General features: G+C 70.6%; 51 protein-coding genes, 1 pseudogene and 1 riboswitch (2 of these 53 only partly in view). Of the genes and pseudogenes, 14 read left to right on the top strand and 38 right to left on the bottom strand.

Translation table 11 applies throughout. The annotated features are described in order from the left end of the window. The 4 genes in view from gatB to gatC are tightly spaced (at most 16 nt apart) and all read right to left on the bottom strand, a layout consistent with a single transcriptional unit that may run on beyond the window. On the bottom strand, positions 1-550 hold the 5' end (the start) of the coding sequence (gatB, locus tag ACSHXC_RS11780) for an Asp-tRNA(Asn)/Glu-tRNA(Gln) amidotransferase subunit GatB (RefSeq protein WP_438291532.1). It extends 956 nt beyond the left edge of the window; only the first 550 of its 1,506 coding nucleotides appear in the window; the start codon lies at positions 548-550; its stop codon lies beyond the left edge, outside the window. 16 nt (positions 551-566) lie between these two features. Continuing rightward, entirely contained in the window at positions 567-806 is a 240-nt protein-coding gene (locus ACSHXC_RS11785; RefSeq protein WP_189963931.1) for a hypothetical protein, read from the bottom strand. Next, positions 803-2,296 (bottom strand): Asp-tRNA(Asn)/Glu-tRNA(Gln) amidotransferase subunit GatA, encoded by a 1,494-nt coding sequence (gene gatA, locus ACSHXC_RS11790; RefSeq protein WP_438291534.1) that lies wholly within the window; start codon positions 2,294-2,296, stop codon positions 803-805. The genes ACSHXC_RS11785 and gatA overlap by 4 nt, the downstream gene beginning before the upstream one ends. 4 nt (positions 2,297-2,300) lie before the next feature. Continuing rightward, positions 2,301-2,597 (bottom strand): Asp-tRNA(Asn)/Glu-tRNA(Gln) amidotransferase subunit GatC, encoded by a 297-nt coding sequence (gene gatC / locus ACSHXC_RS11795; RefSeq protein ID WP_003966094.1) that lies wholly within the window; start codon positions 2,595-2,597, stop codon positions 2,301-2,303. A gap of 260 nt (positions 2,598-2,857) precedes the next feature. Between gatC and ACSHXC_RS11800 the strand changes: the two genes are divergently transcribed. Both ACSHXC_RS11800 and ACSHXC_RS11805 read left to right on the top strand, forming a co-directional pair. After that, positions 2,858-4,249, top strand: coding sequence for an endonuclease/exonuclease/phosphatase family protein (locus ACSHXC_RS11800; protein ID WP_438291535.1), 1,392 nt, complete (start codon positions 2,858-2,860; stop codon positions 4,247-4,249). A 223-nt stretch (positions 4,250-4,472) separates the two neighbouring features. Continuing rightward, entirely contained in the window at positions 4,473-6,413 is a 1,941-nt protein-coding gene (locus ACSHXC_RS11805; protein ID WP_438291536.1) for a phosphocholine-specific phospholipase C, read from the top strand. 302 nt (positions 6,414-6,715) lie between these two features. On the opposite strand, the gene ACSHXC_RS11810 is transcribed toward ACSHXC_RS11805, so the two are convergent. The 5 genes from ACSHXC_RS11810 to ACSHXC_RS11830 form a co-directional block, all read right to left on the bottom strand. Continuing rightward, the gene (locus ACSHXC_RS11810; RefSeq protein ID WP_438291537.1) at positions 6,716-8,839 is read right to left on the bottom strand and encodes a putative bifunctional diguanylate cyclase/phosphodiesterase; all 2,124 of its coding nucleotides are present in this window, start codon (positions 8,837-8,839) and stop codon (positions 6,716-6,718) included. Positions 8,840-9,114: 275 nt separating this feature from the next. After that, positions 9,115-11,316 (bottom strand): NAD-dependent DNA ligase LigA, encoded by a 2,202-nt coding sequence (gene ligA, locus ACSHXC_RS11815; protein ID WP_438291538.1) that lies wholly within the window; start codon positions 11,314-11,316, stop codon positions 9,115-9,117. 25 nt (positions 11,317-11,341) lie between these two features. After that, positions 11,342-12,367: a methionine synthase gene (locus tag ACSHXC_RS11820; protein ID WP_438291539.1), complete on the bottom strand. Its 1,026-nt coding sequence runs from the start codon at positions 12,365-12,367 to the stop codon at positions 11,342-11,344. A gap of 40 nt (positions 12,368-12,407) precedes the next feature. Continuing rightward, entirely contained in the window at positions 12,408-13,097 is a 690-nt protein-coding gene (locus ACSHXC_RS11825) for an SDR family oxidoreductase (RefSeq protein WP_189963919.1), read from the bottom strand. Between the two features lie 28 nt (positions 13,098-13,125). Further along, positions 13,126-13,689, bottom strand: coding sequence for a TIGR00730 family Rossman fold protein (locus tag ACSHXC_RS11830; RefSeq protein WP_438291540.1), 564 nt, complete (start codon positions 13,687-13,689; stop codon positions 13,126-13,128). A gap of 61 nt (positions 13,690-13,750) precedes the next feature. Between ACSHXC_RS11830 and ACSHXC_RS11835 the strand changes: the two genes are divergently transcribed. Next, complete coding sequence (locus tag ACSHXC_RS11835; RefSeq protein WP_386105918.1) at positions 13,751-14,080, top strand: DUF427 domain-containing protein; 330 nt, start codon at positions 13,751-13,753, stop codon at positions 14,078-14,080. Positions 14,081-14,093: 13 nt separating this feature from the next. On the opposite strand, the gene ACSHXC_RS11840 is transcribed toward ACSHXC_RS11835, so the two are convergent. Further along, the gene (locus ACSHXC_RS11840; RefSeq protein ID WP_438291541.1) at positions 14,094-15,080 is read right to left on the bottom strand and encodes a GlxA family transcriptional regulator; all 987 of its coding nucleotides are present in this window, start codon (positions 15,078-15,080) and stop codon (positions 14,094-14,096) included. A 104-nt stretch (positions 15,081-15,184) separates the two neighbouring features. Here ACSHXC_RS11840 and ACSHXC_RS11845 point away from each other — a divergent pair, with 104 nt between their 5' ends. Then, positions 15,185-16,132 (top strand): NADP-dependent oxidoreductase, encoded by a 948-nt coding sequence (locus ACSHXC_RS11845; RefSeq protein WP_438291542.1) that lies wholly within the window; start codon positions 15,185-15,187, stop codon positions 16,130-16,132. Positions 16,133-16,214: 82 nt separating this feature from the next. Here ACSHXC_RS11845 and mnmA read toward each other — a convergent pair whose 3' ends face one another. Continuing rightward, positions 16,215-17,360, bottom strand: coding sequence for a tRNA 2-thiouridine(34) synthase MnmA (gene mnmA, locus ACSHXC_RS11850; RefSeq protein WP_438291544.1), 1,146 nt, complete (start codon positions 17,358-17,360; stop codon positions 16,215-16,217). A 159-nt stretch (positions 17,361-17,519) separates the two neighbouring features. Between mnmA and ACSHXC_RS11855 the strand changes: the two genes are divergently transcribed. After that, positions 17,520-18,125: an N-acetylmuramoyl-L-alanine amidase gene (locus tag ACSHXC_RS11855; protein WP_438291545.1), complete on the top strand. Its 606-nt coding sequence runs from the start codon at positions 17,520-17,522 to the stop codon at positions 18,123-18,125. A gap of 34 nt (positions 18,126-18,159) precedes the next feature. On the opposite strand, the gene ACSHXC_RS11860 is transcribed toward ACSHXC_RS11855, so the two are convergent. The 3 genes from ACSHXC_RS11860 to ACSHXC_RS11870 all read right to left on the bottom strand — a co-directional run bounded on the left by ACSHXC_RS11860 (position 18,160) and on the right by ACSHXC_RS11870 (position 19,859). Continuing rightward, positions 18,160-19,329 (bottom strand): cysteine desulfurase family protein, encoded by a 1,170-nt coding sequence (locus tag ACSHXC_RS11860; protein WP_438291546.1) that lies wholly within the window; start codon positions 19,327-19,329, stop codon positions 18,160-18,162. A 69-nt stretch (positions 19,330-19,398) separates the two neighbouring features. Then, on the bottom strand, positions 19,399-19,701 hold the full coding sequence (locus ACSHXC_RS11865) for a DUF4190 domain-containing protein (protein WP_438291547.1): 303 nt from the start codon (positions 19,699-19,701) through the stop codon (positions 19,399-19,401). Positions 19,702-19,703: 2 nt separating this feature from the next. After that, complete coding sequence (locus tag ACSHXC_RS11870) at positions 19,704-19,859, bottom strand: hypothetical protein (protein ID WP_189963903.1); 156 nt, start codon at positions 19,857-19,859, stop codon at positions 19,704-19,706. A 154-nt stretch (positions 19,860-20,013) separates the two neighbouring features. On the opposite strand from ACSHXC_RS11870, the gene ACSHXC_RS11875 reads away from it, so the two are divergent. Then, on the top strand, positions 20,014-20,631 hold the full coding sequence (locus tag ACSHXC_RS11875) for a TetR family transcriptional regulator (RefSeq protein WP_438291548.1): 618 nt from the start codon (positions 20,014-20,016) through the stop codon (positions 20,629-20,631). Between the two features lie 430 nt (positions 20,632-21,061). Here the strand turns inward: ACSHXC_RS11875 and ACSHXC_RS11880 are convergent, their stop codons facing one another. The 11 genes from ACSHXC_RS11880 to ACSHXC_RS11930 all read right to left on the bottom strand — a co-directional run bounded on the left by ACSHXC_RS11880 (position 21,062) and on the right by ACSHXC_RS11930 (position 33,565). Beyond that, positions 21,062-21,931, bottom strand: coding sequence for a thioesterase family protein (locus ACSHXC_RS11880; protein WP_438291549.1), 870 nt, complete (start codon positions 21,929-21,931; stop codon positions 21,062-21,064). 109 nt (positions 21,932-22,040) lie between these two features. Then, on the bottom strand, positions 22,041-22,700 hold the full coding sequence (locus ACSHXC_RS11885; protein ID WP_438291550.1) for a trimeric intracellular cation channel family protein: 660 nt from the start codon (positions 22,698-22,700) through the stop codon (positions 22,041-22,043). Between the two features lie 46 nt (positions 22,701-22,746). Next, positions 22,747-24,153, bottom strand: a complete 1,407-nt coding sequence (locus ACSHXC_RS11890) for a M1 family metallopeptidase (protein ID WP_438291551.1) — start codon at positions 24,151-24,153, stop codon at positions 22,747-22,749. A 95-nt stretch (positions 24,154-24,248) separates the two neighbouring features. Then, positions 24,249-25,583 carry an ABC transporter ATP-binding protein gene (locus tag ACSHXC_RS11895; RefSeq protein WP_438296539.1) on the bottom strand — a complete coding sequence of 445 codons (1,335 nt, stop codon included), beginning with the start codon at positions 25,581-25,583 and terminating at the stop codon, positions 24,249-24,251. A 29-nt stretch (positions 25,584-25,612) separates the two neighbouring features. Further along, positions 25,613-26,710, bottom strand: a complete 1,098-nt coding sequence (locus tag ACSHXC_RS11900; RefSeq protein ID WP_438291552.1) for an ABC transporter ATP-binding protein — start codon at positions 26,708-26,710, stop codon at positions 25,613-25,615. Further along, entirely contained in the window at positions 26,707-27,705 is a 999-nt protein-coding gene (locus ACSHXC_RS11905) for an ABC transporter permease (protein ID WP_438291553.1), read from the bottom strand. Before ACSHXC_RS11905 ends, ACSHXC_RS11900 begins: the two co-directional genes overlap by 4 nt. 123 nt (positions 27,706-27,828) lie before the next feature. Continuing rightward, positions 27,829-29,601 carry an ABC transporter substrate-binding protein gene (locus ACSHXC_RS11910; RefSeq protein WP_438296541.1) on the bottom strand — a complete coding sequence of 591 codons (1,773 nt, stop codon included), beginning with the start codon at positions 29,599-29,601 and terminating at the stop codon, positions 27,829-27,831. An 80-nt stretch (positions 29,602-29,681) separates the two neighbouring features. Beyond that, positions 29,682-30,686 (bottom strand): ABC transporter permease, encoded by a 1,005-nt coding sequence (locus ACSHXC_RS11915; RefSeq protein WP_438291554.1) that lies wholly within the window; start codon positions 30,684-30,686, stop codon positions 29,682-29,684. A 400-nt stretch (positions 30,687-31,086) separates the two neighbouring features. After that, complete coding sequence (locus tag ACSHXC_RS11920) at positions 31,087-31,884, bottom strand: enhanced serine sensitivity protein SseB C-terminal domain-containing protein (RefSeq protein WP_438291555.1); 798 nt, start codon at positions 31,882-31,884, stop codon at positions 31,087-31,089. 143 nt (positions 31,885-32,027) lie between these two features. After that, entirely contained in the window at positions 32,028-32,801 is a 774-nt protein-coding gene (locus ACSHXC_RS11925; RefSeq protein WP_438291556.1) for an enhanced serine sensitivity protein SseB, read from the bottom strand. A gap of 119 nt (positions 32,802-32,920) precedes the next feature. Then, positions 32,921-33,565 carry an AAA family ATPase gene (locus ACSHXC_RS11930; protein ID WP_438291557.1) on the bottom strand — a complete coding sequence of 215 codons (645 nt, stop codon included), beginning with the start codon at positions 33,563-33,565 and terminating at the stop codon, positions 32,921-32,923. A gap of 129 nt (positions 33,566-33,694) precedes the next feature. Next, a riboswitch (glycine riboswitch) is annotated at positions 33,695-33,792 on the top strand. A gap of 153 nt (positions 33,793-33,945) precedes the next feature. On the opposite strand from ACSHXC_RS11930, the gene gcvT reads away from it, so the two are divergent. The 4 genes from gcvT (at position 33,946) to ACSHXC_RS11950 (ending at position 38,369) form a co-directional block, all read left to right on the top strand. Next, on the top strand, positions 33,946-35,070 hold the full coding sequence (gene gcvT / locus ACSHXC_RS11935; RefSeq protein WP_438291558.1) for a glycine cleavage system aminomethyltransferase GcvT: 1,125 nt from the start codon (positions 33,946-33,948) through the stop codon (positions 35,068-35,070). A 100-nt stretch (positions 35,071-35,170) separates the two neighbouring features. After that, on the top strand, positions 35,171-35,545 hold the full coding sequence (gene gcvH, locus ACSHXC_RS11940; protein ID WP_438291559.1) for a glycine cleavage system protein GcvH: 375 nt from the start codon (positions 35,171-35,173) through the stop codon (positions 35,543-35,545). Between the two features lie 39 nt (positions 35,546-35,584). Continuing rightward, entirely contained in the window at positions 35,585-36,844 is a 1,260-nt protein-coding gene (glyA, locus tag ACSHXC_RS11945) for a serine hydroxymethyltransferase (protein ID WP_189963874.1), read from the top strand. 154 nt (positions 36,845-36,998) lie between these two features. Further along, positions 36,999-38,369: an L-serine ammonia-lyase gene (locus ACSHXC_RS11950; RefSeq protein ID WP_386006986.1), complete on the top strand. Its 1,371-nt coding sequence runs from the start codon at positions 36,999-37,001 to the stop codon at positions 38,367-38,369. Between the two features lie 4 nt (positions 38,370-38,373). Here ACSHXC_RS11950 and ACSHXC_RS11955 read toward each other — a convergent pair. The 3 genes and pseudogenes from ACSHXC_RS11955 to ACSHXC_RS11965 all read right to left on the bottom strand — a co-directional run. Continuing rightward, positions 38,374-39,039: pseudogene (locus ACSHXC_RS11955) on the bottom strand (NADPH-dependent F420 reductase); the annotation flags it as partial. Between the two features lie 122 nt (positions 39,040-39,161). Further along, on the bottom strand, positions 39,162-39,374 hold the full coding sequence (locus tag ACSHXC_RS11960) for an EF-hand domain-containing protein (RefSeq protein WP_053726211.1): 213 nt from the start codon (positions 39,372-39,374) through the stop codon (positions 39,162-39,164). Positions 39,375-39,430: 56 nt separating this feature from the next. Beyond that, positions 39,431-40,351: a MerR family transcriptional regulator gene (locus ACSHXC_RS11965; RefSeq protein WP_438291560.1), complete on the bottom strand. Its 921-nt coding sequence runs from the start codon at positions 40,349-40,351 to the stop codon at positions 39,431-39,433. Between the two features lie 69 nt (positions 40,352-40,420). On the opposite strand from ACSHXC_RS11965, the gene ACSHXC_RS11970 reads away from it, so the two are divergent. Next, positions 40,421-41,059, top strand: coding sequence for a GNAT family N-acetyltransferase (locus tag ACSHXC_RS11970; protein WP_438291562.1), 639 nt, complete (start codon positions 40,421-40,423; stop codon positions 41,057-41,059). Between the two features lie 326 nt (positions 41,060-41,385). Beyond that, positions 41,386-42,576: a cytochrome P450 gene (locus ACSHXC_RS11975; RefSeq protein WP_438291563.1), complete on the top strand. Its 1,191-nt coding sequence runs from the start codon at positions 41,386-41,388 to the stop codon at positions 42,574-42,576. Positions 42,577-42,635: 59 nt separating this feature from the next. On the opposite strand, the gene ACSHXC_RS11980 is transcribed toward ACSHXC_RS11975, so the two are convergent. The 6 genes from ACSHXC_RS11980 to ACSHXC_RS12005 form a co-directional block, all read right to left on the bottom strand. Next, positions 42,636-43,829 (bottom strand): YncE family protein, encoded by a 1,194-nt coding sequence (locus ACSHXC_RS11980; RefSeq protein ID WP_438291564.1) that lies wholly within the window; start codon positions 43,827-43,829, stop codon positions 42,636-42,638. Beyond that, entirely contained in the window at positions 43,829-44,650 is an 822-nt protein-coding gene (locus ACSHXC_RS11985; RefSeq protein ID WP_438291565.1) for a polysaccharide deacetylase family protein, read from the bottom strand. Before ACSHXC_RS11985 ends, ACSHXC_RS11980 begins: the two co-directional genes overlap by 1 nt. A 399-nt stretch (positions 44,651-45,049) precedes the next feature. Next, the gene (locus ACSHXC_RS11990) at positions 45,050-45,553 is read right to left on the bottom strand and encodes an ATP-binding protein (RefSeq protein ID WP_189963864.1); all 504 of its coding nucleotides are present in this window, start codon (positions 45,551-45,553) and stop codon (positions 45,050-45,052) included. Between the two features lie 287 nt (positions 45,554-45,840). After that, the gene (locus ACSHXC_RS11995; protein WP_053726203.1) at positions 45,841-46,608 is read right to left on the bottom strand and encodes an enoyl-CoA hydratase/isomerase family protein; all 768 of its coding nucleotides are present in this window, start codon (positions 46,606-46,608) and stop codon (positions 45,841-45,843) included. Between the two features lie 85 nt (positions 46,609-46,693). Continuing rightward, entirely contained in the window at positions 46,694-47,935 is a 1,242-nt protein-coding gene (locus ACSHXC_RS12000; protein WP_438291566.1) for a L,D-transpeptidase, read from the bottom strand. A 246-nt stretch (positions 47,936-48,181) separates the two neighbouring features. Continuing rightward, positions 48,182-49,411 carry a L,D-transpeptidase gene (locus ACSHXC_RS12005; RefSeq protein ID WP_438291567.1) on the bottom strand — a complete coding sequence of 410 codons (1,230 nt, stop codon included), beginning with the start codon at positions 49,409-49,411 and terminating at the stop codon, positions 48,182-48,184. 142 nt (positions 49,412-49,553) lie between these two features. Here ACSHXC_RS12005 and glgX point away from each other — a divergent pair, with 142 nt between their 5' ends. Both glgX and ACSHXC_RS12015 read left to right on the top strand, forming a co-directional pair. After that, the gene (gene glgX / locus ACSHXC_RS12010; protein WP_438291568.1) at positions 49,554-51,809 is read left to right on the top strand and encodes a glycogen debranching protein GlgX; all 2,256 of its coding nucleotides are present in this window, start codon (positions 49,554-49,556) and stop codon (positions 51,807-51,809) included. Between the two features lie 176 nt (positions 51,810-51,985). Continuing rightward, entirely contained in the window at positions 51,986-52,564 is a 579-nt protein-coding gene (locus ACSHXC_RS12015; protein WP_438291569.1) for a methyltransferase family protein, read from the top strand. A 21-nt stretch (positions 52,565-52,585) separates the two neighbouring features. Here ACSHXC_RS12015 and ACSHXC_RS12020 read toward each other — a convergent pair whose 3' ends face one another. The 4 genes in view from ACSHXC_RS12020 to ACSHXC_RS12035 are tightly spaced (at most 59 nt apart) and all read right to left on the bottom strand, a layout consistent with a single transcriptional unit that may run on beyond the window. Beyond that, positions 52,586-53,230 (bottom strand): response regulator, encoded by a 645-nt coding sequence (locus ACSHXC_RS12020; protein ID WP_438291570.1) that lies wholly within the window; start codon positions 53,228-53,230, stop codon positions 52,586-52,588. Beyond that, positions 53,220-54,488: a sensor histidine kinase gene (locus tag ACSHXC_RS12025; RefSeq protein WP_438296542.1), complete on the bottom strand. Its 1,269-nt coding sequence runs from the start codon at positions 54,486-54,488 to the stop codon at positions 53,220-53,222. Before ACSHXC_RS12025 ends, ACSHXC_RS12020 begins: the two co-directional genes overlap by 11 nt. 59 nt (positions 54,489-54,547) lie before the next feature. Continuing rightward, positions 54,548-55,339, bottom strand: coding sequence for an ABC transporter permease (locus ACSHXC_RS12030; RefSeq protein ID WP_438291571.1), 792 nt, complete (start codon positions 55,337-55,339; stop codon positions 54,548-54,550). After that, a protein-coding gene (locus ACSHXC_RS12035; protein WP_438291572.1) for an ABC transporter ATP-binding protein crosses the window boundary here: on the bottom strand, positions 55,336-55,797 show its 3' portion. 441 nt of this gene lie beyond the right edge of the window; 462 of the gene's 903 nt are visible here — the last part of the coding sequence; its start codon lies beyond the right edge, outside the window — the gene reads right to left on this strand; the stop codon is at positions 55,336-55,338. Before ACSHXC_RS12035 ends, ACSHXC_RS12030 begins: the two co-directional genes overlap by 4 nt.

A 55,797-nucleotide genomic window follows, 5' to 3' on the forward strand; every position in this document is an offset into this window, starting at 1 on the left:
GCTCGCCCGCGCCCTCGATCGGCTTGGTGACGATCTCGATGAGCGGGATGCCGGCCCGGTTGTAGTCCAGGAGCGAGTGCGAGGCGCCGTGGATGCGGCCCGTCGCGCCACCGACGTGCGTGGACTTGCCGGTGTCCTCCTCCATGTGGGCGCGCTCGATCTCCACGCGGAAGATCTCGCCGTCCTCCAGCTGGACGTCCAGGTAGCCGTTGAAGGCGATCGGCTCGTCGTACTGCGAGGTCTGGAAGTTCTTCGGCATGTCCGGATAGAAGTAGTTCTTCCGGGCGAAACGGCACCACTCGGCGATCTCGCAGTTCAGCGCGAGACCGATCTTGACGGCCGACTCGACGCCGATCGCGTTGACGACCGGGAGCGAGCCGGGCAGGCCGAGGCAGGTGGGGCAGGTCTGCGAGTTGGGCTCGGCGCCCAGCTCGGTGGAACAGCCGCAGAACATCTTGGTCCTGGTGCCGAGTTCGACATGGACCTCAAGGCCCATGACGGGGTCGTACGACGCCAACGCGTCCTCGTACGACAGGAGTTCGCTAGTCACGGTGAAACTTTCCCTCTCAGCCCAGCAGGACGTCGTCGTCGCCGAGGCGCTTCAGCTCGCGGTACAGCAGGGCGATGCCGGTGGCGATGGCGGCGGCGGAGACGATCGCGTCGACGAGCTTCAGCGTGTCGTGCTCCAGGCGGGCCTTCTTGACCTGCTTCGCCACGCTGATCGCGCCGAAGGCGGTGGTGCCCATGGACAGGTACGTACCGGCCTTGGACTTCTTGAAACCCTTGGCCTTGGTCAGTGCACTCACAGCGACGGAGCCTCCTCAAGCAGCGGGTGACCCCACTTTTCCACGAAGGCGGCCTCGACAGCGGCGCCCACCTTGTACAGGCGGTCGTCCTTCATGGCGGGGGCGATGATCTGCAGCCCGACCGGCAGCCCGTCCTCCGGCGCGAGGCCGCAGGGCAGCGACATGGCGGCGTTGCCCGCCATGTTGGTCGGGATGGTGCACAGGTCGGCGAGGTACATCGCCATCGGGTCGTCGGCGCGCTCGCCGATCGGGAAGGCGGTGGTGGGCGTGGTCGGCGAGACGATCACGTCGACCTGCTCGAAGGCCTTCTCGAAGTCGCGGGTGATGAGGGTGCGGACCTTCTGGGCCGAGCCGTAGTACGCGTCGTAGTAGCCGGAGCTCAGCGCGTACGTGCCGAGGATGACGCGGCGCTTGACCTCGTCGCCGAAGCCGGCCTCACGGGTGAGCGCGGTGACGTCCTCGGCGGACTTCGTGCCGTCGTCGCCGACCCGCAGGCCGTAGCGCATGGCGTCGAAGCGGGCCAGGTTCGAGGAGCACTCGGACGGCGCGATCAGGTAGTACGCGGAGAGCGCCAGGTCGAAGGACGGGCAGTCCAGCTCGACGATCTCGGCGCCGAGCGACCCCAGCAGCTCGACCGACTCGTTGAAGCGCTGGACGACACCTGCCTGGTAGCCCTCGCCCGCGAACTGCTTGACGACGCCGACGCGCATCCCGGCGACGGAACCGTTCTTCGCGGCCTCGACGACCGGCGGGACCGGCGCGTCGATGGACGTCGAGTCGAGCGGGTCGTGCCCGGCGATGACCTCGTGCAGCAGCGCCGCGTCCAGGACCGTACGGGCGCAGGGCCCGCCCTGGTCGAGGGAGGACGAGAAGGCGACCATGCCGTAGCGGGAGACCGCGCCGTAGGTCGGCTTGACGCCGACGGTGCCGGTGACGGCGGCGGGCTGGCGGATGGAGCCGCCGGTGTCCGTGCCGATGGCGAGCGGGGCCTCGTAGGAGGCGAGCGCGGCCGAGGAGCCACCGCCCGATCCACCCGGGATGCGCGTCAGGTCCCACGGGTTGCCGGTGGGCCCGTACGCGCTGTTCTCCGTCGACGACCCCATGGCGAACTCGTCCATGTTGGTCTTGCCGAGGATGACGACGTCGGCGTCCTTGAGGCGCTTGGTGAGCGTCGCGTCGTACGGCGGGATCCAGCCTTCGAGGATCTTCGAGCCGACGGTGGTCGGGATGCCCTCGGTGGTGAAGATGTCCTTCAGCGCGAGGGGCACACCGGCCAGCGGGCCGAGCTTCTCGCCGGCCGCGCGCTTGGCGTCGACGGCGCGGGCCTGCGCGAGCGCGCCCTCGCGGTCGACGTGCAGGAAGGCGTGGACCTTCTCGTCCACGGCCTCGATGCGGGCCAGGTGGGCCTCGGTGACCTCGACTGCGGTGAGCTCGCCGGACGCGATCTTCGAGGCGATCTCGGCGGCGGTGAGCTTGATGATGTCCGTCATGTGATTAGTCCTCCCCCAGGATCTGCGGCACCTTGAAACGCTGCTGCTCCTGGGCCGGGGCGCCGGAGAGCGCCTGCGCGGGGGTGAGCGACGGACGGACCTCGTCCGCGCGCATGACGTTGGTCAGCGGCAGCGGGTGGGAGGTCGGGGGTACGTCTTGGTCGGCGACCTCGGAGACGCGGGCGACCGCGCCGATGATGTCGTCGAGCTGTCCGGCGAAGTGGTCGAGCTCTTCGCCCTTCAGCTCCAGACGCGCCAGCCGGGCGAGGTGGGCGACCTCCTCGCGCGTAATGCCAGGCATGCAGCGATCCTCAGGGGTGAGTGATTGTGGTTTGGGCCCAATCCTATGGGGCGCGGCACCCTCACCACGAAACGGATTACCCGCTCACCCTCGGTCACCGCCTCCGGCCCCCGCCGCCGGGCTCTTCCCGGCCCGTCCGGGGATCTCCCACATCTGGTCATGCTCCGTTCACATCGCGTGTGCGGACGACTGGCTGACTTGGCGAAGTTGTCCAGCCAACTCGCCTCACCACGTCGTCCACAGAGAGGACCAGACCCGCCGTGTCCCCCCTCAGTACGGTCCGGCTCGTCGCGCCGGCAAGCCCCCGCGAGGGCGACAAGCTCGCCTTCCACTGGACCACGGACGCCCCCGATCCCAAGAACTGGATCGGCGTCTACGACGGCGACCGCAAGCCCGGCACCGGCTCCTCTCTGGTCTGGTCGTACGTCGCGGCCGCCTCCGGAGACCTCACGCTCGACACCTCGGGCCTCGGCGAAGGCGTGTACACCGCCTACCTCCTGGCCAAGGACGGCTACGGGATCCTCGCGCAGACCCCGCCGATCACGATCACCGCGAAGCCGCCGGTGGTGCCGCCGCACGCCGTCGTCGACTCCTTCACGACCGGGGAGTACGCGGCCGGGTCACCCGTGTCGATTCCGCTCGGCCCGCTGTGGGTGCGCCCCGCGGGCAACCCCTCCGGGACCCCGTCCTTCCGGCGGCTGTCCGGCGACTCCTGGCTGGGCGTCGGCGCCGACGGCACCGTGACCGGGACGGCGCCCGAGCGGCCGGGCGCGCACCCGGGCCGGATCACGGTCGCGGTCAAGGACAGTGCGGGCGCGAGCGACGTCGTCACCGTCCAGGTGCCGGTGCGCGCCGCCGGGGCGCGGCCGCGTCCGACGATCGCCTCGCTGAACCTCTGGGACGCGGGCACGCACGTCGACGGCGCACCGGAGAAGCTGCTGCGGCTCGTCCTCGGTCAGGGCCTGGACGTGCTCGCCCTCCAGGAGACGGGCGGCACCTCGGCCGAGCCTCTGGCCGACGCGCTGGGGTGGCATGCCTATGACACTCCGGCCGGGGTCGGCATCGTCAGCCGCTTCCCGCTCACGGAGACGGCCTCGCCGCTGGCCGGCACGGCGGCCGCGACCCTCCAACTCCCGGGCGGGCGGCGGCTGCGGCTGTGGACGGCCCAGCTGGACGAGGCCGCGTACGGACCCTATGCGGTACGGGACGGGCACACCCCCGCCGAGGTCGAGGCGGCCGAGCTCGCGAGCGTCCGGTACCGGCAGGCGACCGCGCTGCTCGCCGCGATGAAGGGCGACCTGGCCGCGCGCAACACCCCGGTCGTCCTTGCGGCCGGGCTCGCCTCGCCCTCGCACCTTGACCGGGCCACCAAGGTGCGCTGGCCGGTGACGGTGGCGCTCGGCGCGTCCGGCCTGCACGACGCCTTCCGCGAGGCGCACCCGAACCCGTCCCGTGAGCCCGGCACGACGTGGTCGCCGGTGCGGCCCGGGGAGCCGCAGGACCGCATCGACCAGATCCAGTACGCCGGGCCGCTCCACGTGGAGGCCGCGTACGCGCTGGTCACGGGCTGGCCGAAGCCGGTGCCGGACACCGCGGGGAACGGCTGGCCGTCGGACCACGCGGCGCCCGCCGTCACGTTCACCGTCCGCTGAGCGGCGTTCCTCCGAGCCGCCCTTCCTCCGAGTGCCCGGCACGTGCCGTTCACCGTCCGCCGAGCCACCTCCTGCCGAGACCTTCCGCTGAGCCGCGGCCCGTGCCGTTCCACCGTGCGCCGGCCGCCTCCCGCCGGGCCCACGCCACGGCACCCTTCGCCTCCCGCCGGGCCCTCGCCCCGTCCCGCAGCCGATCGATCCTGACCCGAAGGATTCCTCCGTCATGACTCCGCTCAGCCGTCGCGCCTTCGTGGGCGCCTCCGCCGCGACCGCCGCCGCTGCCGCCGTCGGCCTGCCCGAACCCGCCACCGCGGCCCCGCGCCCGAAGGGCAGCATCGAGGACGTCAGGCACGTCGTCGTCCTGATGCAGGAGAACCGCAGCTTCGACCACTACTTCGGCGCCCTCAGCGGCGTCCGGGGCTTCGACGACCGCCAGGCCCTGACGTTCCCGAACGGCGACTCCGTCTTCCGCCAGCCCGACGCGGGCCGCTCGGACGGCTTCATGCTGCCGTTCCGGATGGACACGACGAAGTACAACGCCCAGAACGCGGGCGGCCTCCCGCACGACTGGGGCACCGGCCACACCGCGATCAACGGCGGCGCGATGAACAAGTGGGTGGCCGCCAAGGGCGAGCGCACCATGGGCTACTTCACCCGCGAGGACATCCCCTACCAGTACGCCCTCGCCGACGCGTTCACGCTCTGCGACGGCTACTTCTGCTCGCAGGCGGGCCCCACCGACCCCAACCGCCTCTACCTGTGGACGGGCACCTGCGGCCCCGGCAAGGACGGCACGACCGGGCCCTGGACGGACAACACCCCGGTCACCGACAACCCGGTCGCGGACTGGACGACGTACGCCGAGCGCCTGGAGGCGGCCAAGGTCAGCTGGCGCGTCTACCACAACCCGTCGAAGGACGACCGGTACGGCGACTACGACGACAACGCTCTGTCGTACTTCAAACAGTTCCACAACTTCCCCACCAGCGACCCGCGTTACATCAACGCGATGACCAAGTTCGACCCGGCCGCCTTCGACAAGGACTGCAAGGACGGCACGCTGCCGACGGTGTCCTGGCTGGTGGCGCCGTATCTGTTCAGCGAGCACCCCTCGGCGGGGCCCGACTACGGCGCGCACTGGGTCGACCAGGCGCTCCAGTCGCTGTTCTCGAACCCCGAGGTGTGGAAGCACACCGTCTTCCTGGTCATGTACGACGAGAACGACGGCTACTTCGACCACGTACTGCCGCCGTCGCCCGAGCCGGGCACCCCGGACGAGTTCGCGGCGGGCCGCCCGATAGGCCTCGGCAACCGGGTCCCCCTGTGGGCGATCTCGCCCTGGTCACGCGGCGGATACGTCAACTCCCAGGTCTTCGACCACACTTCGGTACTCCGCTTCCTGGAGCTGGTGACCGGGGTGCGCGAGCCGAACATCTCGGACTGGCGCCGGGCGGTGTGCGGCGACCTGACGACCTGCTTCGACTTCACGAAGCCGGACTATTCGATCCCGAAGCTCCCCGACACGGTGGCCCTGATGGCGAAGGCGGACGCGGGCAACGCCCTGCCCGCCGTCAAACTGCCCCCGAACGGGGCCCAGTCGATGCCGACCCAGGAGCCGGGTACCCGCCCTCACCGCCCCCTGCCGTACCGCCCCTGGGCGGACGTCACGGTGAACCGCGCGACGGGCCGGGTCACCTGCACCCTGGCCAACCACGGGAAGGCCGCCTTCCACTTCACGGTGCTGCCGAACGCGGTGAAGCCCTTCACGGGGACGCCGTTCACGGTCGCCCCGGGCGCGTCGAAGACATACATCTGGGAGACCTCGGAGACCGACGGGCGCTACGACTTCACGGTCCACGGCGCCGACGGCTTCGTCCGCCGCTTCTCGGGCACGCTCACCCACCACGACGCCCCGGCCCCGCTCCCCTCGGCGACCGCGACCCTGCGCGGCCGGACCCTGGACCTCCACCTCCGCAACGAGGGCGCGGGCGAGGTGTCGTTCACCGTGTCCGACGACCGCACCAGCCGTACGGTGTGGGTCCCCGCGAGGGGCAGCTCATCGGTCAACTGGCCGTTGCAGGACGGAAGTTACGACGTCACGGTGACGGCGGCGAGCGGGACGCGGTTCGCGCAACGGTACGCGGGAACGGTTCACGGGGCGTAGGCGCGGCCCTGGGGGCGCGGGGCGGCAACCGATTGCGCAGTTCCCCGCGCCCCTAGCAGGATCGAGCCTGGCCAGCACCGGCATCTTCAGCCCGTCATGGGGGTCCCCCCTGGCCCTTAAGGCCTTGGCGGAGATTGAGGACGAGCGCCCTTAAGGCGCGAACGGGGGTCCGGGGGCGGAGCCCCCAGGGTCCTTTCACCCCCGGCGGCCACGCGGCGGAGCCGCAGAGTGTTACAGCGGGAAGGGGTGGGGCGGGGGCACAACCGGGGTCTGGGACGGAGCCCCAGGACTGGGGCTCCGGGTCACTGGACGGGCTGCCCAGAACCCTGTGTCTCCGCCTCAGCCCGCGCAGCAGCCGCAGCCGCCGCGATCTCCGCAGGCCGATGCCACCCGGAGTCCCCCCGCGCAAGCAACCAGGCCGTAGCCTCCGCAGGCGGCATCGCGGCAGCCACCAGCCACCCCTGCACCGCATCGCACCCCAGATCCCGCAACCGCTCCCACGTCTCGTCGTCCTCGACACCCTCCGCGACCACCAACAGCCCCAGCGAGTGCGCGAGATCGACGGTGCAGCGCACAATCTCCGCGTCCTCGTTGTCGATGGCGAGCCGAGCCACGAACGACCGGTCGATCTTCAACTCGCTGACCGGCAGCCGCCGCAGATGCACCAGCGAGGAGTACCCCGTACCGAAGTCGTCGAGGGACATCTTCACGCCATGGCCGGTCAGCCCGGCCATGGTGTCGGCGGCCCGCTGCGGGTCCTCCAGGAGCACGTGTTCCGTTATTTCCAGCTGGAGCGCGCCGGCCGGGACGCCGTGCCGGGCGAGGCGGGCGGCGACGGCCCCCGCGAAGCCGGGCGTGTGGACGTCGCGCGGGGACACATTGACGGCGACCGGGACCTTCAGCCCCTGGGCCCGCCACCGCGCCACCTGGGCGAGCGCGGTCTCCAGGACGTACTCGGTGAGGTGCGGCATCAGCCCGCTGGACTCGGCGATCGCGATGAACTCGTCCGGAGGGACCCGCCCGCGCTCGGGGTGCACCCAGCGCACCAGTGCCTCGAGTCCCGCCACCTGGCCGTCGAACTGGACCTTCGGCTGGTAGTGCAGCTCCACGTCCCCGGCATCCAGCGCGCGCCGCAGATCGCCCAACAGGCCGAGCCGGTCAGGGGTGTTGGAGTCCCGCTTGGACTCGTAGACCTCGACGCCCGTACGGTCCCGCTTGGCCTGGTACATCGCGACGTCGGCCCGGCGGAGCAGCCCCTCGGCGTCCAGCGCGTGGTCGGGGAAGAGCGCGACGCCCGCGCTGGCCTCCAGGACGAGGGTCAGCCCGTCCAGGTCGAGCGGCGAGGACAGCTCGGCGACCAGGCCTCGGGCTATCCGCATGGCGCTGGTCGCGGAGTCGCAGACGGGCAGTAGCACGGCGAACTCGTCGCCGCCCAGTCTGGCCGCCTCGGCGCCGCGCGGCAGAGCGGTCCTGAGCCGTTCGGCTATCTGGAGGAGGAGGCGGTCTCCGGCGAGGTGCCCGAGGGTGTCGTTCACCGACCGGAAACGGTCGAGGTCGATCAGTACGAGCGCGGAGCGGGTGCCGCTGTTCTCCGCCTCCTCCAGGGCCGACCAGGTGCGCTCCAGGAGCCACTGGCGGTTGGGGAGGCCGGTGAGCGGGTCGCGCAGCTGCTCCTCTGCGCGGGCCCGGGCGATCCAGAGCGTCGAGTCGAGGGCGACGAGCGGCACCGCGAACAGCGGGAGCAGCACGGGCACCGACATGGCGACGACGCAGATCAGCGGGGCGATCCCGAGCAGCGCGACGGCCACCAGACCCTGCCTGAGCAGGGCCGTGCGGGCGACGGTGGGCAGCCCGCCGCCGCGGGGCGCGAGCGCGTACCAGAGCAGCATCCTGGTGAGCAGCAGATACGTCCCGGCCGCGAGCACGATCTCGGGGGCGGTGGCGATGCTCCACTGGGTGGGCCACCACGGGTGGGCCACGCCCGGGGCCACGTCGAACGCGGCCAGGACCAGGCCCGCGGCTCCTACGCCGAGGATGTCCACGGCGCCGTGCAGCACGCCCTGGCGCCAGCGGTTGCGTCGCGCGGCGCCGACCAGGACCACCACGGCCAGGCTGACCAGGGCGGCCGGCAGCCAGCCGTACAGGAGCAGCACGGCGATGGTGAGGGCGGCTCCCGAACCGGTGCCGCCCCACCAGCGCTCACGGCCGAGCGCGACGAGATGGCCGACGATGATGCCGGTGAGGACGGCGAGCGACCAGCCCGTCGTCCCGCCCGGGAACAGGGCGTCGCCGTGCTGGACGGCCCGGTAGAGGCCGGTGGCGAGGACCACGCCCGCGAGGCCTGTGACGACGGCCGTCAGTCTGGACGAAAATCCCGTGAACCCGCGCAGCCTCACGGCCGGGGCGGTGCTCTCGGTCGGTTTCATTCCCGTCCCTCTCACAGCCGGCAGTGCCCGTGCACGCGATGGCCCCGATGTCATGCCACCACGACTGGTGCTGAACCCCAACCGCTCCACGAGCAGGGGCCATCAGCCGTGCACGACAGGCGCACATCTCAACAGTAGGCCGCAGAAGGCTCTGTCGGGCAGCGGTCTACAGCTCTTGCCCGAATGCCACCCAGCCACCCGCATCGGTCTGCTATGCGCCGAACGGGTGACTCCGCGCAGCCTCCAGGCCCCCTGTTACTACCCTCCTTTGTGTCTCATTCCCCCTCTGGGGCGTTGGGCATCGCGGCTTCTCTTGCCGCGTCGGGCCCTTGTTCCAGCAGAACGGCGAAGCCGTCCTCGTCCAGAACCGGAACCTTCAGCTGCATCGCCTTGTCGTATTTGGAACCCGGGCTGTCGCCGACGACGACGAACGAGGTCTTCTTGGAAACGGAACCGGTGACCTTGGCTCCGCGGCTCTGCAGCGCCTCTTTCGCGCCATCTCTGGTGTGCCGCTCAAGAGTTCCGGTCACGACGACGGTGAGGCCCTCCAGCGGGCGCGGCCCCTCGTCCTCGCCGGTGCTCTCGTCCTCCATGCGGACGCCGGCGGCCTTCCACTTGCGCAGGATTTCCTGGTGCCATTCCTCGGCGAACCACTGCTTGAGGGAGGCCGCGATGATGCCGCCGACGCCCTCGACCGCGGCGAGTTCCTCCTCGGTGGCCTGCTCGATGCGGTCGATGGAGCGGAATGCGCGGGCCAGCGCCTCGGCGGCGACCGGGCCGACGTGGCGGATGGAGAGCCCGGTGAGGATGCGGGCGAGCGGGCGCTCCTTGGCGGCCGCGATGTTCTCCAGCATCGAGACGGCGTTCTTGCGCGGCTCGCCGTTCATGTTGGCGAAGACGAGCGCGATCTTCTCCTCGCCGGTCTTGGGGTCGCGCTTGGGCAGTCCGCTGTCCTGATCGAGGACGTACGCCTTGATGGGCAGGAGCTGATCCATCGTGAGGTCGAAGAGATCGCCCTCGTCCAGGAGTGGCGGTGCGGCGGGCTCCAGGGGCTTGGTGAGGGCGGCTGCCGCGACGTACCCGAAGTTCTCGATGTCGAGGCTCTTGCGTCCGCCCAGGTAGAACAGCCGCTCCCTCAATTGGGCGGGACAGGACTGGGCGTTGGGGCAGCGAAGGTCGATGTCGCCCTCCTTCATCGGACGCAGCGGAGTCCCGCATTCCGGGCACTCGGCGGGCATCTCGAAGGGGTACTCGCTGCCGTCCCTCAGGTCGGCGACGGGGCCGAGGATCTCCGGGATGACGTCCCCGGCCTTGCGCAGCACCACGGTGTCGCCGATGAGGACGCCCTTGGCCTTGACGACGTCCTGGTTGTGGAGGGTGGCGAACTCGACTTCGGAGCCGGCCACGGTGACCGGCTCGACCTGGGCGTAGGGAGTGACGCGGCCGGTGCGGCCCACGCCCACGCGGATGTTGACGAGCTTGGTGTTGACCTCTTCGGGCGCGTACTTCCAGGCGATGGCCCAGCGCGGGGCGCGCGCGGTGGAGCCGAGGCGGCCCTGGAGGGGGATCTCGTCGAGCTTGACGACGACGCCGTCGATCTCGTGCTCCACCACCGAGTGCCGGTTCTCGCCCATGTAGGCGATGAACTGCCGCACTTCTTCGAGGGACTTGACGACCTTGTTGCGCTGGGCGGTCGGCAGACCCCATTCGCGCAGCAGGTCGTACGCCTGCGAGAGGCGGTCGATGTCGAAGCCCGCGCGGGCGCCGATGCCGTGCACCACCATGTGCAGGGGTCTGGTGGCGGTGACCTTGGGGTCCTTCTGGCGCAGCGAGCCGGCGGCCGCGTTGCGCGGGTTGGCGAACGGCTTGTCGCCCGCCTCGACCAGGCGCGCGTTGAGGCCCTCGAATGCCTCCATCGGGAAGTAGACCTCGCCCCGGATCTCGACGAGCTCCGGGATGCGGTCGCCCTTGAGGCGGTCCGGGATGTCGGCGATGGTGCGCACGTTGGGCGTGATGTCCTCGCCGGTGCGGCCGTCGCCGCGGGTGGCGGCGCGGGTCAGCCGGCCGTGCTCGTACGTCAGGTTCACGGCGAGGCCGTCGACCTTCAGCTCGCACAGGTAGTGGTAGTCGGCGGTGCCCACGTCCTTGGCGATGCGCTCCGCCCAGGCCGCCAGCTCCTCGTCGTCGAAGGCGTTGTCCAGGGACAGCATCCGCTCGCGGTGCTCGACCGAGGCGAAGTCCGTCTCGTAGGCGCCCGCCACCTTCTGGGTCGGCGAGTCGGGTGTGCGCAGCTCGGGGTGCTCGTCCTCCAGGGCTTCGAGCGAGCGGAGCAGCTTGTCGAAGTCCCCGTCGCTGATGACCGGTTGGTCCTTCACGTAGTACCGGAAGCGGTGCTCCTCGATCTGCTCGGCGAGGAGCGCGTGCTTCTCCCGTGCCTCCGCGGGCACCGCTGCGTTCTGTTCGCCAGCCACCGTCATGTCCTCCCGTTTCCCGTCTTCCCCGTCACTCAGGGTTGTCCGCGAGCGATCTCGCCGCCCGGACGCAGTGGGCGAGCGCGGCCCGGGCATAGGCCGGGGACGCACCCGCCATACCGCACGCCGGGGTGATCACAACGGACTCGCTCAGAGTCCCCGGATTCAGCCCCAGCCTGCGCCACAGCGTCCTGACACCCATGACGCTACCGGCAGGGTCTGACAATGGGCCGTCGGTGCCCGGCACCACTCCGGCGAAGAGCTTGATGCCACTCTCGGCGGCCTCGCCGATCTGTTTGTCATCACGCTCGGTGAGCAGCGAGAAATCGAACGACACCCCGGCGGCGCCGGCCCGCCGCAGCAGGGCGAACGGGACGTCGGGGGCGCAGGAGTGGACGACGACGGGGCCGTCGTGCACGGCGACGACGTCCCTCAGCGCGGCCTCCACGACCTGCCGGTCGACGGCCCGGTGGGTGCGGTATCCGCTGGCGGTACGGATCTGCCCGCGCAGCACGGAGGTGAGGGAGGGCTCGTCCAGTTGGAGCACGAGCTGGGCGCCGGGGACGCGACGGCGTACGTCGGCGAGGTGGTCGCGCAGGCCTTCGGCGAGCGATCCGGCGAGGTCGCGGCAGGCGCCGGGGTCGCCGAGGGAGAGCTCGCCGTTGCGCAGCTCCAGGGCTGCGGCCAGCGTCCACGGCCCGACGGCCTGCACCTTCAGCGGCCCGGTGTACTCCTGGGTGAACTCCTCCAGGGCGTCGAGGTCCTCGCCGAGCCAGGACCTGGCCCGCCGGGTGTCCCGGCCGGGCCGGTCGCTGACGCGCCAGCCGCTGGGCTCCACATGTCCGTACATCTCGACGAGGAGCCCGATGGTCCGCCCGATCATGTCGGCGCCGGGACCCCGCGCGGGCAGCTCCGCGAGGTGGGGGAAGTCGCCGCTCGCCCCGTCGGCCCCGATCAGCGATCCGGTGACGGTCTTGGCGGTCTCCCGCGCGTCGCCACCCGGCATCGAACCGACGCCGGTGGCGGGCCCCCAGGGGAAATTGCTCTGTTCGCTCACCCCGGAAGCGTACGCAACCGGGCGCCGCGCCCGGTCCCGGCTACTTGCCGGGGCGCACGGTGAGGTCGTTGACCTCGGCGTCGGCCGGCAGGTCGATGGCCATCACGATGGTGGTGGCGACCGACTCGGGGTCGATGAAGCGCGACGGGTCGTACTCCTTGCCCTCCTGCGAGTGCACCTTGGCCTGCATGGGGCTCGCGGTGCGGCCCGGGTAGACCGAGGTCACACGGACGCCGTTGGCGTGCTCCTCGTGGCGCAGGGAGTCGGCGAGCGCCTTGAGGCCGTGCTTGGAGGCGGCGTACGCGCCCCACTCGGCATGCGCGTTGAGGCCGGCGCCGGAGTTCACGAACACCACGTGGCCGCGCGAGGCGCGGAGTTGGGGCAGCAGGTGGCGGGTGATCTCGGCGGGCGCGATCAGGTTGACGTTGAGCTGCTGGTGCCAGGTCTTGGGGCGCAGCTCGCCGACCGGGCCGAGGTCGACGATGCCCGCGATGTGCAGCAGCGAGTCGAGCTGCTCGGGCATCGGCTGCTTGTCGAAGGCCCAGGAGAGGCGGTCGGGGTCGGCGAGGTCGCCGACGAGGGTGCGGGCGCCCGGGTGGCGGGCGGCGAGCTCCTTGGCGCGTCCGGCGTCGCGCGCGAGCAGGATGAGCTCGTCGCCGCGCTCGTGCAGCCGACGCGCGACGGCCGCGCCGATGCCGGAACCGGCTCCGGTGATCAGATGAGTAGCCATACCCGACATGCTCGCACTAGGTGTCGTCCTACTGGATGCCGAGGCCCGCCGCGGGAGCGGCTGATGTCACAGCTTCCAGGTAGGCGAGCGCGGCGACCCCGTCCTCGGCGAAGAAGACCAGCTCCGTGAGGGGTACGGGCAGGAAGCCCTCGTTCTCCATGCGGCGGAACTGCTCCTTGAGGCCGTCGTAGAAGCCCGCGGTGTTCAGCAGGACGACCGGCTTGGTGGTCCTGCCGTGCTTCTTCAGCTCCAGGATCTCGGTGGCCTCGTCCAGGGTGCCGGTGCCGCCCACCATGATCACGACAGCGTCCGACTTGGCGAGCAGCAGGGCCTTGCGCTCGGCGAGGTCCTTGGCGACGACCATCTCGTCGGCGTTCTTACGGGCCTTTTCCGCGAGGAAGTCGACCGAGACGCCGACGAGTTTCCCGCCCGCCTGCTGCACCCCGTCGGCGACGACCTTCATGAGCCCGCTCTCGGAGCCGCCCCATACCAGCGTGTGCCCGCCTTTGCCTAGGAGCTCGGCGAACTCTTTCGCGGGACGGGTGTAGCGCTCGTCGAGATCGGCCGCGGAGAGGAAGACGCAAATGTTCATACGGCAACGATACGAAAGAGCGTCGGGGAAGAAGAGCCGCCCGGCGAACGCTGCACTTCTCATGACGACTGGACATCGCATCACCATCGAGCGGGGCACCGAGCACGTACGGGTCGTTCGCGACGGGCAGGTGCTCGCCGAGAGCAGCCGTCCGCTGCTGCTGCGCGAGACCGGCCTCCCCGTCCGCTACTACCTCCCGCCCGAGGACGTCCGCACCGACCTGCTGACGCCGTCGGACACCCACACGTACTGCCCGTTCAAGGGCACGGCCTCCTATTGGTCGCTGCCCGGGGCGGCCGACCTCGTCTGGTACTACCCCGACCCGAAGCCGGACGTCGCCGAGATCAAGGACCACCTCTGCTTCTACGAAGTGGAAACGGTCACCGAGTAGCTCGCGGCGCGGCTCAGCTCCGTGCGCCGACCTGGAAGGTGCGCCGGTAGGCGACCGGCGAGACGCCCAGGACGGAACGCATGTGCTGGCGCAGCGAGTTGGCCGTGCCGAAGCCGGCCCGGTGGGCGACCAGGTCCACCGGGAGGTCACTGGACTCCAGGAGCTGGCGGGCCAGTTCGAGGCGCTGGGCGGTGAGCCAGTTGCCCGGCGTCATGCCGGCCTCCTCACGGAAGCGGCGCGTGAACGTGCGCAGGCTCATCCGCGCGTGGGCGGCCATCTCGCCCAGCGAGAGCGGTTCCTGGAGCCGTCCGAGGGCCCACGCGCGGGTGGCCGCGGTGCTGGCGAGCGTCGGCTCCGGGACCGGGCGCTCGATGTACTGGGCCTGGCCGCCGTCGCGATACGGCGGGACGACGCAGTGCCGGGCGGCCCGGTTGGCGACCGCGCTGCCGTGGTCGCGGCGTACGAGGTGCAGGCACAGGTCGATACCGGCGGCGGCGCCCGCCGAGGTCAGCACGTCGCCGTCGTCGACGAACAGGACGCCCGGGTCCACCTCGATTCGCGGGAAGGTGCGCGCGAAGGCGGTGGCGTCGCACCAGTGCGTGGTGGCGGGCCGCCCGTCGAGCAGCCCGGCGGCGGCCAGGACGTAGGACGCCGTGCAGATGGACACCATGCGGGTGCCGGGCCGGATCCGCTCGAAGGCGCGGGCCAGCGGCTCGGGCAGCGGGCCGCCCTCGGCCATCGCGCCGAGGTCGTGGGTGGGCGGGATCACCACGGTGTCGGCCGTGGCGAGCGCCTCGGGGCCGTGGTCGACCGCGACCGAGAACCCGGCCTCGGTGCGCACCGGCCGCCCGTCGGCGGTGCAGACGGTCACCTCGTACAGCCGCTCGCCGTCCGGCCCCTGGGCGCTGTCGAAGATCCGGGACGGGATGCCCAGCTCGAAGGAGACCACTCCGTCGAGGGCGAGCACCGCCACCCGGTGAACTTTCCGTCGTGCAGCCATGGCCAGATTCTGTCACATCATGGCCAAACGGCCAGCACCACGATGCCCGCCCCAGGTGCAGGCTGGTGCTTCCACCAGCGGAAACACCCTGAAAAGGATCAGACATGTCCCAGACGATGCGCGCCATCAGCCCCCTTCGATGGGGCGGCCCCGAAGTGCTCGCCGAGATCGAGACCGAGCAGCCCGAACCGGGTCCCGCCGAGATCCTGGTGCGGGTGCACGCGGCAGGCGTCAACCCCGCCGACTGGAAGGTCCGCGCGAGCGGCGGTCTTGCGGTGATGGGCACGCCGCCGATCCTCGGCTGGGACGTCTCCGGCACGGTCGAGGCGGTGGGCTTCGGCGTCACCCTGTACCGGCCCGGCGACGAGGTGTTCGGCATGCCGCGCTTCCCTCACCAGGCGGGCGCGTACGCGGAGTACGTCACCGCCCCGGCCCGGCACTTCGTGCGCAAGCCCGCCGGGATCGACCACATCCAGGCCGCGGCGCTACCGCTGGCCTCCCTCACCGCGTACCAGTCGCTCATCGAGACGGCTCGACTGGCCGCCGGACAGCGGGTGTTGATCCACGCCGCGGCCGGCGGCGTCGGCCACCTCGCGGTGCAGATCGCCAAGGCGCACGGCGCGTACGTCATCGGCACGGCGAGCGCCGCCAAGCACGAATTCGTCCGCGGTCTCGGCGCGGACGAAGTGATCGACTACACCGCGGCCGACTTCACCGAGGCGGTGCGGGACGTGGACGTCGTCCTCGACCCCATCGGCGGCGAGTACGGCAACCGCTCCCTGAAGGTGCTGCGCCGTGGCGGCGTCCTGGTCTCGATCGCGTCCGCGGACGAGGACGGGCTGCTCACGGAGGCGGCCGGCCTGGGCGTCCGGGCGGGCTTCACCCTGGTGGAGGCGGACTACGCGGGGATGCGGGCGATCGCGGCGCTGGTCGAGGAGGGCCGGCTGCGGGCCGAGATCGACACGGTGTTTGACCTCGCGGACGCGGCCAAGGCGCACGAATACGGCGAGCGCGGCCGCACCCGGGGCAAGCTCGTGCTGCGGGTCGTCTAGGGGTGGCCCTCTTTCAAGGCGGGCGCCCCCTATGTGCGCCCGCCTTGAAGCAGGCGCTTCCAGACGCTCCGAAGCGAGCGTTTCAGACGCGCGCCCCAGCCCGCTCGGTCGTCGCGATCGTCGCCGACCCCACCACGCGCGTGCCGTCGTACAGGACGATCGCCTGGCCGGGGGCGACGCCGCGGACCGGCTCGGCGAACGTCACGTTCAGGACGCCGTCGACGAGCTCGGCGGTCACCTCGGTCTCGCCGCCGTGGGCGCGCAGCTGCGCGGTGTACGTGCCGGGGCCCACGGGGGCGGTGCCGCACCAGCGGGGCTTGATCGCGCCGAGGGCGGTGACGTCGAGGGCCTCGACGGGGCCGACGGTGACCGTGTTGTTCACCGGGGAGATGTCGAGGACGTAGCGGGGCTTGCCGTCGGCGGCCGGGTGGCCGATGCGCAGGCCCTTGCGCTGGCCGATGGTGAAGCCGAAGGCGCCCTCGTGGCTGCCGATCTTGGCGCCGGACTCGTCGACGATGTCGCCCTCGGCCTTGCCGAGGCGGTTCGCGAGGAAGCCCTGGGTGTCGCCGTCGGCGATGAAGCAGATGTCGTGGCTGTCCGGCTTCTTGGCGACCGCCAGGCCCCGGCGCTCGGCCTCGGCGCGGATCTCGTCCTTGGTGGTGAGGGTGTCGCCGAGCGGGAACATCGCGTGGGCGAGCTGGCGCTCGTCGAGCACGCCGAGGACGTACGACTGGTCCTTGGCCATGTCGGAGGCGCGGTGCAGCTCGCGGGTGCCGTCCTCGTTGAGGACGACGGTCGCGTAGTGGCCGGTGCACACGGCGTCGAATCCGAGCGCGAGCGCCTTGTCGAGCAGCGCCGCGAACTTGATCTTCTCGTTGCAGCGCAGGCACGGGTTGGGGGTGCGGCCGGCCTCGTACTCGGCGATGAAGTCCTCGACGACGTCCTCGCGGAAGCGTTCCGCCAGGTCCCAGACGTAGAACGGGATGCCGATGACGTCCGCGGCGCGGCGGGCGTCCCGGGAGTCCTCGATGGTGCAGCAGCCGCGGGCCCCGGTGCGGAAGGACTGCGGGTTCGCGGAGAGCGCCAGGTGCACACCGGTGACGTCGTGGCCGGCTTCGGCGGCCCGGGCGGCCGCGACGGCGGAGTCCACGCCGCCGGACATGGCGGCGAGTACGCGCAGGGGGCGCGGGGAGGTCATCGGCGAGGGCTGCGTCGAAGTCTGAGTCATAGCACTCGTAAGGGTACGTGGGATCGGGAACCCGGGGCGCGGGAGTATCCGTTGTGGATCTCAGAGGGGACGGATCCGGGATTCCTCGGGGGCCCGAGGGGTGCGGTGGGACCTCGCGGGGAGCGGCGGGCAGTACGGGAGGGACGGGGGCGGGGGCTTATGGCGACCAGCCGCAGGGGGCTGCTGATCGGGGGCGCGGTGGTGGCGCTCGGGACGATCGGATATCTGAACGCGCCGCAGGCGCGGCCGCACAAGCCGCGCAGGGCCGGGGCGGTCGACTACGCGGGCGCCCAGTGGGTGGCGGCGGCGCCGGCGAACTGGCGGATGGCCGACCGGCCGGACGACTACGAGGTGGACCGGGTGGTGATCCATGTCGTGCAGGGCAGTTTCGACAGCGCCCTGAAGACCTTCGAGGACCCGGAGAACAAGGCAGCCGCCCATTACGTGGTGCGCAAGGACGGGCACATCGCGCAGACCGTGCGGGAGATGGACGTGGCCTTCCACTCGGGCAACCGGAAGTACAACGAGCGCAGTGTCGGCATAGAGCACGAGGGCTTCGTCGAGGAGGCGTCGTCCTTCACGGACGCCATGTACGCGTCGTCGGCACGCCTTACGGCCGCGATCTGCGCCCGCTATCGCATAGCCGTCGACCGGACGCACATCATCGGGCACGTGGAGGTGCCGGGCACCGATCACACCGACCCCGGTCCGCACTGGGACTGGCCGCGCTACATGTCGCTGGTCGGGGCGGCCGGCCGGGCCTGAGCAGCGGGGGCGGCCGCGTTCCGGGGGCGGTGGCTCAGACGAGCCCTGCCGTGCGTGCCCGTTCGACCGCAGGGCCGATCGCGCCGGCGACCGCTTCGACGTCGGCCTCGGTGGAGGTGTGGCCCAGCGAGAAGCGCAGGGTGCCGCGGGCCAGGTCGGGGTCGGTGCCGGTGGCGAGCAGCACATGGCTGGGCTGGGCGACGCCGGCGGTGCAGGCGGAGCCGGTGGAGCATTCGATGCCCTGCGCGTCAAGCAGCAGGAGGAGGGAGTCGCCTTCGCAGCCGGGGAAGGTGAAGTGGGCGTTGGCGGGCAGGCGCCCCGCCGGGTTCGGGTCGCCGCCGAGGATCGCGTCGGGCACGGCCTTGCGGACGGCCTCCACGAGCCGGTCGCGCAGTCCGCCGATGTCCCGGGCGAACGCGCCGCGCCGTTCGGCGGCGAGCCGCCCGGCGACCGCGAAGGAGGCGATGGCGGGGACGTCGAGGGTGCCGGAGCGCACATGCCGCTCCTGGCCGCCCCCGTGCAGCACGGGGACGGGGGTGTACTCGCGGCCGAGCAGCAGGGCGCCGATGCCGTACGGGCCGCCGATCTTGTGTCCGGAGACGGTCATGGCGGCGAGTCCGGACGCGGCGAAGTCCACGTCGAGCTGGCCGAAGGCCTGGACGGCGTCCGCATGCATCGGGATGCCGAACTCCCGCGCCACCGCGGCCAGTTCACCGACCGGCAGGACGGTGCCGATCTCGTTGTTGGCCCACATGACAGTCACCAGAGCGACGTCGTCCGGATTGCGCTCGATGGCCTCGCGCAGTGCGTCGGGGTGCACCCGGCCGTACGGGTCGACGGGCAGGTACTCGACGGTGGCGCCCTCGTGCTCGGCGAGCCAGTGCACCGCGTCGAGCACGGCGTGGTGCTCGACGGGGCTGGCGAGCACGCGCACGCGGCGCGGGTCGGCGTCCCGGCGGGCCCAGTACAGGCCCTTGACGGCGAGGTTGTCCGCCTCGGTGCCGCCGGCCGTGAAGACGACCTCGCTGGGACGGGCGCCGAGCGATTCGGCGAGTTCCTCGCGAGCCTCCTCGGCGGTGCGGCGGGCTCGCCGTCCGGCGGCGTGCAGCGAGGACGCGTTGCCGGTGACGGTCAGCTGGGCGGTCATCGCCTGGACCGCCTCCGGGAGCATCGGAGTGGTCGCGGCGTGGTCGAGGTAAGCCATGGTGGGCCCGATTCTACGAGCCGCGCCCGGCGGGCCGTGCCGCAGTTCCGGCCAGGGCCGGGGCGGGGTTCAGCCGCCGAGGCCCCAGGAGACGGTGTGGTCGGCGAGGACCAGGCCGAGCAGGACCGCGAGGTCGGCCACGCCCAGGGCGAGCCCGAGCAGGGCCCGGCCGCGGCGCTCGGTCCCGTACAGGAGGGAGAGCGAGGCCAGGACGATGGCGATGGGGCCGAGGACGAGGTTCATGACGAGCAGGCCGAGCAGGCCGAGGACGAAGGCCGCGATGGCCATCCCGTCGGCGTCACGGGATGGGGATCCCCCCTGCTCCTTGAGAGCTTGGGGGCGGGTGCGGCGTCGGATCGCTGCGAGTTCCATGGTCAGCCCTTCCGGTGCGAGAGGCGTTCGCGGGCGGCGAAGACGATGAGCCAGACGCCGATGACGCCTGCGACGGCGAGGGTGACCGGGAGCGGGAGGTGCGCCGCTGAGCCCAGCACGACCCCCAGCAGGAGGAGGGCTGCGACGAGGAAAAGCATGAGATCCCTTTCTGTGTATGACTTCCGTGTACGACTTCTGCGTACGGCGGGGCGCCTGGACCGGACGGGCCCAACCACCCTTGAGAGTACGACTGTTCACTGACTGGCGAGTCTAGTCTTCCCAAGTTCAGCAAACAGCTGTTTACTGAGTGGTATGAGCCACACTCTCGGAATCCGGCAGGCCCAGAAGCAGAAGACCCGGCAGGCCCTCATGGACTCGGCGCTCCAGCTCCTGGAGCACCAGAGCCTGAGCAGCCTCGGGCTCCGCGAGGTCACCCGGGCCGTGGGCGTCGCGCCGGCCGCGTTCTACCGGCACTTCACGGACACGGCCGACCTCGGGGTGGCCCTGGTCGAGCAGGCGCTGGGCAGCCTCCACGACACGATCCGGGCGGCGATCGTCACGACCGGGGCGAGCGAGGAACGCATCCACCGGGCGGTGGCTCTGATCGCCGCGCAGGTACGCACGCACCCGGCGCACGTCCGCTTCATCGCCCGGGAACGGCACGGCGGGGTGGCCCCGGTCCGCGAGGCCATCGGCGTACAGCTGCGCCGTTTCGCCGACGAGGTGTCCGAGGCGCTCGGCGCGGATCCGCAGTCGGCGGGCTGGACTTCGGCGGATCTGCGCATGCTGGCGGGGGTGTACGTCGACCACATGGTGATGACGGCGTCGGCCCTGCTCGAGGGCGACGAGTCCGACGAGGAGTCGATCCTCACGACCGCCCGCGCGCAGCTCCGCCTGGTGACACTGGGACGCCGGCACTGGCTGGACTAGGGGGTTCCGCCGCAGCCTCCCTGGATCCCCCACCCCACCCCTTCCCGAAACCCTCCGGGGGTTGATGACGGCCTCGGCCACGCCTGGATGGACACCACTGGGGGCGCCGCCCCCAGACCCCCGCTCCTCAAACGCCGGAGGGGCTGAAATTGACGCCGAGCAGGGCGAGGCCCGTCGGGAAGCCTGGACCAGCCCCTGAGCCCAAGCCATCCACGCGGGACGCGGGGGAGCTAGGGAGCGGGGAGCCTCCGAGAGGGTGCAGAGGGCGGAGCCCGCGGAGGGGGGCAGAGGGCGGAGCCCCAGGGGCCGGGGCAGTCAACCCCGCGTCACTGGCGGGCGGGTGGGAAACCCCCGGGGCCTGGGGCGCAGCCCCAGGTGGGCCGGGGCAGTCAACTCCGCGTCACGGGTGGGTGGGTGGGAAACGCCCCCCTCAATCCCGCGGCGCCCGCGCCAGTTGGCGGGACTGGGCGACCAGGCGGTCCGCCGAGTCCCAGACCTCCGCGTCCTCCTCCAGGAATCCCCCCGCCAGGTTGCGGGTGGTGATGGACACCCGCAACGGCCCCGGCGCGGGACGGCAGCGGATGTGCGTGGTGAGCTCGACCGTCGGGGTCCAGCCCTTCAGGCCCAGCTCGAAGGAGGTCGGCGGGAGCGCGTCGACGGTGAGCAGCAGCGAGACGGGGTCGGCGTCGCGCCCGTCGGCGAGCCCGAACCACGCCCGCATCTCGCCCTTGCCGGAGGGCGCACCCACCGCCCAGCCGAGCGTGGTCGGGTCGAGCTTGAGCATCAGCCGGTCGGTGATCGCGGAGCTGCCGGGGATGGGCGGCCGGCTGCCGTCGGGGGCGTCCGTCGCGCCGATGCAGTGCGAGAGCGGCGGAATCGCGGGCGGCTTGGCCGTGGTGCGTACGTCGTCGCTCAGCGCGGAGAGGTCCCCGTACGAGGCGAGGACCCGGATGCGCTCGACCTCCGCGCCGCTCTCTTCGTACTGGAAGAGCGAGGCCTGGCCGGTGGAGAGGGTGCGGCCGGTGCGCACCACCTGGGTGCGGATGACCGCGGGCCCGGGCACGGACGGCGTGAGGTAGTGCGCGGAGACCGTGAACGGATCCGGGTGCGGCAGCGCGTCACCGAGCGCACGGCCGAGCAGGGCGAGCAGATAGCCGCCGTTGACGGCGTGGATGATGGTCCAGCCCGCCGAGAGCTCCGCGTCATAGACCCCCGCTTCGCGCAGGGTGACGGCCGTGTCGCGGTCGAACTCGCTGTCCCCGATCGCGGCGGGGAGTACCTGTGACGATGCCTGTGCCATGCGCAGCACCGTACACCGATACATTACTGAGCGGTAGCTTTTCGCGTTCCCCCGATCCCGGCCCCGACTCTGCCCCCGGCCCCGGCCCCGACCCCGGCCCTCGGGACACTCACGCCTCCTCCAGCGCGGAACTCCGCCGGTTCCAAGCCCGCGGCGCCCGCCAGTGGTACTTGAGCGCCGCGATGCGGAGCAGGAACGCCGTGACCACCGCCAGGCCGCTCGTCGTCGCGTTCAGGAGGCCGAAGCGGATGAAGAGCACGATCATCGTGGAGCCGACGATCGCGGGGACCGCGTACAGGTCGCGGTCCCAGCGGAGCAGCGAGGGGACCTCGTTGGCCAGGACGTCGCGCAGGACGCCGCCGCCCACCGCCGTCGCGAGGCCCAGGGCCGCCGAGGAGGTGAGGCCGAGCCCGTAGTCGTACGCCTTGGTCGTGCCCGTGACGCAGAACAGGCCGAGGCCCGCCGCGTCGAAGACGTTGACCGCGGTCTGGGTTCGCTCCACCTCGGGGTGGAGGAAGAAGACAAGGACCGCGGCCAGCAACGGGGTCACGAAGTACCCGAGGTCCGAGAAGGCGGCCGGCGGGACCGCTCCGATGATGAGGTCGCGGAACAGCCCTCCGCCCAGTGCGGTGACCTCGGCGAGCACCGCGATGCCGAACACGTCGAAGTTCTTGCGCACGGCGAGCAGGGCGCCGGAAATCGCGAAGACGAAGATTCCGACGAGGTCCAGCGCATGCTGGACGGAGGGGCTGAACAGTTCATGAAGCACCCCGCATTTTTACGCATCCCAGGGTGCTCCCAGGCACACGCCGGGCCTAGAGCGCGGGCTTGCCCGTGTCGTAGATCCACTTCTGGAACAGGCCGTCGAGCGACTTGCCCGAGATGTGCTCGGCCAGGTCGATGAAGTCCTCGGTGTCGGCGTTCTGGTAGCGATGCAGCTTCGTCCAGGCCGGGAGGAGCTTGAAGAAGGCCTGGTCACCGATGTGTTCGCGGAGTTCCTGAAGCATCATCGCGCCGCGCCGGTAGACCGCGGAGGCGAACATCGTGTCGCGCTGCGGGTCGGCCACCTCGATCTTCCAGAAGTCGGCGGACGCCGGGACCGAGTTGTAGGCGTTGAGGAAGGACTGGTGGGCCGTCGCCGTCCCGCGGTGTTCGGCCCACAGCCACTGCGCGTACGTCGCGAAGCCCTCGTTGAGCCAGATGTCGTCCCAGTGCGCGACCGACACCGAGTCGCCGAACCACTGGTGGGCGAGCTCGTGGACGATGGTCGACTCGGAACGTACCGCCGAATAGCTCGGCTTGGACTGGGTCTCCAGGGAGAACCCGGCCTCAGGCATGTCGTCGACGACCGCGCCCGTCTCCTCGAACGGGTACGGGCCGAACAGCTTGGACCAGTAGTCGGTGGCCTCGGCGGTCACCCCGTACACGTCGACCGTGTTCTGGTTGGCCAGGGCCGGGTCGATGGCCACGTAAATGGGCGTGCCCGCAGGCGTCTTGCCCGTCTTCACGTCGAACTTGCCTATGGACGCGGTCGCGAGATACGTCGCCATCGGCTTGGTCTCGCGCCAGTGGAAGTACGAACGGCCGCCCTTGTCATAGGAGTCCACCAGGCGCCCGTTGGACACGCCCGTCAGGCCCTTGGGCGCGTCGATGCGGATGTCGTACGTCGCCTTGTCGGAGGGGTGGTCGCTGGACGGGAACCAGGTGGAGGCGGCGTTCGGCTCGCACGCCACGAACACGCCGTCCTTGGTCTTCATCCACCCGTAGTCGGAGCCGAAGACGATGGGCCCGTTCAGCGCCTGCGGCACCCCGCCGTAGGCGACGGTGACCTCGAACTCCTCGCCCTTGCGCAGCCGGTGGCGCGGCGTGATGACGATCTCGTCGCCGGTTCTGCTGAAGTCGGCGGGCTTGCCGTTCACCTGGATCGAGTCGACGGTGAGCTTCTGGAGGTCGAGGTCGAAGCTGGAGAGGTTCTGGGTGGCCCGGGCGGTCAGGGTGGTGCGCCCGTCCAGGCGCCCGGAATCAGGGTTGTAGCTCACCCCGAGGTCGTAATGGAGGGCGTCGAAGCCGCCGTTGCCCATATTGGGGAAGTACGGATCCCCGATGCTCGGGGCGCCCGGTGAGGCGGCGGGCGCGGCGGCGATGGTCAGCCCGGCGGCCACCGCGGTGGCGAGGGCCAGCAGCCGGGAGGAGGTACGACGTGCCGAACGGGAGAGTGCCATGAGTCTGCCCTTCGTACGCATGCCGTTGGTACGGACACGCAGACTCTGCACTCTCCCGCTTCGGCATGGACATGACTTTGCCGAACTGTCATGCCCTACTTGTCGGTTGACTCCTGAACGGTGTCGTCCGGTCCGGATTCACCCTCGGCACCCGTCGCCCCGGAGGACGCATCGGAGGCCTCGGGCGCCTCTGCCTCGGCAGACCCCTCGGCCGCGGCAGACTCCTCGGCCGCCTCGGAGGCAGCAGGCACCTCGGCCACAGAGGCCGCCTCGTCGGCCTCCGCCGCCTCAGGCGCCTCCGCCGTCACTGCCTCGCCGATCGTCACGACCTCGATCGACTCCCTGGCCTCCGGAAGCACCGCCTCGCCCGGCGCCTGGTCCGGCGCGTTCTCCGGGTGGTGGCAGGCCACCTGCTGGCCGGGCTTGAGCTCCACGAGTACCGGCTCCTGCGTCTTGCAGACCTCCGTCGCCTTCCAGCACCGGGTGTGGAACCGGCAGCCGCTCGGCGGCGAGATCGGCGAGGGGACGTCGCCCTTCAGCAGGATCCGCTCGCTCTTCATGCCGCGCCGCCTGGGGTCCGGCACCGGCACCGCGGACATCAGCGCCTTGGTGTACGGGTGCATCGGCGCCGCGTACAGCGACTTGCGGTCGGCCAACTCCACGATCTTGCCGAGGTACATGACCGCGATCCGGTCCGACACGTGCCGGATGACCGACAGATCGTGCGCGATGATCACGTACGTGAGGCCGAGCTCCTGCTGGAGGTCGTCGAGGAGGTTGACCACCTGCGCCTGGATGGACACGTCGAGCGCCGAGACCGGCTCGTCCGCGACGACCAGCTTCGGGTTGAGCGCGAGCGCACGGGCGATGCCGATGCGCTGGCGCTGACCCCCGGAGAACTCGTGCGGATAGCGGTTGTAGTGCTCGGGGTTGAGGCCCACGACCGAGAGCAGCCGCTGGACCTCCTTCTTGATCCCGCCCTCCGGGGTGACCCCCTGCAGCTTGAACGGGGCGGAGATGATGCCGCCGACCGTGTGCCGCGGGTTCAGCGAGGAGTACGGGTCCTGGAAGATCATCTGGACGTCGCGGCGCATCGGCCGCATGCCGCGCACCCCGAGATGGGTGATGTCCCGGCCCTCGAACTCGACCGTGCCGCCGGTCGGTTCGAGCAGCCTGGTGATGAGGCGGCCCATCGTCGACTTGCCGCAGCCGGACTCGCCGACCACGCCCAGCGTCTCGCCCGAGCGCACGTCGAAGTCGATGCCGTCGACGGCCTTGACCGAGCCGGTCTGCCGCTTCAGCACACCGCTGCGGATCGGGAAGTGCTTCTGCAGGCCGCTGACCTTGAGCAGGACCTCGCCGGGGGCGACATCCTTATTGAGCGCAGTCTTCGTCAGGACCGTACCGTCGCTCTGCGCGGGAATCGTCACGTCGTTGTCCGTCACGCCTTTGTCCTCGCTCACAGCTTGGGCGCAATCTCTTCGGTCCAGATGCGCTCCCGCTCGTCCGGCGTCATGTGGCAGGCGGTCCAGTGACCGCTTCCGCCGTCGGCCAGCTCGGGGCGTACGGTCCGGGTGATGTTGTCCTTGGGCACATCGGCGTACGGGCAGCGCGGGTTGAAGGCGCAGCCCGACGGGATGTTGATCAGGGACGGCGGGGAGCCCTTCACCGGGATGAGACGCTCGGTCTCCTCCCGGTCGATGCGCGGCATCGAGCCGAGCAGGCCCCAGGTGTAGGGGTGACGGGGCTCGTAGAAGACCTTCTCTGCGGGCCCGCGCTCCACGCACCGGCCGCCGTACATCACGAGGATGTCGTCGGCGAGCTCGGCGACCACGCCCAGGTCGTGGGTGATGATGATGACCGCGGAGCCGAACTCCTTCTGCAGATCCCGGATCAGGTCGAGGATCTGCGCCTGGACGGTGACGTCCAGGGCGGTCGTCGGCTCGTCCGCGATCAGCAGGTCGGGGTTGTTCACAAGCGACATCGCGATCATCGCGCGCTGGCGCATGCCGCCCGAGAACTCGTGCGGGTAGGAGTCGACGCGCTTGTCGGGCTGCGGGATGCCGACCCGGTCGAGCATCTCGATCGCCCGGGTGCGCGCCGTCTTCTTGTCGACGTCGTGGTGGACCCGGTACGCCTCGACGATCTGCTTGCCGATGGTGAAGTACGGGTGCAGCGCGGACAGCGGGTCCTGGAAGATCATCGCCATGTCGCGGCCGCGCAGCTTGCGTACGTCATCGGGGTCGGCGGAGAGCAACTCCTTGCCGTTGAGCCAGATTTCGCCGGAGATCTGCGCCTTGCGCTTGCCGTACTGGCCGGCCGTGTGCAGACCCATGATGCCCATCGAGGTGACGGACTTCCCGGAGCCGGACTCGCCGACGATGCCGAGGGTCTTGCCCTTCTCAAGGGAGAAGCTGAGCCCGTCGACGGACTTGACCAGGCCGTCGTCGGTCGGGAAGTGGACCTTCAGATCGCGTACGTCGAGGAAGGCGTCCGAGGGCCGCTCCGCCGCGACCGGCTCGCCGACCGCAGCGCCGGTCTTGTTCAGGTCGGTCATGCGAGCCTCACTCGGGGGTCGATCACGGCGTACAGGAGGTCCACGACAAGGTTCGCGAAGATCACCGCCGCCGAGGTGATCAGCGTGACGCCGAGGATCACCGGAAGGTCGCGCTCGCCGATCGCGCGGAGCACCGCCTGGCCCAGGCCCGGGATGCTGTACGTGGTCTCGGTGAGGATCGCGCCGCCGATGAGGGCGCCGATGTCCATGCCGAGCACGGTCAGGATCGGCGCCATGGTGGACCGCATGGCGTGCTTGCCGATGACGGCGGATTCGCTCAGGCCCTTGGCCCGGGCGGTTCTGACGTAGTCCTCGCCCATCACTTCGAGCATGGTCGCTCTGGTGAGGCGGGCGTACATCGCCGCCTGGAGGAAGGCCAGCGTGATCCAGGGCAGGATCAGACCGCTGAACCACCCGCCCGGTGATTCGCTGAAGGGTACGTACTGACCGTCGATCCAGTGCAGGCCGTAGGTGAAGATTGCCAGCGAGAGCAGACCGGTGAAGTAGATCGGCAGCGAGACGCCGGCCAGGGCCACGGTCATGGAGAACCGGTCCCACAGCGAGCCGCGCTTGAGGGCGGACACCACGCCGGTGAGCACGCCGAAGACGACCCACAGGATGGCCGCGCCGATGACCAGCGACAGCGTGACCGGGAAGCGCTCCTTGAGCACCGGCCAGATGGCCTGCTCGTTGCGGAACGAGTAGCCGAAGCACGGGGCGTCGCAGTGGATCGTCGAGCCGCCGCCGGTGTAGTCGCGGCCGGCCAGGATGCCCTTCACGAAGTCGAAGAGCTGCACGAAGATCGGGTCGCCGAGACCCAGCTTCTCGCGGACCGCTTCGAGCGCGGCGGCGTCGGACTGCTTGCCGACGTACATCGTGGCCGGGTCGACGCCCGTCCACTTGGGGATCAGGAAGAAGATGCCGAACGTCACCAGCATGACGATCAGCAGCATCACGATGGCGGCGAAAAGCCGCCTGATGAGATATGCGAGCACTGCTCTCGGCCCGGCGGCGGGCCGGGGGCACCGGATTGCGGTACCCCCGACCCGTCACACGACGGCCTTCACCTGCCCTTCGTGCCTAGCGGCGGGTGCGCCGGCGGAGCGATTGGACGACGGTCACTTCTCGACGCCGAGCGAGGCGTAGTCGTAGAAACCGTTGTTGTTGGTCGTCGTGTAGACGTTCGTGAGCCGGGAGCTGCGCCACTTGACGTTCTTCTCGAAGACGAACGGCAGGTAGACAGCGTGCTCGGAGACCTTCTGGTTGATCTGCTTGTAGAGCCCGGCAGCCTCTTCGGGGGTGTTGGCCGCGATGGCCTGGTCGAAGAGCGTGTCGATCGACGGGTCCTTCAGCATCGAGTAGTTGTTGTTGCCGTTCGGCAGGATGAGCTTGGAGTTGACCAGCGGGAGCAGGTAGCCCTGGCCGGACGCGAAGTCCGGGCCCCAGCCCATGATGATGATTCCGTAGTTCTTCTTCTTGACGACCTCGGGGTTGCCGATGATGCCGGTCGTCTGCGAGCCGTCGTACTGGTCGATGTCGGCCTTGATGTTGACCTTCGCCAGCGCGGCCTGCATCGACTGGGCGGTGGCGACCTCGGCCGGCTTGTTGTTGCGGACCGCGATGGTGGTCGAGAAGCCGCCCGGCTTGCCGCAGGCCGCGAGCTCTTCCTTGGCCTTGGCGACGTTCGGGGCGCCGTCGTTCTGCGTCACGCCGTACGGGTCGTACTTCGGGTCCGAGCCGCTGATGATGGGCGGCAGCATGTTGGTGGCGATGTCACCGCCGGCCTGCGGGCCGCCGCGGGCGGTCTGCAGCGACTTGTGGTCGGAGCCGTAGATGACGGCCTTGCGGCAGTGCTCGTTGTCGAACGGGGCCACCGTCTGCGGGAAGACCGCGTAACGGATGTAGCCGGTGTTCGGGTTGTCGACGTTGCCCTTGTACTGCTGGAGCGCCTTGGTGCGGCCGGCCGGGCTGAGGCCGGTGCCGTTGAGGTCGACGTCGTAGTCACCGTTGATGAGGCGGCTGTCCATGTCGTCGGCGCTGGTCAGCAGGGTGAGGCTGATCTTGTCCGGCAGGGCCTTGCGGACGTCGTCCGTCTTCTGGTCCCAGTTCTCGTTGCGGACCAGGACCATCGACTTGTTGGGCTCGTAGGACTGCCACTTGTACGGGCCGAGCGAGAAGGGCTTCAGGCCGTACTTCGACTGGGTGTCCTTGTCCTGGCGGACCGGGGAGCCCGTGGGCATGGCCAGCATCTGCTGGAAGTCGACGTTGGGCGCCGGCAGCTTGAAGACGATGGTCTTGTCGTCGGGCGTCTCGATCGCGGACAGGCCCAGCTTGTCCGCCGAGGTGTCCTTGTAGGGACCCTTGTAGTCGCCCTTGGGGTCGAGGACGTCCTTCAGGTAGACGGGGCCACCGGAGATGACGTCCTGCGCCCAGATGCGCTCGATGCCGTACTTGACGTCCTTGGAGGTGACGGGCTTGCCGTCCTCCCACTTGACGCCGTCCTTCAGGTGGTACGTGTACGTCTTCTTGTCCGCCGAGACGTCCGCGAGACCGGTCGCGATGTCCGGGACGAGCGTCTCGCTCTCCTTGCCCGGGGCGGGCTTGTAGGTGATCAGCGTGCGCGTGTAGTAGCGCGCGTAGTCCCACATGAAGCCGTAGTAACCGCGCTGCGGGTCCCACGAGTCGGCGTCCTGGGTGCCGACGAACTTGAGCTCCCCGCCCTTCTTCGTCGACGCGTTCGCGAGCTTGCTGTTGGCGGCGTTGAAGCCGGGGCCCTTGCCCTTGCCGGTGCTGTCGCCGCCCCCGCCGCAGGCCGCGGTGGACAGCAGAGCCGCAACGACGATGGCCGCGCCGGCGACCGTCTTTCGTCTTGATGAACCTGGGGTTGTCACGATCTCGCTTCCTCCGTAGTGGGCGTCTTGGGTGTCGCGGCCCGTGCGGTGCGCCGGGCCGGAGTCTTCGAATTCCCGCATCAGCGGGTGCCCTTCGGGTCGAAGGCGTCGCGGACGCCGTCGCCGAAGAGGTTGAACGCCATCACGGTGATGAAGATCGCCAGACCCGGGATGATCATGAACATCGGATCGGACTGGTACGTCGCGATCGCCGTCGACAGCATCTGCCCCCAGGAGGCCGTGGGCGGCTTGACGCCCGCTCCCAGGAAGCTGAGCGCCGCTTCGGTGAGGATGTTCGTCGGGATCATCAGCGTCATGTAGACGGTGATCGGCGCGATCAGGTTGGGCAGCAGCTCCTTGAACAGGATGTAGCCGCGGCCCGCGCCCAGGCTGCGCGCCGCCTCGACGTACTCGCGCTCGCGCAGCGACAGCGTCTGGCCGCGCACGATGCGCCCGACGTACGGCCATCCGAAGAAACCGATGACCAGGATCATCACGAGCAGCCGGACCCCGGTGCCGCTGAGCCCGAAGAGCCGGGTGGGGACCACGGAGATCAGCGCGATGATGAAGAGCAGCTGCGGGAAGGAGAGCAGCATGTCCATCACGCGGCTGATGATCGCGTCGAGCCAGCCGCCGAAGTAGCCGGCGATCACGCCGAGTACGGTGCCGACGAGCACCGCGAAGACGGCTGCGAGGAAGCCCACGAGCAGCGAGATCCGCGCGCCGTAGACGATCCGGCTGAACACGTCGCGGCCGTTGACCGGCTCAACTCCCAGCAGGAAGTGCGAGTTGATGCCGCCCCAGCTGCCGATCGGCGTGGAGAGCAGCGGGTCGATCTGGTCCTCGTGGAAGTCGTCCGGCGGATGTCCGAACGCGTCGACGATCAGCGGCGCGAAGATCGCGACGAGGACCAGGAACACGACAACGATGCCACCGGTGAGGGCGAGCTTGTCCTTCTTCAGCCGGTTCCAGGCGATACGGCCCAGCGACCGCCCCTCGACCGCCCTGGTCTCGCCGCTGGGCGTGACACTGATGTCCGCGGTCGGGTCCGCGTCGGCGGGTGTGTCGTGCAATGGTGCCGTCATCGTGGCAAGGACCCCTCTCAACCGGCGGTGACCGGCCCGCACTTGCCGCTGTAGCGGCGCGTTCCCATCAGCAGTGCGAGCGGAGGGCGACACCAAGCAGCGGGTCGAGCTGCTCGCACAAGGGCCCGAACGGCCCTGCATGCCGGGAGTCTTCAATGGCCTCGCGATCACCCGCCAGACCTGGCGACGAAAGTATGCGCAACCGTGATGCGGAGAGGGGGTTTCCGTTATCCGGACGCGTGTGAACCAGGGGCGGACATGGGGAAGTTGGGGCGCATGCGGCGCCCGGGACTATTGCGGTCCTCGCCCCATCAGAACGGACATTCCCCTTTCGCGAGGGGGAAGTTGCCGGGGTCTGTCCCGGTTGGTGTGCCGGGCGAAGCCGGATTCAGTACGCGATTCAGTACGCGCGCGGGGCGGCCGGCGGGTAGCCGTACCCAGAGGTCCCGGGGGCCGGGGCGGCGTGCGCCTCGCGGTCGTAGAACGGCCGGGCATTGGCTTTCAGCCACATGCCGACCGGGTCGTACTCGTCGGACATCGCGACCGTGGACACCGCGAGCCCGTCCGGCACGGCGGCGACGGACTGCTGCATCATCGCCCGCACCGCGTCGACCGACTGCGGGCTCGTGTTGTAGAGGTCGAGCCCGATCGCGAGGTACGGGGTGCCGAGCGCGGGCTGCACCCAGGCGCGACGCAGCGAGCGGACCGCCGGGGTGCGATGCGCGTTCTGCGCGAGCAGGGCGTAGAACTGCGGGATCTCGACGGCCGGCTCCGAGAGCGTCAGCGGCCCGGCGGGCATCCGGTCCAGGCCCGTGGCGATCCGCCGCAGATCCGTCCAGGGGATGCCGACGCCGCCGCCGGGGGCGTGCGGATTGAGCCAGATCCCGTACCGGTCGGGGTAGAGGGCGCGGGCGACTTCGAGGGCACCGTTCACTTCGTGCGCCCGGTTCCAGCCACTGGCGGCGAGCTCCTGCGCGGAGGTGACACAGGGCGCGTACGCGACGCCGTCGACCTCCATGTTTCCGTACTGGGCGTCCGGAGAGCCCGGCCGGCCGTTCCACAGCAGCATCCAGACCTGGCCGGATGCGGGGTCGGCGAGGGCGTGGAGCAGCGCCTCGTACACGTCGTAGCGCCCGGGCGTCACCTGGCGCAGCATGTGCTCGACCTGCCCGGCCGCCGCGGTGCCTGACGCGCTCACCCTGGGTCCCGCCCCTCTTCGATCCACCGTGCCGACGCCTGCGCCGCCCCGCAGCCCCGGGCACACGCGTGCGGCTGCGGGGATGCAAGGGTCATGAAACCAGGTTAAGCCGCCGTACAGACACCGCCGCGACCCGGCGGTCGCTACTGGGCCCGCGAGTAGAACGGTCGCACCCGCTCGCGCATCCAGGTGGCGACCGGATCCTGGGTCACATCGAGCAGGACCAGGTTGACCGGCCAGCCGACCGGGACCCGGCCGAGCGCGCGGCCGAGCGCCTCCATGGGGGCGTTGCGGCCCGCCCCGTCCCAGGTGGAGAACTCCACGCCGATGAAGAGCGTGGGCGAATCCCCCTCGATGGAGGCGAGCGCACGGCGGGCGCTGAGCACCACGCCGGTCGCCTCGAACTCCTCGGAGGCCGCGCTCAGGAAGTCCACCGGGTCGTCCTGCCAGTCCGGCTCGAAGAGACGTACCCGGGCGCCGGACGCCGGTCCGTCGAGCGCGGTACGCCCGGTACGGCACAGCTCGGCCACGGCCGGCGGCGGCAGCGGCATCCCGACCGCGCCCTCGGGGTTGACCACGACGCCGAGCTGCGGCGGGAGCCCGCGGGCGAACTCGACGGCGGGCGCCACCGCGAACGACATGTGGGAGCCGACACACTGCAGGAACTGCTGCTCGGAGCTGTAGACGGGGACGTAGGGGGCGCCGTCGAGCTGCATGGTGGGCAGGTCGAGGTCGGCGCTTTCCTGGCTGCCGCCGTTGGGCAGCGGCACCCATACGACGCTGCGGCCGAGCACCTCTATGAGGCGGGGGCCCGCGTCGGGGTGGCCCAGCGCCGCCGCCAGTGTCTCTTCGAGCTCGTTGCCCGGCCAGCCTCCGCCGCCGTGCGGGTGCGCGAACGCCTGCTCCGGAAAGTTCATGTGCCGTCCTTCTCCCCCGACTGCTGTCGTGCCCCACGACCCTAGCGCCGCGGGTGCGGCCGGGGGAAAGGGTGCCGGGAAAGGGCCCGGCGCGCGCCGGGGCGCGCTGTCAGGGGGCGCTACTCGGAGAAGCCGATCCGGCGCAGCACGGTCGCCGACTCCCGGTCGAGCAGGACCGCGCCGGCGCAGCCGGTCGGCAGGCGTCCGGCCTCCACCTGGGCTATCAGGCGGCGGGCCGCGCCGCGGTGCCGGGCGAAGGCGTACTTCGACACCCAGCGGCCGCGGATCGCCTGGCCCTCCAGGGCGATGCCGGGCGGCACGTCGAGCACGACGAGGCGCAGCGCGCGCCCCCTGCGCCGGGCGCCCCGGCCCAGCCAGTGCCGCACCCACGCCTGCGTACCGCAGTCGTGCACGACGAGGCTGTCGCCGGAGCGCAGCGCCCACCAGGTCCTGGCGAAGTGCGCGGTCCGGGTCAGCGGGCGGTACAGGGCGTACGGGATGCCGGGAAGGCGGCGCTGCCAGGCGAGGCGGGTGTCCTGGGAATCGATGCGGCGGTCCGTGACAGTGCGGCGCATCAGCGTCGTCTTGCCGCTGCCGGGCAGGCCCGACACCACGACGACGTCGCCCGCGTCGAAGAGCAGCTCCGTCGGGGTGTGCTCGGGCCGCCCGCGCAGATCCCGCACCGCATCGCCCGCCGCGGGCCGCGCGTGGCGCACCGGCGCGGCCGCCTCCCGCACCTGGCCCGTGTTCCGTCCAACCGTCATGGCACTCCCCCCTGTTCGGGTCCCGCGACCCCTGCCCACGAAGTGTAAAGAGACGGTAATAGGTCACCGGCGATATGCCGCTTCCGGGATGCGTGCAATGATGTGCGCGCCAACTGCATACCGGCCGTTCGAATCCGCGCGGGAGAGTCCTCAGCAGCTGTGAGCTGGGGCGCCGAAGGAGCAAGTTCCTCCCTTGAATCTCTCAGGCCCCGTACCGCGCGGACGAGGCAGATCTGAAAAGCGGGCCGTCCCCTGCCGGGCGTCCCCACCCAAGGTGCAAGCCGTGACGCACAGCGCGTGCCGGTGAACCTCTCAGGTTCCGATGACAGATGGGGAGGATGTCCTCGACCGTCATGCCCCGGGACCTTGGAGCCACATCCATGAGCAACGCCCCCCGCCTCACTGCCCTCGACGCATTGCATCGTTCGCTGGGCGCCACGATGACCGACTTCGCGGGCTGGGACATGCCGCTGCGGTACGGGAGCGAGCGCGACGAGCACAACGCCGTACGGACCCGCGCCGGGCTCTTCGACCTGTCCCACATGGGCGAGATCACCGTCACCGGCCCCGAGGCCATGAAGGCGCTGAACTACGCGCTGGTCGGCAACATCGCCACCATCGGCCCCGGCCGCGCCCGGTACACGATGATCTGCCAGGAGGACGGCGGCATCGTCGACGACCTGATCGTCTACCGCCTGGGCGAGACCGAGGCCCCCGAATACATGGTCGTCGCCAACGCGGGCAACGCGCAGATCGTCCTCGACGCGATCACCGAGCGCGCGGCCGGCTTCGACGCCGAGGTCCGCGACGACCGCGACGCGTACGCGCTGATCGCCGTGCAGGGCCCCGAGTCCCCCGGCATCCTCAAGTCCGTCACGGACGCCGACCTGGACGGCCTGAAGTACTACGCGGGCCTGCCCGGCACCGTCGCCGGTGTCCCCGCTCTGATCGCCCGCACCGGCTACACCGGCGAGGACGGCTTCGAGCTGTTCGTCGCCCCGGAACACGCCGAGCAGCTGTGGCGCGCGCTGACCGAGGCCGGCCAGGACGCGGGTCTCGTGCCGTGCGGCCTGTCCTGCCGCGACACCCTGCGCCTGGAGGCGGGCATGCCGCTGTACGGGCACGAGCTGACCACCGCGCTCACCCCGTTCGACGCCGGGCTCGGCCGGGTCGTGAAGTTCGAGAAGGACGGCGACTTCGTGGGCCGTACGGCTCTGGAGGCCGCCGCCGAGAAGGCCGCCGCGAACCCGCCGCGCAAGCTGGTCGGCCTGATCGCCGAGGGCCGCCGGGTGCCGCGCGCCGGGTTCTCGGTCGTGGCGGACGGCGAGGTCGTCGGCGAGGTCACCTCCGGCGCCCCGTCGCCGACGCTCGGCAAGCCGATCGCCATCGCGTACGTGGACGCCGCGCACGCCGCGCCCGGCACCGCCGGCGTCGGCATCGACATCCGCGGGACGCACGAGGCGTACGAGGTCGTCGCGCTGCCCTTCTACAAGCGCGAGAAGTGACACCCGCCTCCCTGCGGCACCACCCCTCTCGTCTCGCTGTCCGAGACACTCTCCGAGACCCCGTCACCAGCACTCCCCCGCATACAGGAGAATTCAGGTCATGAGCAACCCGCAGCAGCTGCGCTACAGCAAGGAGCACGAGTGGCTGTCGAACGCCGAGGACGGCGTCTCGACGGTCGGCATCACGGAGCACGCGGCCAACGCGCTCGGTGACGTCGTGTACGTACAGCTTCCGAACGTGGGTGACACGGTGACCGCCGGCGAGACCTGCGGCGAACTGGAGTCCACCAAGTCGGTCAGCGACCTGTACTCCCCCGTCACCGGCGAGGTCGTCGCCGCGAACCAGGACGTCGTGGACGACCCGGCCCTGGTGAACTCCGCTCCGTTCGAGGGCGGCTGGCTGTTCAAGGTGAAGGTCACGGACGAGCCGGGCGACCTGCTCTCCGCCGACGAGTACACCGACTTCGCCAGCTGACCCAGAGACCACAGGGATAAGGGATACAGGGATCGTCTGATGTCGCTTCTGAACCAGCCCCTCCATGAGCTGGACCCGGACGTCGCCGCCGCCGTCGACGCCGAGCTCCACCGTCAGCAGTCCACCCTCGAAATGATCGCGTCGGAGAACTTCGCTCCGGTCGCGGTCATGGAGGCCCAGGGCTCGGTCCTCACCAACAAGTACGCCGAGGGCTACCCGGGCCGCCGCTACTACGGCGGCTGTGAGCACGTCGACGTGGTCGAGCAGATCGCGATCGACCGCATCAAGGCGCTCTTCGGCGCCGAGGCCGCCAACGTGCAGCCGCACTCGGGCGCCCAGGCGAACGCGGCCGCGATGTTCGCGCTGCTCAAGCCGGGCGACACGATCATGGGTCTGAACCTGGCCCACGGCGGCCACCTGACCCACGGCATGAAGATCAACTTCTCCGGCAAGCTCTACAACGTGGTCCCGTACCACGTCGACGAGACCGGCGAGGTCGACATGGCCGAGGTCGAGCGCCTGGCCAAGGAGTCGAAGCCGCAGCTGATCGTGGCCGGCTGGTCCGCCTACCCGCGCCAGCTGGACTTCGCCGCCTTCCGCCGCATCGCGGACGAGGTCGGCGCGTATCTGATGGTCGACATGGCCCACTTCGCGGGCCTGGTCGCCGCGGGTCTGCACCCCAACCCGGTGCCGCACGCCCACGTCGTGACCACCACCACGCACAAGACCCTCGGCGGTCCGCGCGGCGGTGTCATCCTGTCGACGCAGGAGCTCGCCAAGAAGATCAACTCGGCGGTCTTCCCCGGTCAGCAGGGCGGCCCCCTGGAGCACGTGATCGCGGCCAAGGCGGTCTCGTTCAAGGTCGCGGCGTCCCCGGAGTTCAAGGAGCGCCAGCAGCGCACCCTGGACGGTGCCCGGATCCTGGCCGAGCGCCTGGTCCAGGACGACGTCAAGGCCGTGGGCGTGGACGTGCTCACCGGCGGCACCGATGTGCACCTGGTCCTGGTGGACCTGCGCAACTCGGAGCTGGACGGCCAGCAGGCCGAGGACCGTCTCCACGAGGTCGGCATCACGGTCAACCGGAACGCCATCCCGAACGACCCGCGGCCGCCGATGGTCACCTCGGGTCTGCGGATCGGCACCCCGGCGCTCGCCACCCGCGGCTTCGGTGACGACGACTTCCGCGAGGTCGCCGACATCATCGCCGAGGCCCTGAAGCCGGACTTCGACAAGGACGCCCTGGCCGCCCGGGTGTCCGCTCTGGCCGCGAAGCACCCGCTGTACCCCGGCCTGAAGTAGTTTCGTACGCTTCAGTTCCCGGTTCATTTCGGGACGAAGCTCCGGGGCACCGCGCACACTGGTAGTGAGCGCGGTGCCCCATCCCATGCTGTCCCAGCTTTGCTCTGCACCACCCGGCAGACAACGGCGTCTACCAACCCCCAAGGAGTCCCCCGTGGCCATCTCGGTCTTCGACCTGTTCTCGATCGGCATCGGCCCGTCCAGCTCCCACACCGTCGGCCCGATGCGGGCGGCCCGGATGTTCGCCGCGCGCCTGAAGAACGAGGGCCTGATCGCCCACACCGTGCGGATACGGGCCGAGCTGTACGGCTCGCTCGGCGCCACCGGACACGGCCACGGCACGCCGAAGGCGGTGCTGCTCGGCCTGGAGGGCGCCTCCCCGCGCACGGTCGACGTCGAGACCGCCGACGACCGGGTGGAGCGGATCAAGGACTCGGGGCGGCTCAACGTGCTCGGCATGCACGAGATCGACTTCGCCTACGACGACGACCTGATCCTGCACCGCCGCAAGGCGCTGCCGTACCACGCCAACGGCATGACGGTCTTCGCGTACGACATCGACGGCGCGCTGATCCTGGAGAAGACGTACTACTCGGTCGGCGGCGGCTTCGTGGTGGACGAGGATGCCGTGGCCGGTGAGAACCCGATCGTGCCGGACGACACCGTTCTCAAGCACCCCTTCCGCACCGGCGACGAGCTGCTCCGGCTCGCCCAGGACACGGGTCTTTCGATCTCCGCGCTGATGCTGGAGAACGAGAAGGCCTGGCGCACCGAGGACGAGATCCGCTCCGGGCTGCTCGACATCTGGCGGGTCATGCAGGCCTGCGTCTCGCGCGGCATGTCCCGCGAGGGCATCCTGCCCGGCGGCCTCAAGGTCCGCCGCCGCGCCGCCACCACCGCCCGCCAGCTGCGCGCCGAGGGCAACCCCGAGGCGCACGCCATGGAGTGGGCGACGCTGTACGCGATGGCGGTCAACGAGGAGAACGCGGCGGGCGGCCGGGTCGTGACCGCGCCCACCAACGGCGCCGCGGGCATCATCCCGGCGGTGCTGCACTACTACATGAACTTCGTGCCCGGCGCCGACGAGGACGGCATCGTCCGCTTCCTGCTGGCCGCCGGTGCGATCGGCATGCTGTTCAAGGAGAACGCGTCGATCTCCGGCGCCGAGGTCGGCTGCCAGGGCGAGGTCGGCTCCGCCTGCTCGATGGCGGCGGGCGCGCTCGCCGAGGTCCTGGGCGGCACCCCCGAGCAGGTCGAGAACGCGGCCGAGATCGGCATGGAGCACAACCTGGGTCTGACCTGCGACCCGGTCGGCGGCCTCGTCCAGATCCCGTGCATCGAGCGCAACGGCATGGCCGCCGTGAAGGCCGTCACCGCGGCCAAGATGGCGATGCGCGGCGACGGCAGCCACAAGGTGTCCCTGGACAAGGTCATCAAGACGATGAAGGAGACGGGGGCCGACATGAGCGTCAAGTACAAGGAGACGGCCCGCGGCGGCCTCGCCGTCAACATCATCGAATGCTGAGCGCCTAGAAGCTGTGCGCGGCCGGGCGCTCCTTGGGCGCCGCCGCCAGGGCCTCGGTGACCTCCGCGACGTTGCCCCGCAGTCCGTAGACCGGGGTCGCGGGCTGCTGGCGCCAGGAGTCGTCGATGCCGCCCGCGTCCACGGTGTCGAAGCCCAGCTCGTCGACGAGTTCGCGGACCAGCTGCTTGGCGGCCGCGTCGTCTCCGGCCACCGGAAGGGCGATCCGCTCGGGGTCGCCCTGCGGGCGCGGCCGCTCAAGGAGGTCCTGTGCGTACGTGCCGTTGAAGGCCTTGATCACCGGGTGGCCGATGTGCTGCTCGGTCCAGCGGCTCTCGGTCAGGCCGTCCTCGATCGCGTCGATCCGGCCGTCGCGCTCCTTCGGGTAGTAGTTCCCGGTGTCGATGACGACGAGGCCGTCGGCCGCGCCATCGAGGAAGCCCTTGGGCAGGTCGGGGACGCGCTTGAGCGGGATGGTGACCACGACGACCTGTGCGCCCTTGGCGGCCTCGGCGACGGTGACCGGGGTCGCGCCGGTCTCCTCGGCGAGGGCGGAAAGGGTCCCCGGGCCGCGGGAGTTGGCGACGGAAACCTCGTGGCCGAGCGCGGTGAGGCGGCGGGTCAGGTTGCCGCCGATGTTGCCCGCGCCGATGATGCCGATCTTCATGAGCTGGCCTTCCGGAGATGGTGCCGTGTTGGCACGCTCCGGGGAACTTGCGCGCCCGGGGAGTTATTCCGGGCCGGCCCCGACGGCGTACCGCGCGAGCGGGAGTACGCCACCGGGGCCGATCGGCGTCACTTGTTCAGCGAGGCCCAGAACTCCTCGAAGGAGAGCTTGCCGTCGCCGTTGGCGTCCTTGGCCTTGATGATGGCCTGGGCCACCGTCTCGGTGACGTGGAAGTCGCCCAGCTGCGCCATGACCGCCTTGTACTCGCTCGCGGTGACGCGTCCGTCGCCGTCGATGTCGAGCTTCGCGAACGCCTTGCGCGCCTCTTCGATGTCCGCCACTGGGTCCACCCCTTTGTTGGTGCCTACTGCTTGATGCGTTTCTGACGCGGGTCAGATTAGCTGCCGACGTGGGCGCGCAGTGCGGCGGCCAGCCATTGGAAGGCGGCGGCCGCGCTCGGCGGCTGCTCGTACCCGTTGATGACGGCGAGCAGCTGGAAATAGCGCTCGACGCGCAGGTCCGGGCTGACGCCGATCCGCTCCAGGAGGGCGGCCCGGCCCGCGCCCGCTCCGAGGAGCTCGGTGAGAAGGGCGTCGGCCTCGGGGCTTTCGGGCGCGACTCCGCGCTCCTGGGCCCCGCCCGCGAGCAGGGCGACCCTCTTCGCGAAGGCGAGGTAGGCCTGCGGTTCGCGCGAGCGCTCCCGGAAGCTCTCGGAGTTGGTCTCGGCGATCCGCCGCATCAGCGCCCGGAAGGCCTCGTCCTCGACGAGTTCGGCCAGCTCGATCCAGGCGTCGACCTGGAGCGGGGTGGGGTCGTCGGGCAGCTCGGCGGCCACCCCGCGGACCCGGGCGTGGAAGTGCGGGTTGGTGTCGTCGAGGCCGGCGAACACCTCGTCGGTGAAGTCGTCGATGATCTGCTTGCGCTCGCGCGCGGAGAGCCTGGCCAGCTTGTTCATGAGGGTCGTCTCCTCCGTGTCGGACTGCCGTCGGGCGATGGTCGACAGGACGGCCCGGCTGACCCGGAGCGCCCGGATCTGGGCGTCGAGCGCCGCGACATGGGCCGCGGCGACCTCGGCGACCGTGATCTCCCGGGCGAGCACACGGCGTACGTCGTCCAGGGAGAGCCCCAGTTCGCGCAGGGTGCGCACCAGCTCCAGGCGGGCCACGCTCTCGGCGTCGTACAGCCGGTAGCCGCCGTGGGAGCGGCCGACTGGAGGCAGGGCGCCGATGTCGGACCAGTACCGGATGGTGCGCACGGGCAGTCCGGTACGGCGGGCGAGCTGCCCGATGGTGAAGGTTTCCGGGCCGTCGTCGATCATGTTGTCGAGTGTCCGGTTTCCAGTGGGTGGAGACTCAAGGCCTCTGGACGGAAAGGAACGGGGAATCTCATGGATGGCACGCTCGGCGACATTCTGGCGGCCGCGGCGATGGGGCGGTTCCCGCCGGCCGACGGCGGTACGACGGTGGTGGCGCAGCCGGGGCCGCGCGACGCGGGCGTGCTGGCGTTCACGGCGCACTCGGTGATCTTCCTGGACGAGGACGAGGACTGGCTCCGGGCCACGCTGGCCGCGACGAGGGCCGACCCGCTCGGCGCGTCGATGAACCCCGGGTTCCTGGCCGCCCTGATGGCGCGCACCGGCCGCTCGATGAACTGCGTCGACCTGCTGACCTGCGCCCCCGCCCTGCCGGGCGAGCCGCCGCTGGCGCTGACCGAGATCGAGGACCCGGAGCACCCGAGGGTGGAGCGGGCCCTGAAGTACCGGGACGACGTACGGGTCTGGGCGGCGGACGGCGGCGTCCTGATACTCGGCCGGGGCGTCGCGGGCCGCTGGGAGGCCGCCGTCGAGGTCGACGAGTCCGCGCGCGGCCTGGGCCTCGGCGTCCAACTCGCCCTGGCCGCACGGCACCTGGTGCCCGAACCGGTGCTCTGGGCGCAGCAGTCGCCGGGCAACGCGCGCAGCGTACGCACCTTCCAGGCGGCGGGTTTCCGGCCGGTCGGCTCGGAGGCGCTGCTCATCGCGCACTGAGTGAGCGGCTCATGACCCTGACTGTTCGCACCATCGAAAGGACGGTTTTCCGCCCCACAAAGAGAAGTTCGCGCCAACTTCACATCGCCGCTTGATCACGCTCCGCACTTGCCGGATAACTTCTTGCCGTCGCCGCCACACCGGGAGCACAGGGCACCCAGGGACTAGCGGCGCTGGGGCGTTACAGCTGTGACCACCACAACTGCAGCATTCACCGTGCAGCCCTTCACACGAAATTGCCACCACGCCCTCTCCACGAAGGGCGGCGGCCTGCACGCCTCCCGCGATCAGGCCTGCGCCGTGGTGCGCCCGGAAGGAATCGCCGCATGACCCCCGAGCCCGTACTCGACTTCCCGCTCTCGCGCCGCGGCGACGTGCTGCCCGAGGAGTGCGCCTGGCTGCGCGAGAAGCGGCCGGTGGCCCGGGTGCGCACGCTCACCGGCGACCACGCCTGGCTGGTGAGCAGTCACGCGCTGGCCAACCAGGTGCTGGAGGACGCGCGGTTCAGCCTCAAGGACACGGCGAAGGCCGGGGTGCCGCGGCAGTACGCGCCGACGGTCCCGCCCGAGGTCGTCAACAACATGGGCCGCATCAACAGCGGCGGCCTGTGCACCGCCGTGATGAAGTCCCTCAGCCCGCACGCCGACGGGCTCGCCGATCAACTCCGGCTTCGGGCAGTCGAGTTCATCGACGCACTGCTCATCGAGGGCCCGCCGGCCGACCTCCGGGCGGGGTTCGCCGACCCTTTCTCGGCGGCGCTGCACTGCCAGGTGATCGGAGTGCCGTTCGCGGACTGGCGCCGGCTCATGTCCGGCCTGGACACCGCCTTCATGACCAGCGCGCACGGCTTCGAGGGCGCCGGGCTCAACTGGTACAAGGACCTCGGGTACATGGTGGAGCGCCTCGACGCGCCCGGCCTGGATCCCGAGAGCCTGCTCGGCCGGCTCGCGGCGCTGCGCGAGGACCGGGAGTCCGCGCACCTCACCGACGAGATGCTGGCCGCGGTCGCGGTGTCCCTGTTCGGCACGGGCGCGGTCTCCACCTCCGCGTTCCTGACCCTCGCGATCCTGGCCCTGCTCCAGCACCCCGAGCTGATCGGTTACCTGCGCGAGCATCCCGAGCGCATGGGCCGGGCCGTGGAGGAGCTGCTCCGCTGGAACCTGTCGGTCGGCGACGGGCTGCCCCGGCTCGCCCTGGAGGACGTACAGGTGGGTGAAGTCCTCGTCAAAAAGGGTGAGTTGGTGCTCGTCCTGGTCGAGGGCGCCAACTTCGACCCGGAGGTCTTCACCGACCCCCAGCGCCTCGACCTCGGCCGGGAGCACAACCCGCATCTCTCCTTCGGCGCCGGGCGGCACTCCTGCCCGGCCACGGGGATCGGCCGGCTGCACGCCGAGACGGCGCTCTCGGTCCTGGTGGACCGGATGCCGGGGCTGCGCCTCGCGGTGCCGGCCGAACAGCTGGTGTGGCGTACGGGCTTCATCAAGCGCCTGCCGGAGCGGCTGCCCGTGCTGTGGTGACACGGCGGTGCCCCGGGGCCGGCGGACCCCGGGGCACCCACCCCCGCTCGCGCTGCCGCTCAGCGGAAGATGCCGGTGTGGCCGAGCGAGTACCGGCCGGGCTGCGGGTAGACGGCGAGGCCGTGCGGGCCCGAGCCGACCGGAATGCGAGCCAGCTCCTTGCCGGTGGCGGTGTCGATGGCGTACACCTCGGAGTTGTAGCGGCCGGACAGCCAGAGCACCTTGCCGTCGGCGGAGACGCCGCCCATGTCGGGGCTGCCGCCGTCCGGCAGCTCCCATTTCTTGGTGAGCTTGTTCTTGGTGAAGTCGAAGATGGAGATGGTGCCCTCGCCCCGGTTGGAGATGTACATCTCCTTGGAGTCGCGGCTGATGTAGAGGCCGTGGCAGCCCTTGCCGGTGGGCAGCAGGTTCGGCGTGGTGAACCTGTCGCCGTCCAGGACCCACATGCCGTGCGCCATCATGTCGGCGATGTAGAAGGTCTTGCCGTCCGGGGACATCTTCACGTCCTGCGGCATCGCCCCGTCGAAGGGCAGCTTCTGGTGGGCGATGACCTCCATCTTCTCGGTGTCGACCTTGAGCAGCTCGCCGGAGAACTCGCAGGAGACGATGAAGTACCGCCCGTCCATGGAGAAGTCGGCGTGGTTGACGCCCGCGCAGGTCACCGGGACGGTCTTGACCCGGTTCATGGTGACCGGGTCGCGGAAGACGAGCTCGCGGTCCTTCGAGGCCATCACGACGGCGTACTTGCCGTTCGGCGTGAAGTAGAGGTTGTACGGGTCCGAGACCTGGACGGTGCGCCCGGTCCTGCCGGTCGCCGGATCGATGGCGGTGAGCGAGTCGCCGAGGTCGTTGTTGACCCAGAGCGTCTTCATGTCCCAGGACGGCACGACGTGCTGCGGCTGGTGGCCGACCGGGATCGTCTCGATGACCTTGTACGTGGCCGGGTCGATCACGGACACCGTGTTGGAGTTGGTGTTGGGCACGTACACGCGCGGCAGGAAGTTCTTGACGGTCGGCTGGAGGGCGTTCGGCCGGTCCGCGGCATAGGCGTCCTTCGGGTCCAGGACGGGCGGCATCCCGGGCAGGCCCTGAGGCACGGCCTTCTTGGCGACCGCGGGCGGGACCGCCTCCTTGGTGCCGATCGCCTCGTCCTTGTGGTCGGCACCCGATCCGCAGCCGGCCAGCGCCGCTAGCAGGGCTGCCGAGAGCAGCACGGTGATCCTCTTCGTTACGGCCTTCGTTGCGGTCGGCATCAGGTCAGCAGCTCCGTGGTCGTGACCGCGCGCAGTCGGCGGCGTTCCAGTTCGGCGAGTAGGGCGGGCAGCGCGGCGACCGTGTCCGCATAGCCGAAGTGCAGGCTCACCACCGATCCGTTGCGGATCTGCCCGGTGACGTTGTGGGTCACGGCCGAGGCGCCGGGCGAGGTGAAGTCGAGCGAGTCGACGTCGTACGACAGGACGTGCGGGTACCCCGCCTTGCGGGCCAGTCTCTGAACGAGCGGTGTCGCGTACTGGGCGCGGGAGGGCCGGAACCACGTACCGATGGAGCCGGTGAGCCGGCGCAGCCGGTCCGCGCAGCCGGTGATCTCGGCGTACGCCTCCGCCTCGCCCAGGGCGCCGATGTCGATGTGGTGCTGGGTGTGGTTGCCCAGCTCGTGGCCGCCGTCGAGGATGCGGCGGGCCATCGCGGGCTGCTCGTCGAGCCAGCTGCCGACGGCGAGGACGGTGACTTTGGCACCGGCCTTCTCGGCCTCACCGAGCAGAGTCGTGGCGATCTTGGGATCACCCTGGCCATGGAAGGTGAGCGCGACCTGCGGGCGGGTCCGGGGGCCGCTGCTGATCTGGACCGGCTGCCCGGGAAAGGCGCGGGGAGCCGGTGCGGGGCGGGGGGCCTTGGGGCGGGCGGGGGCGGCGACCGCCGCGGAGGCGGACGGCTGGGGCTTCGGAGAGTCGGCCGGCTGCTCGCCCGCCTTGTCGTCCGAACAGCCTGCCGTGAACGCCCCCACGATGGCCGCGCCCGCCCCGGCCCGCAGGGCGCTGCGGCGGTCGACCGCACGGGGTGATGGATTCGGCACATGGACATTTAAGTAGGGCGAGGGGCGGTTGGTAACGATTGACCCATTTCAGGACCTCTGCGGGTCGCGCCCGACCGAAGCCGATCAAAGGCGCCCGAGTCGCCGATTCACTCATCAGCTTCGATATTTATTCATGCTTTGGAAGGCGCGTGCTCTAGCTCACCTACGATTCACAGCTAAACTGTGATAGTTCGTTCCGTTATGTCCGACTAGGGACTTTTGATGATGGGCCGCCCATCTGTCATAGTCGGAGCCACGACCCCCATTGACCCGGGCCAGGTCGTCTTCAGTCGTCGTGGATCACACCCCCCCAGATCCACGGCGCTCCACAGAAGCCCCCGCGGCGCCGTATCCGGCAGCCAGGGGGCTTCTGTGATTCGGCAGGATTCCTTCCGCGGCTCAGCGGTCCGCGACCCGCATCTCGAACCAGGTGGTCTTGCCACGCGGCAGCAGGTCCACGCCCCAGCGGTCGGAGAGCTTGTCGACGAGGAAGAGCCCCCGGCCGCTGATGTCGAGCTCGTGCACCGGCATTAGGCAGGGCAGTCCGCGCGAGGGGTCGCGGACCTCGATCCGGATCCAGCCCCGGCGGCGCAGCATGCGCAGCCCGAAGACGCGGGCCCCGGTGTGCCGTACCGCGTTGCCGACGAGCTCGGAGACGAGGAGCACCGCGTGCTCGGCGAGCGTCGGCGAGAGCGCCCACTGACGCAGGACGACGGACTGCGTGATGCGGCGGGCCGTGGCGGCGGACTCCGGGCGCGAGGGCAGCCGGACTTCTTCCTCCGTCGGATTCCCGAACAACTCCAGAGCCTTCAGCGCCAGTTCGTCGTCGGCGGACGGCATCCACCGTGCCGCGGTCGCACTCACACGCTGCGCCGGTTGTTCCACACCCTCCAGCCCCGCCATGGCACCATCATGGCGGCCCGGAACGGCCCCCGGGGCCGTTCCGAAGGAATCGAGCCTCCAGAACCTGACGTTCCGGAGGCTCGATTTGGCATATGACGGGGGCAGCCGATGCCCCAATGCACCCACTCTGACCTGCGATGACGTGATGCGTTTGCTTGATCACCAAGCGTTCCGAAGGGGTTTTCCTTAAGGTGCCCTTAAGGCTGTGCTAATCCCCCCACAGGGTGTACACACCGCCCCCACATGTACAGCCGCCGTTGACCCCGCCCCCATCAACTCCCGTGCGCTCAGAGGAACTTGGCCTTGCCCGGGCCCTCCTCGACGAAGCTGCGCATGCCCCGCTCGCGGTCCTCGGTCGCGAACAGGCCCGCGAACCAGTTGCGTTCAACGGCGAGGCCGGTGTCGATGTCCGTCTCCAGACCCGCGTCGATGGACTCCTTGGCGGCGCGCAGCGCGATGGCCGGGCCCTGCGCGAGCCGCGCGGCCCAGGCGACGGCCCGCTCGTACACCTCGGCGGCCGGCACCACCTGGTCGACCAGGCCCATGGCGAGCGCCTCGTCCGCCTTCACCTGGCGGCCGGTGAAGATGAGGTCCTTGGCCTTGGACGGGCCCACCAGGCGCGCGAGGCGCTGGGTGCCGCCGGCGCCCGGGATGAGGCCGAGCAGGATCTCGGGCTGGCCGAGCTTCGCGTTCTCACCGGCGATGCGGAAGTCGGCACACAGCGCCAACTCGCAGCCGCCGCCCAGCGCGTAGCCGGTGACGGCCGCGACGACCGGCTTGGGGATCTTGGCGACGGCGGTGAAGGAGTCCTGCAGCGCCCGGCCGCGTACGACCATCGCCGCGTGGTCCATGGCCTGCATCTCCTTGATGTCCGCGCCCGCCGCGAACAGCTTCTCGCCGCCGTACAGGACGACCGCCCGCACGTCCTCGCGCCGGGCCGCCTCCTCGGCGAGCTCGCGCAGTCTGTCCTGGCTCGCGATGTCGAGGGCGTTCATCGGGGGGCGGTCCAGGCGGATGGTGCCGACGCCTTCGGAAACTTCGAGGTTCACAGTCATGGAGGCAGGTTAACGGTCACTAACGACAACGGACCCGGTGCTGTTGCTCACAGCCCGGGCCCGTTGGGGAGCGTCACTCGGGGACTTACTTGGTCCACTCCGCCCAGGAGAGGTTCCAGCCGTTGAGGCCGTTGTCGGGCTGGATGACCTTGTCCTTGGAGTTCTTCACGACGACCACGTCGCCGATCAGGGTGTTGTTGTAGAACCAGGCGGCCGGCGTGGACGGGTCGCCCGCACCGCGCGCGTCCTCCAGACCGACGCAGCCGTGGCTGGTGTTGGCCGAGCCGAACACCGACGGGTCGCCCCAGTAGTTGCCGTGGATGAAGGTGCCGGAGCTCGACAGACGCATCGCGTGCGGCACGTCCTTGATGTCGTACTCGCCGCCGAAGCCGACGGTGGCGCCGTTCATCCGGGTCACCTCGTACTTCTCGCTGATGACCATCTGCCCGTTGTACGTGGTGTTCGCCGGGGAGCCCGCGCTGATCGGGATGGTCTTCAGGGGCTTGCCGTCGCGCTCCACCTTCATGGTGTGGGCGCTCGCGTCCACGGTCGAGACCTGCGAGCGGCCGATGGTGAAGTGGATGGTGCGGGTCTGCTTGCCGTAGACACCGGGGCGGCCCTCGACACCGTCGAGGTTGAACTTGACGGTGACCTTGGTGCCGGGCGCCCAGTACTTCTCGGGGCGGAAGTCGAGGCGGTCGTTGCCGAACCAGTGGCCCTCGACCGGGACGGACGGCTCGGCCGTCACGGTGATCGCCTTCTCGACCGCGTCCGGGTTGGTGATGCCGCGGCTGAAGTTGACGGAGACCGGCATGCCGACGCCGACGGTGGAGCCGTCCTCGGGCACGTACTGGCCGATGAAGGTGTTGGTCGGCACGAGGGTGGTGAAGGTGGTGTCCTTGGCAGACTCGCGGCCCTTGTCGTCCTTGGCGACCGCGTGGACCTTGTACTGCGTCGCGGAGGCGAGGTGCTGGTCCGGGGCCCAGCCGAGGCCGTCCGCGGATATCTTCCCGGCGACCGCGTTGCCCTTGCTGTCGGCCACGGTGACGGCGGACAGCTTGCCCTTGTCGGCGGATATCTTCAGCGCGCCGTTGGTGGCCACGTCCTTGGCGTTGTCCGCCGGCGCGATGGTGACGACGGCCTCGGAGGCCTTGGTGTCCTCGGCGGCGCCGCCGCCCGCCTTGGCCTTGGAGCTGGAACCGTCGCCCCCGCCGCAGGCGGTGACGAGGAGCAGCATCGCCCCGAAGAGGAGGGCCAGCAGTGCGCTGCCCCGGCGACCGCGCCGTCCGGCCGCGGCCGAAGCCCCCGAAATAGGCTGCCCGTTCAAGACTTTTTCTCCCCTCGCACGGCGTGGCCCCGCCACCGCCCGTACTCACTCACCCCCGCGCACGTCCTCGCGCACGCACGGCGCTAGATAATCACACCGAACAGGCCCCGACCTCCCCTCCTATGTCACCGTTCAGTCCCAACTTGTCCTGGAACTCTCAGGTGAAACACAGAAACCGTTCCCGGTGGGTTAACCGGGAACGGTCAGGGGCCGTTCGTTCGAGGGATTTCGAGGGATGGGGAGAATTCAGGAGATCGCGGACCCCGCCTTCCACTTCGCCCAGTCCAGGTTCCAGCCACTGAGCCCGTTGTCGGGAGCGACCTGGCGGTCATGGGAGTTGACGACCTCGACGATGTCGCCGATGAGGGTGCGGTCGAAGAACCAGCCCGCCGGGGTGTCCGAGCTGCCGCCCTTCACATCGCGCAGACCGACGCATCCGTGGCTGGTGTTGGAGTTGCCGAAGGTCCTGGAGGGTGCCCAGTAATTGCCGTGCAGGAAGGTGCCGGTGTTGGTCAGCCGGATGGCGTGCGGGACGTCCGGAATGTCGTACTCGCCGCCGAAGCCGACGGTCTGGCTGTTCATCCGGGTCACGTCGTACATCTCGGTGACGACCATCTTCCCGTTGTACGTGGTGTTCTTCGGCGACCCCGCGGAGATCGGCAGCGTGGAGACGAGCTCGCCGCCGCGCCGCACCTCCATGGTGTGTGCCTCGGCGTCCACGAGGGACTCCTGGTCGCGCCCGACGGTGAAGGCGACCGTCTTGTCCTGGATGCCGTAGACGCCGGGCGCCGCGACCACGTCGCGCAGGTGCATGTCGATGGTGACCTTGGTGCCGGGCACCCAGTACTTCTCGGGCCGGAAGTCGATCCGGTCCTTGCCGAACCAGTGGCCCCGCACCTCCACCGGAGGCTGGGAGGTGATCGTGATGGCGCGCTCGACGGCCGCCCGGTCCTTGATCGCCTGGTTGAAGTTGAACGACACGATCATGCCGACGCCCACCGTGGAGCGGTTCTCGGGCTTGAAGTAGCCGATGAACCGGTGCTCCGGGACGAGCGTGGTGAAGCTGGTGTGGCGAGCCTGGCGGTGGCCGTGGCCGTCGAGCGCCACCGTGTCCACCGTGTACAGCGCGGCCAGCTGAAGCGCACCGCCGCTCGGCGTCCACGTCAGCCCGTCCGCGGCGATCTTCCCCGGCACCTCCTCGGGTTGCGCGTCCTCGGTCTTCATCATCTTGACCCGCTCCAGGCGCCCGGCCGGCACCCGCACCTCCACCTTCTGGTCCGCCGTGACCGCCTTGGCCCCGTCGTCCGGAGTCACCAGAATGGCCTCCTTCGGCGTCAACGGCTTGCCCCCGATGTCGCCGATGTCCAGGGTGCCGCCCGAGCACCCGGTCAGCGTGGTCACCAGGACCGCCGTCAGTCCTGCCCATGCCAGGGCGGCGGCCGTGCCCGCCCCTGCCCGCTTCAGTACGTCTCTCACGCCCCGCCCAACGACCGCCCCCCGCCGGGGGAAACGTGAGTACGAGGGCTGTTGCGGGAAGAACAGGTGCAGGGACACGCAAGGGGAGCCGCGGCCGGGACGCCGCGTGCTGCCCCTGCGCCGAGCCGCGGGAGGCCGTCAGGTGTCGAGCGCAGCCGAGCAGAGGGCAGTGCGGGGTGCCGCGCAGGGCGCGCCCGGCGCGGAGGGGCACCGGAAGGTGAACGGCCACCGGGGTGAACCGGGGGCTCTGCGCCCCCCTGTCTGGCCGGGTTCGCCGACCCCGCTCGGCGCCCGCTTCCGGGTCGGCCCGGACGGCGTCGCGGGCACCAATTTCGCGCTGTGGGCGGGCGGCGCCGAGTCGGTCGAGCTGTGCCTCTTCGACGCGGCGGGCACCGAGACCCGGCTCGCGCTGACCGAACTGACCCATGAGATCTGGCACGGCTTCGTGCCGGGCGTACGCCCCGGGCAGCGGTACGGGTTCCGGGTGCACGGGCGCTGGGACCCGTGGACGGGGGCCCGCTGGAACCCGGCGAAGCTGCTGCTCGACCCGTACGCGCGCGCCGTGGACGGCGACTTCGTGCTGCCGCCCGAGGTGTACGGGCACGTCCGGGACTGGCCGCAGCAGCAGGTCGCCGACACCGTGCGCGACGACCGCGACTCGGCGCCGCACGTCCCCAAGGGCGTGGTGGTGCAGGACGACGACGACTGGGCGGACGACCGCCGCCCCAAGACGCCCTGGTCCGACTCGGTCATCTACGAGCTGCACGTGCGCGGCTTCACCCGGCTGCACCCGGAGATCCCCGAGCCGCTGCGCGGCACGTACGCGGGGCTCGCGCATCCGGCGGCGATCGGCCATCTGGTGCGGCTCGGCGTGACGGCGGTCGAGCTGCTTCCGGTGCACCAGTTCGCGCACGAGGACCATTTGCTGCGGCGCGGCCTTCGAAACTACTGGGGTTACAACTCGATCGGGTACTTCGCCCCGCACGCCGGCTACTCGGCGACCGGGACCGCGGGGCAGCAGGTCGGCGAGTTCAAGCGGATGGTGCGGGCGCTGCACGCGGCCGGCATCGAGGTCATCCTCGACGTGGTCTACAACCACACGGCAGAGGCCGGGGAGCTGGGGCCGACGCTGTCCCTGCGCGGCATCGACAACCGCGGCTACTACCGCCTCCAGTCCGACGCCCGCCGATACGCCGACTACACGGGCTGCGGCAACACCCTCCATGTGGTCCAGCCACATGTCCTGCGCCTGATCACGGATTCGCTGCGCTACTGGGTGACCGAGATGGGGGTGGACGGCTTCCGGTTCGACCTGGCGGCGGCCCTCGCCCGCTCGATGCACGACGTCGACATGCTGTCGCCCTTTCTCGCGGTGATCGCCCAGGACCCGGTGCTGCGCCGCGTGAAACTGATCGCCGAACCGTGGGACGTGGGCAACGGCGGCTACCAGGTGGGCTCCTTCCCGCCGCTGTGGACCGAGTGGAACGACCGCTACCGGGACGCCGTACGGGACTTCTGGCGGGGCGCGCTGCCGGACGTGCGCGACCTCGGCTACCGCCTCTCGGGCTCCAGCGACCTGTACGCCTGGGGCGGCCGGCGTCCGTACGCGTCGATCAACTTCGTGACCGCGCACGACGGTTTCACACTGCGCGACCTGGTGTCGTACGAGCGCAAGCACAACGAGGCGAACGGGGAGGGCAACCGGGACGGCACCAACGACAACCGGGCCTGGAACTGCGGGGTGGAGGGTGAGACCGACGACCCCCGGATCAACGCGCTGCGGCGGCGCCAGCTGCGGAACCTGCTCACCACCCTGCTGGTGTCGACGGGCGTGCCGATGCTGGTCGCGGGCGACGAAATGGGCCGCACCCAGGGCGGCAACAACAACGCGTACTGCCAGGACGGCGAGGTGAGCTGGGTCGACTGGTCGCTCTTGGAGAAGCCGGGGCCGCGCGGGCTGCTCGAACTGGCCGCCCGGCTCGTCGAGTTGAGGCACCGCCACCCCGTGCTGCGCCGCCGCGCCTTCTTCTCCGGCCGGGCACAGGGCGCGGACGGGCTGCGGGACCTGGCGTGGTTCACCGCGCGGGGCGAGGAGATGACGGAGCAGGACTGGTACGCGCCCACCGCGACGCTGGGCCTGTACCTGTCCGGCCGCGACATCCCGGGGCGCGACGCGCGGGGCGCGCCGGTGACCGACGACAGCTTTCTGATCCTGCTGCACTCGGCGGACCGTCCGGAGAGCTGCGTGCTGCCGGGGCCGCCGTGGGCCGCCTCGTACGAGCTGGTCGTGGACACCTCGGAGGAGGACCAGGCCGAGGCGCCGGGGCGGGTGCACCGGGGCGGCGAGACGGTGACGCTGCCGGCCCGGTCGGTCCTGGTGCTGAAGGTGGCGGGGTAGGGCGGGGCCCCGGGCGGAGGAGCCGGGCCGGGTGGAGACAGGGTGGAGGCGGCCAGGGGCGCGCGGTGGAAATCTCCACCCGACGGTCCACCCGCGGGCCGATCCGCTCCACCCACCCCGGCTGCGATCGTCGAACGTGCCGGAGCCGTCGGCGGGCGACGAGGGAGTGGTGCGGCATGTACGACGACATCGAGCTGGTCCTGCGGATCACCCTGTACGCGTGGCTGGCCTGCGAACTGGCCCTCCAGGCACGCCAGTTGCTGAGCAGCGCGCCCACCGAGCGCACCGAGTGGCGCAGCCTGCTGCTCTTCGTCGTGGCGCTGGGCGCGGCCGGCTGGGCGGCCCACCCGATCGCCCGCGCCACGCCCGCGCTGGACTATTCGACCACCTCGACGGCGGCCCGCCTGGCGGTGCTGATCGTCGCCTGGGCCGGAATAGGCCTGCGGCTGTGGGCCATCGTCGCCCTGGGCCGCTTCTTCCGGGGCACGGTCCACGTCCAGCGGGACCACCAGGTGGTGCGGTCGGGTCCGTACCGCTGGGTGCGCCATCCCGCGTACAGCGGCATCGCGCTGGCCGGGCTCGCCCTCGGGGTGACGTACGACAACGCGGCGGCGCTCCTGGTGTTCGCGGCGGGCGGCGCGCTGGCGCTCGGCTACCGCATCCACGTGGAGGAGAAGCTCCTCTCCGAGGCGCTGGGCACCGCGTACACGGAGTACGCGGCCACCACGCCACGGCTGATACCCGGGGTCTGGTGAGGGCGGCGCGCCGGACTTCGGTCAGCCCAGGATCTTCCGGTCGTACGCCACCGCCACCGCGGCCGCCCGGTCCTTGACGCCCAACTTGCCGTAGATGTGCGTCAGATGGGTCTTCACCGTGGCCTCGCTGATGAACAGGGCCCGCGCGATCTCCCGGTTGGAGGTGCCCTTGGAGACGAGGGCGAGGACCTCGCGCTCACGGCCCGAGAGGGGCTCGCCGGCGGGGACGGCGGGCGTGCGGACCGCCGTGACCAGGCGGGACGCGACCGCCGGGGAGAGCACCGTGCGGCCTGCGGCGGCGGCCCGCACGGCGGTGAACAGCTCCTCGCGCGGGGCGTCCTTGAGGAGGTAGCCGGTGGCGCCCGCCTCGATCGCGGGGAGGGTGTCCGAGTCGGTGTCGTAGGTGGTGAGGACGAGGACCTTGGAGCGCAGCCCGCGCCGGGTGAGCTCGGCGATCGCGGCCACTCCCCCGCCACCGGGCATCCGCAGGTCCATCAGGACGACGTCCGGGTCGAGTTGCTCGGCGAGGTCGACACCCTCGACGCCGTTGGTGGCCTCGCCGAGGACCTCGAAGCCGTCGGCCGAGGCGAACATGCCGCGCAGACCGTCCCGCACTACGGGGTGGTCGTCGCAGATCAGGAGGGTGATGGTGGCGTCAGTGGTCATGGGGGACCAACGGTACGCGGGCACAGACCGCGGTGCCATGGCCGGGCTCCGTTTCCACGGTGACGGTGCCGGCGATGCGTTCGGCCCGGGCGCGCATGCCGTCGAGGCCGAAGCCGCCGGTGCCGGAGCGGGCCGGCAGGCTCAGCGGGTCGAAGCCCCGGCCGTCGTCGCGGACGTCGAGGGAGACCTCGTCGCCCATGAAGGAGAGGGTGACGCCGACACGGGAGGCGTGGGCGTGGCGGCTCGCGTTGGCGAGGGCCTCCTGGGCGATGCGGAGCAGGGTGGCCTCGATCTCGTCGTGGAGCTGTACGGCGGTACCGGTCACGGTGAAGTCGGCGCGGACCTGGTGCCGGGTGCCCCATTCGGCGACGGTTCTCTTCAACGCCTTGTGCAGGGCGTCGTGTTCGAGGTCGAGGGGGCTGAGGTTCTGCACCGCGCGGCGGGCCTCGCCGAGGCTGTGCCGGGCGAGCGACTGGGCGCTGGCGAGGTGTTCGCGTACCAGGTCGGGGTCGGTGCTGCTGGTGACCACCTGGAGCTGGGCGATGATGCCGGCCAGGCCCTGGGCGATGGTGTCGTGGATCTCGGCGGCGAGCCGGCGGCGTTCGTCGGCGACACCCGCTTCCCGGGCCTGGAGCAGGAGTTGGGCGTGCAGGGCGGCGTTCTCGTCGAGGGCCTGCTGGAGCCGGGCGTTGGTGGTCTCCAGCTCGTCGATGGTCGCGATCTGCACACGGGCCCGCTCGTCCTCCTGGGCGGCGAGATGGCTGAACACGGTGAGGAGTACGCAGTTGATGGCGAGTACGGCGCCGAACACCACCCACCCCATGGAGCCCTTGGGCGGAAGGCCGCCGGACTGGGAGCCTGCCATGATCACCGCGGTCGCGAACAGGCCGATCTTCACCAGGCGCCGGGGCAGCACCGCCTGGGCGCCGAAGTAGCCGACGACGGCGTAGAACGCGAAGAACGGGTTGAGCCAGGTGAGCGCGAAGGCGATGGCCCAGCGCAGGAAGTAGTAGACGGCTCCGGCCGCGCTCGGTCCCGGCCGGGTGCGGCGCAGACGGCCCCAGCAGAGCTGGAGCAGCAGGGCGCCGCCGGCCAGGGCTGCGGCGGCCCAGCGGTCGGCGGTGCTCATCACCAGGTCGGCGGTGGCCGCGGCGGCGAGGCAGCCGATGAAGAGGAGTCCATAGGGGCCCCAGCGGTGGAATGCCTCCCAGCGTTCCTCCACCGGATCCGGCTTCTCCGTGCTCACCCCGTTGCTCATGGCCCCAGTCTCGTCCACGCCGAAGCCGTCACCGGAGCCGCCCCAGAAGGACACGGCTGTCATTCCCACCGGAACCAGCGGGTCGCGGCCGCCGAGAGGAGCACGGTCCACAGGGCGAGGATCCCGAGGTGGTCCCAGCCGGGCCAGCTGCCGGCCGCGGCCTCGTTGAGGGCCTGGGCGGCGGCACCGAAGGGCAGCAGCTCGACGATGCGGCCCAGCGTGTCGGGCATGGCCTGGACGGGCAGCCAGACACCCGCGCTGAACATCATCGGGAAGAACACCGCGGAGCCGATGGCGTTGGCGACCTTCGAGGTGCGGGAGAGGGCGGAGATCAGGGCGCCGAGGGCGAGCGCGCTCAGGACGGCGAGCAGCAGGGCGAGGGCGTACCCGAAGAGCTGGTGCGGCAGCGCCACGTGGAAGGCGAGCCGGCCCACCGTGATGGAGAGGGCGGCGGAGATCAGGGCGGCCACGCCGTGCAGCCCCATCTGGGCGCCGAGCAGGGCGGACGGGCGGACGGGGGTGACCGACATGCGGCGCAGGATGCCGCGCTCGCGGCAGCCGGTGATGACCGGCGGCATGGCCTGGAGGCCCGCCATGATCATGGAGAGGAGTACGGCGACGGGGACGTAGGCGTCGACGAAGCGGATGCCGCCGAGCGCCTTGTCCGGGTCGCGGAAGCCGGGGATCGAGCCGAGCACTACCAGGAGGACGGTCGGGAACACCATGATCCAGAAGAGTCCGGCGGGCTCGCGCCGGAACAGCCTGGTCTCGGTCTTCAGTACCGCGACAGCGGCCGTACGGGAGGTGCGGGCTGCCCGGGCCGGGCGCGGCGGGGTGAGGGTGGTGGTCATGCCGAGGCCTCCGTCAGGTCCAGGAACGCGTCGTCGAGGGTCGCCTCGGAGACGCGGAGTTGGTGGGCGGTGATGTGGTGCCGGGCGAGCAGGGTGATCACGGCGTTGACGGTCTCGTCGGTGCCGTGGATGGTCACCCGGCCGTGCTTCTCCTCCACGGCCGCGGCCTGCGGCAGCTCGGTGAGGGCGAAGTCGTCGAGCGGAGCGGAGGGGGTGAAGGAGATGACGGTGGAGCCGGCCGCCCGCCGGATCAGCCCGGAGGGGGTGTCCAGGGCGGCGATCCGCCCCTTGTCGATCACGGCGACCCGGTCGCAGAGGCGCTGGGCCTCCTCCATGAAGTGGGTGACCAGCAGGACGGTGACTCCGCTGCGGCGTACGTCCTCGATCAGCGCCCAGGTGTCGCGGCGGGCGCGCGGGTCGAGGCCGGTGGTGAGCTCGTCGAGCACCACGACGCGCGG

This window comes from Streptomyces sp. HUAS TT7, assembly GCF_051550175.1.
In the GTDB taxonomy this organism is placed as follows: domain Bacteria; phylum Actinomycetota; class Actinomycetes; order Streptomycetales; family Streptomycetaceae; genus Streptomyces.

What these genes read in the sequence shown, in the direction of transcription:
- gatA (WP_438291534.1), bottom strand. Translation starts at nt 2,296, where the DNA reads ATGACGGACATCATCAAGCTCACCGCCGCCGAGATCGCCTCGAAGATC.
- gatC (WP_003966094.1), bottom strand. Translation starts at nt 2,597, where the DNA reads ATGCCTGGCATTACGCGCGAGGAGGTCGCCCACCTCGCCCGGCTGGCG.
- ACSHXC_RS11805 (WP_438291536.1), top strand. Translation starts at nt 4,473, where the DNA reads ATGACTCCGCTCAGCCGTCGCGCCTTCGTGGGCGCCTCCGCCGCGACC.
- ACSHXC_RS11810 (WP_438291537.1), bottom strand. Translation starts at nt 8,839, where the DNA reads ATGAAACCGACCGAGAGCACCGCCCCGGCCGTGAGGCTGCGCGGGTTC.
- ligA (WP_438291538.1), bottom strand. Translation starts at nt 11,316, where the DNA reads ATGACGGTGGCTGGCGAACAGAACGCAGCGGTGCCCGCGGAGGCACGG.
- ACSHXC_RS11825 (WP_189963919.1), bottom strand. Translation starts at nt 13,097, where the DNA reads ATGGCTACTCATCTGATCACCGGAGCCGGTTCCGGCATCGGCGCGGCC.
- ACSHXC_RS11830 (WP_438291540.1), bottom strand. Translation starts at nt 13,689, where the DNA reads ATGAACATTTGCGTCTTCCTCTCCGCGGCCGATCTCGACGAGCGCTAC.
- ACSHXC_RS11835 (WP_386105918.1), top strand. Translation starts at nt 13,751, where the DNA reads ATGACGACTGGACATCGCATCACCATCGAGCGGGGCACCGAGCACGTA.
- ACSHXC_RS11840 (WP_438291541.1), bottom strand. Translation starts at nt 15,080, where the DNA reads ATGGCTGCACGACGGAAAGTTCACCGGGTGGCGGTGCTCGCCCTCGAC.
- ACSHXC_RS11845 (WP_438291542.1), top strand. Translation starts at nt 15,185, where the DNA reads ATGTCCCAGACGATGCGCGCCATCAGCCCCCTTCGATGGGGCGGCCCC.
- mnmA (WP_438291544.1), bottom strand. Translation starts at nt 17,360, where the DNA reads ATGACTCAGACTTCGACGCAGCCCTCGCCGATGACCTCCCCGCGCCCC.
- ACSHXC_RS11855 (WP_438291545.1), top strand. Translation starts at nt 17,520, where the DNA reads ATGGCGACCAGCCGCAGGGGGCTGCTGATCGGGGGCGCGGTGGTGGCG.
- ACSHXC_RS11860 (WP_438291546.1), bottom strand. Translation starts at nt 19,329, where the DNA reads ATGGCTTACCTCGACCACGCCGCGACCACTCCGATGCTCCCGGAGGCG.
- ACSHXC_RS11865 (WP_438291547.1), bottom strand. Translation starts at nt 19,701, where the DNA reads ATGGAACTCGCAGCGATCCGACGCCGCACCCGCCCCCAAGCTCTCAAG.
- ACSHXC_RS11870 (WP_189963903.1), bottom strand. Translation starts at nt 19,859, where the DNA reads ATGCTTTTCCTCGTCGCAGCCCTCCTCCTGCTGGGGGTCGTGCTGGGC.
- ACSHXC_RS11875 (WP_438291548.1), top strand. Translation starts at nt 20,014, where the DNA reads ATGAGCCACACTCTCGGAATCCGGCAGGCCCAGAAGCAGAAGACCCGG.
- ACSHXC_RS11880 (WP_438291549.1), bottom strand. Translation starts at nt 21,931, where the DNA reads ATGGCACAGGCATCGTCACAGGTACTCCCCGCCGCGATCGGGGACAGC.
- ACSHXC_RS11890 (WP_438291551.1), bottom strand. Translation starts at nt 24,153, where the DNA reads ATGGCACTCTCCCGTTCGGCACGTCGTACCTCCTCCCGGCTGCTGGCC.
- ACSHXC_RS11900 (WP_438291552.1), bottom strand. Translation starts at nt 26,710, where the DNA reads ATGACCGACCTGAACAAGACCGGCGCTGCGGTCGGCGAGCCGGTCGCG.
- ACSHXC_RS11915 (WP_438291554.1), bottom strand. Translation starts at nt 30,686, where the DNA reads ATGACGGCACCATTGCACGACACACCCGCCGACGCGGACCCGACCGCG.
- ACSHXC_RS11925 (WP_438291556.1), bottom strand. Translation starts at nt 32,801, where the DNA reads ATGAACTTTCCGGAGCAGGCGTTCGCGCACCCGCACGGCGGCGGAGGC.
- ACSHXC_RS11930 (WP_438291557.1), bottom strand. Translation starts at nt 33,565, where the DNA reads ATGACGGTTGGACGGAACACGGGCCAGGTGCGGGAGGCGGCCGCGCCG.
- gcvT (WP_438291558.1), top strand. Translation starts at nt 33,946, where the DNA reads ATGAGCAACGCCCCCCGCCTCACTGCCCTCGACGCATTGCATCGTTCG.
- gcvH (WP_438291559.1), top strand. Translation starts at nt 35,171, where the DNA reads ATGAGCAACCCGCAGCAGCTGCGCTACAGCAAGGAGCACGAGTGGCTG.
- glyA (WP_189963874.1), top strand. Translation starts at nt 35,585, where the DNA reads ATGTCGCTTCTGAACCAGCCCCTCCATGAGCTGGACCCGGACGTCGCC.
- ACSHXC_RS11965 (WP_438291560.1), bottom strand. Translation starts at nt 40,351, where the DNA reads ATGATCGACGACGGCCCGGAAACCTTCACCATCGGGCAGCTCGCCCGC.
- ACSHXC_RS11970 (WP_438291562.1), top strand. Translation starts at nt 40,421, where the DNA reads ATGGATGGCACGCTCGGCGACATTCTGGCGGCCGCGGCGATGGGGCGG.
- ACSHXC_RS11975 (WP_438291563.1), top strand. Translation starts at nt 41,386, where the DNA reads ATGACCCCCGAGCCCGTACTCGACTTCCCGCTCTCGCGCCGCGGCGAC.
- ACSHXC_RS11980 (WP_438291564.1), bottom strand. Translation starts at nt 43,829, where the DNA reads ATGCCGACCGCAACGAAGGCCGTAACGAAGAGGATCACCGTGCTGCTC.
- ACSHXC_RS11990 (WP_189963864.1), bottom strand. Translation starts at nt 45,553, where the DNA reads ATGGCGGGGCTGGAGGGTGTGGAACAACCGGCGCAGCGTGTGAGTGCG.
- ACSHXC_RS11995 (WP_053726203.1), bottom strand. Translation starts at nt 46,608, where the DNA reads ATGACTGTGAACCTCGAAGTTTCCGAAGGCGTCGGCACCATCCGCCTG.
- ACSHXC_RS12015 (WP_438291569.1), top strand. Translation starts at nt 51,986, where the DNA reads ATGTACGACGACATCGAGCTGGTCCTGCGGATCACCCTGTACGCGTGG.
- ACSHXC_RS12020 (WP_438291570.1), bottom strand. Translation starts at nt 53,230, where the DNA reads ATGACCACTGACGCCACCATCACCCTCCTGATCTGCGACGACCACCCC.
- ACSHXC_RS12025 (WP_438296542.1), bottom strand. Translation starts at nt 54,488, where the DNA reads ATGAGCAACGGGGTGAGCACGGAGAAGCCGGATCCGGTGGAGGAACGC.
- ACSHXC_RS12030 (WP_438291571.1), bottom strand. Translation starts at nt 55,339, where the DNA reads ATGACCACCACCCTCACCCCGCCGCGCCCGGCCCGGGCAGCCCGCACC.